The sequence below is a fragment of the Kitasatospora sp. NPDC089797 genome, assembly GCF_040684795.1.
Classification (GTDB): domain Bacteria; phylum Actinomycetota; class Actinomycetes; order Streptomycetales; family Streptomycetaceae; genus Kitasatospora.
Map to the genome: position 1 here is coordinate 55,489 of NZ_JBFBGS010000028.1, position 57,671 is coordinate 113,159.

Consider the following 57,671-nt stretch of genomic DNA (forward strand, 5'->3'; position numbering starts at 1 on the left):
CTTGCGCCGGTGGAAGATCACGCTCCAGATGATCAGACCCCACATCAGTACGCCGACCACCAGAGCCGCGATCCAGGAGCCCTGCCACATCTGGAGGACCATGGGTCCTTCCTTCGTGACCGGACTCGGGAGGCCAAGCCTGGGGAGGTCGTTGGCCGAGCAGCCGGTGGCGGTCGCGATGACGAGGCCCAGTGCCAGCGCCTGAGGCAGCTTCCGCCGCATCGTGCGCCGCGGCGAGCGGTCGGAGCCGTTGGGACTCACGTAGCGCCTTCCCGAAGTCTCGCCCGCCTTCGCGTCGCACCGGGAGGGGAGTGTGAGCCCCTCCGGCGACCCGTCCACGGGCACGGTTTGAATGCTTATGCGGGCCAAACCCTACTCCAGCCTTATGCGCTCCTGACGGGCAGCCCCCGGTAACGCGCCGCCCGGTCGCCCGATCAGGCCCGGCGGGGGCTGCGTCGCAGGTCATCGTAGGCATTCGAGGTCCTTACGCCCGATCGGGGGATGACCTCGAACAACGCGGGTGACGGCCCGTCGGGACCGGACGAAGCGGACATTCGGGATGATCGACTGACGGCCGGTGAGCATTCCGACCGCTGCCGCCCGCCCCCGGGGGTGTCGTTAAATGGCACCGTGTACTTCGACGTGGCCTCGACGGCCCCTCTGCACCCCGTCGCGCGGCAGGCCCTGACCGCCGCCCTGGACGAGGGCTGGGCCGATCCGGCCCGGCTGTACCGCTCCGGCCGGCAGGCCCGGATGCTGCTGGACGCCGCCCGCGAGACGGTCGCCGCCGTCCTGGGCGCGCGGCCCGACGAGGTCTCCTTCACCGCCAGCGGCACCCAGGCCGTCCAACTGGGCCTGCTGGGCGCGCTGTCCGGGAACCGGCGGCGCGGCGGGCACCTGGTGCACTCGGCCGTGGAGCACTCCAGCGTGCTGCACGTCGCGGAGCGCCACGAGGCGTCCGGCGGCGAGGTCTCGGTCGCCCCGGTGGACCGCTCCGGCCGGGTCGACCCGACGGCCTTCGGCGCGCTGCTCCGCCCGGACACCGCGCTGGCCGCCCTGCAGAGCGCCAACCACGAGGTGGGCACCGTCCAGCCGGTCGGCGAGGTCGCCGCGCTGTGCGCCGACGCCGGGGTGCCGCTGCTGGTCGACGCGGCGCAGAGCGCCGGGCGGGTGGACGTCCCGGCGGGCTGGTCACTGCTGACCGCGAGCGCCCACAAGTGGGGCGGACCGCCCGGGGTCGGGGTCCTCGCCGTGCGCAAGGGCGTCCGGTACGCCTCCCCGCTCCCGGCCGACGAACGCGAGGGCGGGCGGGTGCCCGGCTACGTCAACGTCCCGGCGATCGTGGCCGCGGCCGCCTCGCTGCGCGCCGTGCGGGCCGAGGCCGACCGGGAGAACGCCCGGCTGCACGCGCTGGTGGAGCGGATCCGCGCCCGGGTGCCGCAGCTGGTGCCGGAGGTCGAGGTGGTCGGGGACCCGGTGCGGCGGCTGCCGCACCTCGTCACCTTCTCCTGCCTGTACGTGGACGGGGAGGTGCTGCTGACCGAGCTGGACCGGGCCGGCTTCGCGGTCTCCTCCGGCTCCTCCTGCACCTCCTCCACCCTGACGCCGAGCCATGTGCTGGCCGCGATGGGCGTGCTCACCGAGGGCAACGTCCGGGTCTCGCTGCCGTACGGGACGGCGAAGGCGGACGTGGAGCGCTTCCTCGCGGTGCTGCCCGAACTGGTCGCCGGGGTCCGGGCGCCGCTGGGGCTGGACCTGCCCGGACCCGCGGCCCCGGCCTCGGCGGCGGAGCGCCCGGCGGCGGGCGGGCCGGTCACCGTGGTCGACGCGCTCGGCCGGCGGTGCCCGCTGCCGGTGATCGAGCTGGCGAAGCGGATCGGCGGGGTGCCGGTGGGCGGCACGGTGGCCGTGCTGGCGGACGACGAGGCGGCCCGGCTGGACATCCCGGCCTGGTGCGAGATGCGCGGCCAGGAGTACGCGGGCGAGGTCCCGGCCGCCGAGTACGGCGGCGACCGGGGCTCGGCCTACCTCGTCGTCCGGCGGACTACTTGACCAGGTGCGCGCGGATCTCCGCGGCGGCCTCGGCGCCGTAGGCGGCCTCGAAGCGCTTCAGGAAGGTGGCCGGGCGCAGCTCGTACTCCTGGGTGCCGACGGTCTCGATGACCAGGGTGGCGAGCATGCAGCCGAGCTGGGCGGCGCGCGCCAGGTCGAGCTCCCAGGACAGACCGGCCAGGAAGCCGGCCCGGAAGGCGTCGCCGACGCCGGTCGGGTCGACCTTGGCGTCCTCGACCGGGCAGCCGACCAGGATCGCGGCCTCGCCCTTGCGCTCGATCCGGACGCCCTTGCTGCCCAGGGTGGTGATCCGGGTGCCGACCCGGGTGAGCAGCTCCTCCGCGTCCCAGCCGGTCTTGGTCTCGATCAGCGCGGCCTCGTACTCGTTGCTGAAGAGGAACGCGGCGCCGTCCACCAGCTCGCGGATGTCCTCGCCGTCCAGGCGGGCCAGCTGCTGGGAGGGGTCGGCGGCGAAGGCGTAACCGCGGGTGCGGCACTCCTGGGTGTGGCGGACCATGCCCTGCGGGTCGTCGGCACCGACCAGGACGAGGTCCAGGCTGCCGACCCGGTCCGCGATCGGCTTGAGCTCGATGTTGCGGGCCTCGGCCATGGCACCGGTGTAGAACGAGGCGATCTGGTTGTGGTCCTCGTCCGTGGTGCACATGAAGCGGGCGGTGTGCCGGGTCTCGGAGATGTGGACCGAGTCGCAGTCCACGTTGTTGCGCTCCAGCCAGCTGCGGTACTCGGCGAAGTCCGCGCCGGCGGCGCCGACCAGGACCGGCCGGAGCCCGAGCACGCCCATGCCGAACGCGATGTTCGGCGCGACCCCGCCGCGGCGGATGTCCAGGGCGTCGACCAGGAACGACAGCGACACGGTGTGCAGCTGCTCGGCGACGAGCTGGTCGGCGAAACGACCGGGGAACGTCATCAGGTGGTCGGTGGCGATCGAGCCGGCGACGGCGATACGCACGGGGGTCTCCTCAGGATGGCAACAGGGCCAGCGGGGGTGGATTGAACCCACTCACGGTACCCGTCCGGGCGACCGCGCCAGCAAGAGTCCCGCAAGCTGCCGCCGCCCTCCCGGCGGTGGTGGCACCCGGGACCCTCGAACGTGTACTACCTCCGGGTAGCACTGGTGGGCTCCGCGGGCCCGTCCTAGGGTCGGCCGCAGGGAGCCCTGCCGGACCCCGACGGGGCCCTTCGTCGACCGTGGCGGTGCGGCCACGGCCCTGGATCGGAGCGATGCCCGATGATGCCCAACCCCTCCCCCACGGACACCCGCCGGGCGGACCCGGACGGCGAGACCCTGGACGCCCTGGTCAGCTCCTCCCGGCGGCTGCGCCGGTTCTGGCCGCTGGTGACGGCCGGACCGGAGCCGACCGCCCCCGCGGCCGTCGGCGTCCGGGTCCCGTCCGGGGCGCAGCGGCTGGTCGCCGGGATGGCCGAGTACGGCATGTGATCCGTTGCGGACCGGCGCGGAACCGGATCCGACCGGGGCACGTCACATCCGCGCGGAGCGGCCGAGCCGGCGGCGCCGCTGAGCCCTCGGGAGGACGTGCAGATGGATCTGGAGACGATGCCGCGCCGCGGACGGCGGGCGACGGCCCTGGCGGTGGCCGCGCTGGCGGCGGTGGTGACACTGGCCGGGTGCAACGGGGACACCAAGGGTTCCGGGGACTCGGCGACGGCCGCCGCGAGCGCCTCGGCTTCGACCAGCGCCTCCCCGCAGGCCCCGACGGCCTCCGGCTCACCGTCCGAGGGGGGTGCGTCGGCGAGCCCGTCCGGGCAGGCGCCGCCGACCGGCTGGTCCCCGACCCCGGGCCAGCCCGCTCCCGGCCGGCCCTCGGGGGCGGCCACTCCCCCGACCAACGGGATCGCCCCCGGTGAGCCCGACCCGGCTGGCACGGGGAAGGCCAACCCCAACGTCCGCCCGCCGATCGGCTACCGGGTGGACGGCGGCAACAAGCTGACCGTCTACTTCTTCGGCGGGGTCTGCACCACGTACGCGCTGAAGGCCGACGAGTCCCGGGCCGGCCAGGTGGACGTCGTGGTCGTGCCGGGCCCGCCGGCCGTCCAGCCGGGGCAGGTCTGCACCGCGCTGGCCAAGCGGCAGGCCGTCTCCGCCGACCTGCGCTCGCCGCTGGCCGGGCGGACGGTGGTGGACCGGACCAGCGGCCAGGAGGTCCCGCTGGAGGGCGACGCGCACATGGGCCCGGACCCGGTCACCCCGGACGGCCCGGCGCGCTAGGGCGTGTCTGACAATTCCCGCCGGGCGCGCGGCCCCGGGCATCCCGCCTGGACGCACCGGCAGATCGCCCAAGTACGCCCGGTACGAGGACGACCTGCCGGCACGCCCAGCCGGGCGCGGAGTGGGGGTACCTCCCGGCCGGAGGCTGGGGGAGCCGCGCGCTGGTCCGACGCGAATTGTCAGACACGCCCTAGGCGTCGACCGGAGTGCCGGAACGCGAAGAGGCGGCCCCGGGGAAGTCCCCGGGGCCGCCTCACCGTTCGAGGCCGGCAGGCCTAGCTGAACGAGTCGCCGCAGGCGCAGGAGCCGGTGGCGTTCGGGTTGTCGATCGTGAAGCCCTGCTTCTCGATGGTGTCGACGAAGTCGACGGTGGCGCCACCGAGGTACGGGGCACTCATGCGGTCGGTGACGACCTTGACGCCGCCGAAGTCCTTGATCACGTCGCCGTCGAGCGAGCGCTCGTCGAAGAACAGCTGGTAACGCAGGCCGGAGCAGCCACCGGGCTGGACGGCGACGCGCAGCGCGAGGTCCTCGCGGCCTTCCTGCTCCAGCAGGGCCTTGACCTTGGCCGCGGCGGCATCGGTAAGGAGGATGCCACTCTCGACGGTGGTCTCGTCCTGGACGGTCATCTGCTTTCTCCCGGTCTTGACGACGGTCTGCCGCCAGTGCCAACCACGGACCGCCCGGATTCATTTCCCGGACGGCGATGGATTTCTGCGGCCAGTTCGACGCCTGGTTCTCCGTGGGCCGGGCGTGTCACCCGGGCCTCTCCCTCCCCATGCTCGCACAACCGGGGAGGAGCGGGCACCGCCCGTGTCACGGATCCGGGTGAACGGGCCCCACGGCCGCCCGCCGGACGCCAGGATGGGCGGCATGATCCTTCGCCAGGTCAGGGACACCGCAGCGGACGCGGAGGTCGTCCAGGAACTGTCCCGCGCCGCGTTCGCCACCCCGTCCGACGCCCCCGCGGGGCCGTCCCGGCCGACGCCGCTGCAGCTGGCCCGGACCCGGCACCTGGCACGCACCGACCCCGGGGGCTGCTGGCTGGCGGAGAGCGAGGGGCAGGCGGTCGGGGTGGTGCTGTCGTTGCGCCGCGAGGGCCTGTGGATGCCCTCGCTGTTCGCGGTCCGGCCGACCGCCCGGAACCGGGGCGTCGGGCGGCTGCTGTTCGAACGGTCGCTGGCGCACGCCCGGGGCTGCCTGCGCGGGATGGTGTGCGCCTCGGACTCCCCAACGGCGGCCCGCCGCTACCGGCTGGCCGGGTTCACCCTGCACCCGGCGATGCGGCTGACCGGCCGGGTGGACCGGGAGGGGCTGATCGACCCGGGCGACATCCCGGTGCACCGCGGCAACGCCACCCACCTGCACCTGCTGGACTCGGTGGACCGTCGGCTGCGCGGCTCCGCGCACGGCCCGGACCACGAGCTGATGCTCGGGCACTTCGAGGAGCTGCTGGTCGCCGACGCGCTGGCCGGCAGCGGCTACTGCTACCGGGACGGCGGGGTGGTGCGGCTGCTGGCGGCGACCAGCAAGCGGATCGCGGCCCGGCTGCTGCGGGAGGCGCTGGCCCGGGTGCCGGACGGGGTGGAGGCGCGGGTGGAGTACCTCACCGCCGAGCAGGAGTGGGCGCTGGACGTGGGGCTGGAGGTCGGGCTGACGCCGGCGACCGCCGGCTTCGTCGGGGTGCGCGGGATGCGGCCGCCGGCGCCGTACCTGCCGAGCGGGGCGTTCCTGTAGGGACGACGGGCCCCGCCGGGCGGGCCGGCGGGGCCGTACGGGCCGTGATCAGGCCATGGTGTCCAGGATCTCCCGGACCATCTCCATGGTGGTGCCCGGGTGCAGGAAGGCGAAGCGGGCGACGGTCTCGCCGTCCCAGCCGGTCGGGGTGACGAAGCCGATCTGGTCCGCGAGCAGCTGCTGCGACCAGCGGTAGTAGTCGTCGTTGGTCCAGCCGGTGCGCTTGAAGCAGACCGCGGAGAGCTGCGGGTCGAACAGCAGCTCCAGGTGCTCGGTGTCGCGGATCAGCTGCGCGGTGTCCCGGGCCAGCTGGAGGCCGGTCTCGATGGCGTCGGTGTAGGCCTGGACGCCGTGGACGGCCAGCGAGAACCAGAGCGGCAGGCCGCGGGCGCGCCGGGTTAGGTGGTAGGCGTAGTCGGTGGGGTTCCACTCGTCGCCCTCGGTGTGCAGGACGTCCAGGTAGGAGGCGTCCTGGGTGTGCACGGCGCGGGCGAGCTGCGGGTTGCGGTAGATCAGCGCGGCGCAGTCGAACGGGGCGAACAGCCACTTGTGCGGGTCGACGACGAAGGAGTCGGCGTGCTCGATGCCGTTGTAGCGCTCGCGCACGGACGGGGCGAACAGGCCCGCGCCGCCGTAGGCGCCGTCCACGTGGAACCACAGGTCCCGCTCGCGGGCGACCTCGGCCAGCCCGGCCAGGTCGTCGACGATGCCCTCGTTGGTGGTGCCGGCGGTGCCGACGACGGCGATCACCGTCTCCGGGTGCGGGTCGGCGGCCAGGGCGGCGCGCAGTGCCTCGCCGGTGAAGCGGCGGTCCACGGTCGGGACCTTGAAGGCCTCGACGCCGATGATGTTGAAGGTGTTCTTGACCGAGGAGTGCACCTGGTCGGCGACGGCGATCCGCAGCCGGGCCTCCGGGCCGACGCCGAGCCGGCGGCGGGCGGTGTCGCGGGCGACCACCAGGGCGGACAGGTTGCCCGCCGAGCCGCCGGAGACGAAGCAGCCGCCGGCCGAGGCGGGCATCCCGGCCCGGTCGGCTATCAGGCGCAGCACCTGGTTCTCGGCGGCGATGGCGCCGGCCGCCTCCAGCCAGGAGATGCCCTGGAGCGAGGCGCAGGAGACGACCATGTCGAAGAGCAGCGCGGCCTTGGTCGGGGCGCACGGGATGAAGGACAGGTAGCGGGGGCTGTCGGCGGAGATGACCGCGCGGGACAGCTCGTGGTCGTACAGCTTGAGCACGTCGGCCGCGGCGTTGCCGTCCTGGTTGAGCAGGCCGGCCAGCTGGGTGCGCAGGTGCTCGCCGTCACCGGGGTGGTCGAGCGGGACGGGGTCGTACTGCAGCCGGTCCCGCATGTAGTCGAAGACCAGGTCGACCAGGTCGTTGTCGGGCCGGTGCATGCGGTCGGGTGCTGCGGACACGGCTGTCCCTCTCGGCTGTGGGTGTCGGGGGGCGGTCCGCTCGGCGGGGGACTTCACCGCACTGACCGGACGTGATCAGCGTAGGCAGCGCGGTGGCTTCTCCGCGCGTCGGAACGCGGCTGGTCAGGCAGGTTTCGGGCGTGTTCGGACGGGTTCGCGCAGGATTCCTGCGCGAACCTTGACGGACTCCGTACGGGGGCGGCCGGCGGTCAGCCGATCAGCTGGGAGAGCACCACCGAGGAGCGGCTGCGCTGGACGCCGGGCTCGCGCCGGATCCGCTCGATGACGGCCTCCAGGTGGCGCATGTCGGCGGCCCGCAGGTGCACCAGGGCGTCCGGGTCGCCGGTGACCGTCCAGGCGGCGATCACCTCGGGGAACTGTCTGAGGCTGGCGAGGATCTCCTCGGGGGCGGTGCGCTCGCGGCAGTAGACCTCGACGAAGGCCTCGGTCTGCCAGCCGAGCACGGCCGGGTCGAGCACCACGGTGAAGCCCCGCACCACGCCGCGCGCCCGGAGCCGGTCGATCCGGCGGCGCACGGCGGTGGCGGAGAGGTTCACCTGGAGGCCGATCTCGGCGTAGGAGGCGCGGCCGTCGCTGCCGAGGCGGGCGAGGAGCTGACGGTCGGTCTCGTCGAGGTCCGCCCCGATCACCTCGTGCGCTCGGCTGCTGGTCATCGGTGCGGGGCTCCACGGGTCGTGCGGGGGTGCGGGGGCGTCCCGGCGTGGCGACAGTGGTCCTGTCGCTCATGCCGAAACGGTTCGCCACCCATTCTGGCGGATGACCTGAACCAGTTCATCGCCGACAGATGACGGCGAGAAGACCGTCTGCCCACCCGGCCCGCTCAGTCCACCAGGAGGACGATCTTCCCCCGGGTGCGCCCCTCCGCACTGAGCGCCTGGGCGGAGGCCGCCTGCGCCAGCGGGAAGGTGGAGGCGACGGTGACGGTCAGCCGACCGTCGTCGGCGAGCGCGGCCAGCTCCGCCAGACCCGCCGCGTCCGGGCGGACCCAGACGTAGTGGCCGCCGAGGGCCTTGACCCCGAAGTCGGTGATCGAGGCGATCCGGGCCGGGTCGGCCACCAGCTCCGCCGAGACCTGGACGGCGCCGCGGCCGACCAGGTCGAGGGCCGCGTCCACGCCGTCCGGGGCGAGCGCGCGCACCCGCTCGACCAGGCCCTCGCCGTACGCGACCGGCTCGGCGCCGAGGCCCCGCAGGTAGTCGTGGTTGCGCTCGCCCGCCGTGCCGATCACCCGGGCGCCGCGGGCCCGGGCGATCTGGACGGCCAGGTGGCCGACCCCGCCGGCCGCGGCGTGCACCAGCACCGTCTCCCCCGCCGCGACGTCCAGCGCGTTCAGGCTCTGGAGCGCGGTGAGCCCGGCGAGCGGCAGGCCGCCGCACTGCGCCCAGTCCAGCGCGGCGGGCCGCCGGGCCAGGGTGCGGACCGGGGCGGAGACCAGTTCGGCGTAGGTGCCGTGCTCGACGGCGTCCTTGCGGACGTAGCCGTACACCTCGTCGCCGGGGGCGAACTCGGTCACCCCGCCGCCGACCGCGCGGACCACGCCCGCCGCGTCCCAGCCCATGACCAGCGGGAAGTGCGCGTCCAGCAGGCCGTCCAGGGCGCCGTCCCGGACCTTCCAGTCCACCGGGTTCACCCCGGCCGCCCGGACCTGCACCAGCACGGAGTCGGGGCCGACCTTCGGGTCGGGCAGGTCGGTGTACTCGACCGCCTCGGGGCCGCCGTAGCGGTTGATCGCGATTGCCTTCATGGGTCCAGCCATACCCGGGGGCTTCGAAATATCGATTCGGCCACGGGCGACACCCCCGAATTGGCTATCCGGCCCCGCCGGGGCACCCTTTCCACCGAGCGGTTCTCGTCACATCGACAGGATGGCCATCGTCACTCTGACGCTAACCGGTTAGAATAGATAGCGTCAGATAGACGAAAAGGCCCCACCGCTGGTTCGGCCGCACAGAAGGGCACCCGCCCGTGACCACCACCATCACCGAGACCCACGGCGTCGACCCCACTCCGACGCCGCTCGCTCTGCTGCTGCTCGGCCGGGAGGCCGACCCGAACAGCGAGCGCGGCGTCGAGTGCCCCGGCGACCTCCCGGCGGCCTCCGACCCCGACCTCGTCGAGCGCGCCAGGGCCGCCAAGGCCGCCCTCGGCGACCGCGTCTTCATCCTCGGCCACCACTACCAGCGTGACGAGGTCATCGAGTTCGCCGACGTCACCGGCGACTCCTTCAAGCTCGCCCGCGACGCCGCGGCCCGCCCCGAAGCCGAGTACATCGTCTTCTGCGGCGTGCACTTCATGGCCGAGTCCGCCGACATCCTCACCAGCGAGCGCCAGCAGGTCGTGCTGCCGGACCTCGCGGCCGGCTGCTCGATGGCCGACATGGCCACCGCCGAGCAGGTCGCCGAGTGCTGGGACGTGCTGACCGACGCCGGCATAGCCGACGTCACCGTCCCGGTCTCGTACATGAACTCCTCCGCCGACATCAAGGCCTTCACCGGCCGGCACGGCGGCACCATCTGCACCTCCTCCAACGCCCAGCGCGCCCTGGAGTGGGCCTTCGAGCAGGGCCAGAAGGTGCTCTTCCTGCCCGACCAGCACCTCGGCCGCAACACCGCCGTGCGGGACATGGGCCTCTCGCTGGACGACTGCGTGCTGTACAACCCGCACAAGCCGAACGGCGGCCTGACCGCCGAGCAGCTGCGGGACGCCAAGATGATCCTCTGGCGCGGGCACTGCTCGGTGCACGGCCGGTTCAGCGTGGACTCGGTGAACGACGTCCGCGCGCGCATCCCCGGCGTGACCGTCCTGGTGCACCCCGAGTGCAAGCACGAGGTCGTCGCGGCCGCCGACCTGGTGGGCTCGACCGAGTACATCATCAAGGCGCTGGACGCCGCCGAGCCCGGCTCCAAGTGGGCCATCGGCACCGAGCTGAACCTGGTCCGCCGCCTCGCCAAGGCGCACCCGGACAAGGAGATCGTCTTCCTGGACCGCACGGTCTGCTTCTGCTCGACCATGAACCGGATCGACCTGCCGCACCTGGTCTGGGCGCTGGAGTCGCTGGTCGAGGGCCGGGTCCCGAACGTGATCACCGTCGACCCGGAGACCGAGAAGTACGCCAAGGCCGCACTGGACCGGATGCTGGCCCTGCCGTAACCCGGAGCCGGACGGACCCCGCCCCGCCCCGGAGGCGAGCGGGCGACACCACGGCGAAAGGGCGGGTCCCCTCCGGTCGGAGGGGACCCGCCCTTTCGTCTGGCAGCGGCCGCGCGGCTACTCGTTACTCGGGGAAACCCGGGATGACGCCCTCGCCCTCGGACAGCAGCAGGGCCCGGACCTCGTCGAGGGTCGCCTCCGCACTCGGCAGGATCAGCTCGGACGGCTCCAGCGAGTCGTCCGGCAGCCGGGTGCCGAACTGCTTCACGGCATCCAACAGCTTGCCGTAGGCCTGGCGGAAGGTGTCCTCGTCGCCCGACTCCACCGCGGTGAGCAGCTCGTCGTCGAGCTGGTTGAGCAGGTTCAGGTGGTCCTCGCCCACCTCGTACTGCCCCTCACCCATGACCCTCATGATCATGCTGCGCTTCTCCTGGTTCGTGGGTGGTTCAGCTCACTTGTTGTAGTTGATGCGCGGGGTGTCCTGCGGGTGCGCGTCCTGCGGCGACTGGGCGGGCTTGCCCTGCTCGATCGCGGCCGGACCGGCGGCGGGGCCACCGGACAGCTCGGCCTTCATCCGGGCCAGCTCCAGCTCGACGTCGGAACCGCCGGCCACCCGCTCCAGCTCGGCCTCGATGTCGTCCTTGCGGCCGAGACCGCTGGCGTCGTCGAGCGCACCGGAGGCCAGCAGCTCGTCGATCGCACCGGCGCGGGCCTGCATCTGCGCCGTCTTGTCCTCGGCACGCTGGATCGCCAGGCCGACGTCGCCCATCTCCTCCGAAATGCCGGAGAAGGACTCGGCGATGCGGGTCTGGGCCTGCGCCGCCGTGTAGGTGGCCTTGATGGTCTCCTTCTTGGTGCGGAAGGCGTCCACCTTGGCCTGGAGCCGCTGGGAGGCGAGGGTGAGCTTCTCCTCCTCGGCCTGCAGGGCCTGGTACTGCGTCTCCAGATCGTTGATCTGGGACTGCATGTTGGCCTTGCGGGTCAGCGCCTCGCGCGCGAGGTCCTCGCGGCCGAGGGACAGCGCCTTGCGGCCCTGGTCCTCGTACTTCGCGGACTGCTGCTGGAGCTGGGTCAGCTGGAGTTCCAGGCGCTTGCGCGAGGTCGCGACGTCCGCGACGCCACGCCGTACCTTCTGCAGCAGTTCGAGCTGCTTCTGGTAGGAGTAGTCGAGCGTCTCACGGGGATCCTCCGCCCGGTCCAAGGCCTTGTTCGCCTTGGAGCGGAAGATCAGCCCCATACGCTTCATGATTCCGTCGCTCATGGGCCTCGGGTGCCCCCTTCTCCGGCCTGCGGTCTTAAATCTCGTTACCAGACACGACGAGTGTATGTGCAGCGAGCCCGTCGCCGCAGTGCACCTGCCTGCAACAAGACTGCTACAGCGACCAGTGTCAGATCCTCATCCCCCGGGTGGATCCGCCTCTCATCCTCCCCATAGTCCATCGGATTGATCCCCTACGGGAAGAGGCCGGGAAAACCCGGTCGGCGCACGGCCGGACGGATCGATACGCGTTTGGGTCCGAGGGGGCCCGTGGTCCTGGCCACGCACCCCGTACGCTGGTGGTGTGTTCCGACGCCGTTCAGATGATGCCGCCGCCTCCGCCACCGTGCTGGAGGACCAGACGCCCCAGGCCCGCGACCCGCAGGCCAAGAAGGGCCGCCCCACCCCCAAGCGCAACGAGGCCGAGGCCAACCGGCGTACCCGGGTCACGGTGCCCAAGGACCGCAAGGAGGCCTCCCGCCAGGCGCGCGACCGGATGCGGGTCGAGCGCGAGAAGCAGCGCCAGGCGCTGATCGACGGCGACGAGCGCCACCTGCCGGCCCGCGACAAGGGTCCGGTGCGCAAGTTCGCGCGCGACTACGTGGACTCCCGCTGGTCGCTCGCCGAGTTCTTCCTGCCGGCCGCCGTCGTCATCCTGGTGCTGAGCATCGTCAAGGTGCCGGCCCTGCAGCTGCTCTCCACGCTGCTGTTCCTGCTGTTCTTCGTGCTCGTCTTCCTGGACTTCGTCCGCCTCGGCCTCGGCCTGCGCAAGCAGCTGGCCGAGCGCTTCGCCGGGCAGAACACCCGCGGCACCATCGCCTACGGCATCATGCGCACCCTGCAGATGCGCCGGCTGCGCCTGCCCAAGCCGCAGGTGCGGCGCGGGGAGAAGCCCTGACCGCCGAGCCGGTGGACTCCGGCTGGGCCCCGCCGTCCTGGGAGGGGCCCGGCCTGTACGCACTGCCCGGGCAGGGGGGCGCGCTCCCCGGGCAGGGGGACGGCGGCCACGACCGGTTCGGCCAGGAGCGCCGGCTGCCCTCGCGCAGCGGCTCCTTCGCCGGTGGCACCGGGGCCTGGCTCGACCGGCTCGGCGGACTGCGCAACTTCGTCCGGCAGGAGCTGGTCTCCCGGCAGCTCGCCGAGCAGCTGGCCGGCCGCACCGGACAGCGCGTCCTCGACATCGGCTGCGGGCAGGGCACCCAGGCCCTGCGGCTGGCCCGGGCCGGCCACTACGTCACCGGGATCGACTCCGACCCGGTCGCGCTCGGCGTCGCCCAGGGGGCGCTCGCCGAGGAACCGTCCGAGGTGCGCGGCCGGATGCACCTGCTCAGCGGCGACGGCCACCAGTGCGGGCGCTGGTTCGGCCCGCGCAGCTTCGACGTGGTGCTCTGCCACGGCGTCCTGATGTACCTGCCCGACCCCGATCCGATGATCGCCTCGCTGGCCCGGCTGCTGGCGCCCGGCGGGCTGCTCTCACTGCTGGTCCGCAACCGCGACGCGCTGGCGCTGCGACCCGCCGCCGCCGGGGACTGGCGGGCCGCCCTGCACGCCTTCGAGAGCGACCGGTACTACAACCGGCTCGGGCTGGCCGCCCGCGCCGACCGGCTCGCCGACCTGACCGTGACCCTCTCCGAGGTGTCGGTGCCGCTGCGGCACTGGTACGGGGTCCGGGTCTTCACCGACAACGCGCCCGACGACGCGGCCCCGCCGGTGGACGGGCGGCAGCTGGCCCAGCTGCTGGAGGCCGAGGACCGGGCCGCCCGCACCGACCCCTACCGGCAGGTCGCGGCGCTGCTGCACGTGATCGGGTCCAAGTAGCGGCTGCCCGCCCGCCCGACGCGGGGCTCAGCCCTCGTGCAGGCTCATCCCGTAGACCTTGGTGCCGTCCTCCAGCAGGACCGCGGTGTCCACGCCCTCCTCGGCGAGCTGCTTCCAGGTCTCCCCGATCCAGGTCTCGGCGTCCCCCTGGCCGGCGAACTCCTCCTGGGCGAGGCCCGACGTCACCGTGCTGCCGTCCGCCTTCTCGTACCGCCACGTCCAGACCATGCCCGGCTCCTTCCACCGACGCTGCCTGCTGTCCTGCCTGCTGTGTGCTGCGCACCATAGCCTGCCCGGCCCGATCTTCCGTATGCCTGTCGGGCAGGATGGACGGCATGGCGACCCACCCCCCGCTCCCCCGCACCCTGCTGCTCGGCGGCGCGCGCTCCGGCAAGTCCACCCGCGCCGAGCAGCTGCTCGCCGGGCACCCGGACGTCCTGTACGTGGCCACCGGCGGGACCAGGGACGGTGACGCCGAGTGGGCCCGACGGGTCGAGCTGCACCGGGACCGCCGGCCGGCGGGCTGGCGCACCGCCGAGACCTGCGACCTGGAGGCCGTGCTGGCCGACCGCGGGGACCGGGCGCCGGTGCTGATCGACTGTCTGGCGCTCTGGCTGACCGCCGTCATGGACGAGTGCGGGGCCTGGTCCGACGCGACCTGGGCGGACGGCGGCGAGGCCGCGGTGCAGCGGCGCTGCGAGGCGCTGGCCGCGGCCTGGGCCGGGACGACGCGGACGGCCGTGGCGGTCAGCAACGAGGTCGGGATGGGCGTCGTCCCGGCCACCCCCGCCGGACGGCGCTTCCGGGACACCCTGGGCCGGCTCAACATGGCCGTGGCGGACGCCTCGGAGCGGGTGCAGCTGGTCGTCGCGGGACAGGTTCTGACGGTCAAGCCGAGCCCGCACACCTGCGGCGTGTAGCCTTCCGGACGATGGACACGACCGTGGATCTCGATACGTTCTCCTCGCTCGTCGAGCGCCCCGACGACAGCGCCCGGCGGGCCGCCGACGAACGCTGGCAGGAGGCCGGGCCGCGTGGCGGCCTCGGCAAGCTGGAGGAGCTGGGCAGCTGGCTGTCGTCCGTACAGGGGTGTTCCCCGGTACGGCCGGTCACGGCGCCCAAGGTGCTGCTGTTCGCCGCCGACCACGGCGTGGCCGCGCTCGGCGTCTCCCGGCTGCCCGCCGCCGGCGGCACCGCGGCCCGGGTGCGGGCCGTGCTCGACGGCAGCGCCCCGGTGGCCCGGCTGGCCGCGCGCTACGGCGCCGACCTGCGGGTGGTCGACGTCGCGGTGGACGCCGACACCGCCGACTTCCCGGACGACGTGGTCGTCCACCGGATCCGGCGCGGCTCCGGCCGGATCGACATCGAGGACGCCCTCACCCCGGAGGAGACCGTCCGGGCCTTCCGGGCCGGCATGGCCGTGGCCGACGAGGAGGCCGACGCCGGCACCGACCTGGTGCTGCTCGGCGACCTCGGGGTCGGCTCCACCACGGTGGCCGCCGTCCTGGTCGGCGCGCTGTGCGGGACGGACGCGGCCGCGGTCTGCGGGCGCGGCTCGGGCATCGACGACCGGGTCTGGATGGTCAAGTGCGCCACCATCCGGGACTCGCTGCGGCGGGCCCGGCCGGTGCTCGGCGACCAGCTGGCGCTGCTCGGCGCCACCGGCGGGGCCGACTTCGCGGCCATCACCGGCTTCCTGCTCCAGGCCGCCGTCCGCCGGCTGCCGGTGGTGCTGGACGGCGTGGTCTCCTCGGCCTGCGCGCTGGTCGCCCAGCGGATCGCCTTCCGGGCCCCGGAGTGGTGGCGGGCCGGGCAGTCCAGCGGCGAGCCGGCCCAGGCCAAGGCGTACGACCGGCTGACCCTGACGCCGCTGCAGGACCAGGGCATCACCGTGGGCGAGGGCGTCGGCGCGGTGCTCGCGCTGCCGCTGCTCCAGGCGGCGGGCGACGCGCTCGCCGAGGAGGCGCCGCAGCCGTTCGTGCCGGCGGCGCCGAAGGAGCAGCCGAAGCTGCCGTCGGCGGCCGATCTGCTCAGGAGGCTGTAGCCGGGGCGGAAGCCGACGGGCCCGGACCGGGTCCCGGGCCCTTCCGCTCCGCGCGGTTCCCCGCGCCCCACCCGGGGCGCGGGGATTCTGTTTGTCCGAGGTGCGGTTGCGGTGGAGGAGTGGGAGCGATGGCCGACGGCGAGCGGGCGACGTGGGGCGAGGGGCTGCGGTTCGCGTTCGGGACGCTGTCGGTGCTGCGGGTGCGGGTGGAGCGGTGGGACCGGCCGGCGGCGGGCCGGGCGATGACGGCGGCTCCGCTGGTCGGGGCGGTGCTCGGCGGGATCGCGGCCGCGGCGGGGGCGGTGGTGGCCTGGCGGGCGGGCGGGGCGCTCGGCGCGGTGACGGCGGTCGGGGTGCTCGCCGCGCTGACCAGGGGGCTGCACCTGGACGGCCTGGCGGACGTCGCCGACGGGCTGGGCAGCGGCAGACCGGCCGAGGACGCGCTGCGGATCATGAAGCAGTCCGACATCGGCCCGTTCGGCGTGCTGACCCTGGTCCTCCTGCTGCTGGCGCAGGTCGCCGCGCTGGCCGGGGAGTTCGGGCAGTCGACGGCGCGCGGCTCGCTCGCGGTGCTCGCCTCGGCGGTGGCCGCCCGGTGTGCGCTCGGCTGGGGCTGCCGGCGGTCGGTGCCGGCCGCCCGGCCGGGCGGGCTCGGGGCGATGGTGGCGGGCACCGTCACTCCCGCCGGGGCCGCGGCCGGGACGGCCCTGGCCCTGCTCGCCCTGGCCGCCGCAGGATCGTCCGACGGATGGTCAGCCCTGCGCCTGCCCATCGCCGTTGTGGTCGGCCTCGGCGCCGCGCACCTGCTGCTCGGGCATTGCGTCCGCCGGTTCGACGGGATCACCGGGGACGTGCTCGGCGCGATGGCGGAGACGGCCGCGACCGGAACGCTGTTCGCCCTCGCGTTGCTCGGCTGACACCGGGCGGCGCGTGATACCAGCATGCGGACTACCATGCGTGAAGCACCGCAGCCCTGCACCGTCGCAGGTCCTGCCCGCCCGGCGCGCACCGTGGAGCCGGGGCCTCTGGTGTGCGCGGCCGCTTCCGGCGGACGCGCGCGCCAGGGGGCCCGGAACCGCAGGGCCCGTCGCGCGGACGGTCTGTGACGACGGGGGCTGCGCCGGTCCGGCAGTCACGCCGCGACCGGCCGTGGACCGCGAAAGAACAGGACGCATTACGTGACTGCATTGTCTGTGAGCACCTCCTCCGCCGCCTCGCTGCGCGCGGACGCCCTGGTGGTCGGTGTCGCGAAGGGCCCCAAGGGCATTGTGCTGGCCCCCGGCGCCGAGGCCGTCAACGAGGCGTTCGAGGGCAAGCTGACCGAGATCCTCGGCACCCTGGGCGCGACCGGTGCCGAGGGCGAGGCCGTCAAGGTGGCCGCCCCCGCCGGCCTGAAGGCGCCGCTCGTGCTGGCGGTCGGCCTCGGCGAGGCGGCCGAGGACGGGTACACCCTGGAGACGCTGCGCCGCGCCGCCGGTGTCGCCGCCCGCACCCTGGCCGGCAGCAAGAAGGCCGCGCTGGCCCTGCCGGTCGACTCCGCGCCGGACGTCGAGGCGGTCGCCCTCGGCGGCCTGCTCGGTTCGTACTCGTACGGTACGTACAAGGCCAACGGCGGCAAGGAGCCGGTCGGCGAGCTGGTCGTGCTGAGCGCCCGCAAGGGCAGCAAGGACGCCAAGGCCGCCGTGGAGCGGGCCGCCGCGATCGGCGAGGAGATGAACCGCGCCCGCGACCTGGTCAACGCCGCGCCGAACGACCTGAACCCGAAGAGCTTCGCCGCGATCGCCCAGGCGGCCGGCAAGGAGCACGGCCTCAAGGTCGAGGTGCTGGACGAGAAGGCGCTGACCAAGGGCGGCTTCGGCGGCCTGATGGGCGTCGGCGCCGGCTCGGCCAACCCGCCGCGGCTGGTGAAGGTGGCCTACACCCACCCGAAGGCGAAGGCCTCGCTGGCCTTCGTCGGCAAGGGCATCACCTACGACTCGGGCGGCATCTCGCTGAAGCCGGCCGGCCACAACGAGACCATGAAGTGCGACATGGCCGGCGCCGCCGCCGTGTTCGCCGCCGTGGTGGCCGCCAAGCGCCTCGGCCTGGTCGTCAACGTGACCGCCTGGCTCGCGCTGGCCGAGAACATGCCGTCCGGCAGCGCGACCCGCCCGGGCGACGTGCTGCGGATGTACGGCGGCAAGACCGTCGAGGTGCTGAACACCGACGCCGAGGGCCGGCTGGTGCTGGCCGACGCGATCGTGAAGGCCGGCGAGGAGAGCCCGGACGTCATCGTCGACGTGGCGACCCTGACCGGCGCCATGGTGCTGGCCCTGGGCAACCGCACCTTCGGCGTGATGTCCAACAGCGACGAGCTGCGCGAGAACCTGCACACCGTCGCGGGCAAGGTCGGCGAGCAGTCCTGGCCGATGCCGCTGCCGGCCGAGCTGCGGGCGGGCATGACCGACTCGACCATCGCCGACATGGCGAACATGGGCGAGCGGATGGGCGGCGGCCTGGTGGCCGGCCTGTTCCTGCAGGAGTTCGTGGCCGAGGGCATCGACTGGGCGCACCTGGACATCGCCGGCCCGGCGTTCCACGAGAGCGCGCCGTTCGGCTACACCCCGAAGGGCGGCACCGCGAGCGCCGTGCGCACCCTGGTCCGCTTCGCGGAGCAGACCGCGGCCAACGGCAAGGCCTGATCCTCCGGCCCTGAGCCCGTGAAGCGGGGGCCCGGCGCGTGTGCGCCGGGCCCCCGTAGGCGTTCTCCGACGGTTACCTGCGAGTAGCCCGGGACGCCCCACCGCACCCTTGTTCGCCACGGGCGAAACTTTGTTCCGCACTGCGGAAGAGGTGGCGCCCAACCGCGCGGAAGACGCCCGTCCGGCGGCTGTCAACAGGGCCTTGAGCTGCGATGATGCCCTTCCGTCGGGGGTGTTCCCACCCCGGTGACCGCTCCGTGGGCCACCCCTGGGGTGGACCCGGACATCAGCCACCGCGAACAAGTGCGAAGATGTATTTCCGGCACGACTGGGCGCCCCACAAAGGCTTCCGACCCACCGGACCGCGACCGGCCCGGCGACCCACCCCATTGCATGGAGGACGTGACGTGGCGAACGACGCCAGCACCGTTTTCGACGTAGTCATTCTCGGAGGCGGAAGCGGCGGTTACGCCGCGGCGCTCCGCGCCGCTCAGCTGGGTCTGAGCGTCGCCCTGGTCGAGAAGGGTGAGCTGGGCGGCACCTGCCTGCACCGCGGCTGCATCCCGACCAAGGCCCTGCTGCACGCCGCCGAGATCGCGGACGAGACGAAGGAGGCCGCCGAGTTCGGCGTTCTGGCCACCTTCCAGGGCATCGACATCAACGGCGTCCACAAGTACAAGGACGACGTCATCGCCGGCCTGTACAAGGGCCTCCAGGGCCTGGTGGCGTCCCGCAAGGTCACCTTCATCCAGGGCGCGGGCAAGCTCTCCTCGCAGACCTCGGTCGACGTGAACGGCCAGCGCATCGAAGGCCGCCACATCGTGCTGGCCACCGGTTCGGTGCCGCGCTCGATCCCGGGCCTGGAGATCGACGGCAACCGTGTGATCTCCTCCGACCACGCCCTGAAGCTCGACCGGATCCCGAAGTCGGTCGTCATCCTCGGCGGCGGCGTCATCGGCGTCGAGTTCGCCTCGGTCTGGAAGTCCTTCGGCGTCGAGGTCACCATCGTCGAGGCGCTGCCGCACCTCGTCCCGCTGGAGGACGAGAACTCCTCCAAGCTGCTGGAGCGCGCCTTCCGCAAGCGCGGCATCAAGTTCGAGCTGAAGGCCCGCTTCTCGGGCGTCGAGTACACCGAGTCCGGTGTCCGCGTCTCCACCGAGAACGGCAAGCAGATCGACGCCGACCTGCTGCTCGTCGCCATCGGCCGCGGCCCCGTCTCGGCCGGCCTCGGCTACGAGGAGAACGGCGTCGCGATGGACCGCGGCTACGTCCTGGTCGACGAGTACATGCGCACCAACGTGCCCACCATCTCGGCCGTCGGCGACCTCGCCCCGACCCTGCAGCTCGCCCACGTCGGCTTCGCCGAGGGCATCCTGGTCGCCGAGCGCCTGGCCGGCCTCAAGCCGGTGCCGATCGACTACGACGGCGTCCCGCGCGTGACCTACTCCAACCCGGAGGTCGCCTCCGTCGGCATCTCCGAGGCCAAGGCCGTCGAGCTGTACGGCAAGGAGAAGGTCGTCACCCTGAAGTACAACCTGGCCGGCAACGGCAAGAGCAAGATCCTGAAGACCGCCGGCGAGATCAAGCTCGTCCAGGTCAAGGACGGCGCCGTGGTCGGCGTCCACATGGTCGGCGCCCGCATGGGCGAGCAGGTCGGCGAAGCCCAGCTGATCTACAACTGGGAGGCCCTGCCGGCCGAGGTCGCGCAGCTGATCCACGCGCACCCGACCCAGTCCGAGGCCCTGGGCGAGGCGCACCTGGCGCTGGCCGGCAAGCCGCTGCACGCGCACGACTGATCGCGCTCACCACCCCCCGTTTCCAGTACTTCCCGTACGCAAGACTTGATAGGAGTCGCTGAAACCATGGCGGTCTCAGTAACACTGCCCGCGCTGGGCGAGAGCGTTTCCGAGGGCACTGTCACCCGCTGGCTGAAGGCCGAGGGTGAGCGTGTCGAGGTCGACGAGCCGCTGCTCGAGGTCTCGACCGACAAGGTCGACACCGAGATCCCGGCCCCGGCTTCCGGCATCCTCTCCTCGATCAAGGTCGGCGAGGACGAGACCGTCGAGGTCGGCGCCGAGCTGGCGATCATCGACGACGGCACCGGCGCCCCGGCCGCCGCCCCGGCCCCCGTGGCCGAGGCCGCTCCGGTCGCCGCCCCGGCCCCCGTTGCCGCTCCGGCTCCGGTCGCCGCCCCCGCCCCGGTCGCCGAGGCCCCGGCTGCTCCGGCCGCCCCGGCCGGCGACGCCACCCCGGTGCTGCTGCCCGCGCTGGGCGAGTCGGTCACCGAGGGCACCGTCACCCGCTGGCTGAAGGCCGAGGGTGAGACGGTCGAGATCGACGAGCCGCTGCTCGAGGTCTCCACCGACAAGGTCGACACCGAGATCCCGTCGCCGGTCGCCGGCGTCGTCGTCAAGATCCTGGTCGGCGAGGACGAGACCGCCGAGGTCGGCGCCCAGCTCGCGCTGATCGGTGCCCCGGGTGCCGCCGCTGCCGCTCCGGCTCCGGTTGCCGCTCCGGCCCCGGTCGCTGCCCCGGCTCCGGTTGCCGCCCCGGCTGCCCCGGCCCCGGTTGCCGCCCCGGCCCCGGTTGCCGCTGCTCCGGCTCCGGTTGCCGCCCCGGCTCCGGTCGCTGCTCCGGCGCCCGTTGCCGCTGCCCCGGCTCCGGTTGCCGCTCCGGCCCCGGCCGCCGCGGTGGCCGACAGCGGTGACGCCTACGTCACCCCGCTGGTGCGCAAGCTCGCCGCCGAGCACGGCGTGGAGCTGACCTCCGTCGCCGGCACCGGCGTCGGCGGCCGCATCCGCAAGCAGGACGTCATCGCCGCCGCGGAGGCCGCCAAGGCCGCTCCGGCCCCGGTCGCCGCCGCTCCGGCCGCTGCCGCGCCGAAGGCCGCCGCCGCGCCGTCCGCCCTGCGCGGCCAGACGGTCAAGATGACCCGCATGCGCAAGGTCATCGGCGACAACATGATGAAGGCGCTGCACGAGCAGGCCCAGCTGACCAGCGTGGTCGAGGTGGACGTCACCAAGATCATGTCGCTGCGCGCCAAGGCCAAGGAGGGCTTCCTGGCCCGCGAGGGCGTCAAGCTCTCCCCGATGCCGTTCTTCGTGAAGGCCGCCGCCCAGGCCCTGAAGGTCCACGCGGTCGTCAACGCGCGGATCAACGACGCCGAGGGCACCATCACCTACTTCGACACCGAGAACATCGGTATCGCGGTGGACTCCGAGAAGGGTCTGATGACCCCGGTCATCAAGGGTGCGGGCGACCTCAACATCGCCGGCATCTCGAAGAAGACCGCCGAGCTGGCCGGCAAGGTCCGCGACAGCAAGATCACCCCGGACGAGCTGTCCGGTGCCACCTTCACCATCAGCAACACCGGCTCGCGCGGTGCGCTGTTCGACACCGTGATCGTGCCGCCGAACCAGGCCGCCATCCTGGGCATCGGCGCCACCGTCAAGCGCCCGGTCGTCATCGAGGCCGACGGCGGCACCGCCATCGGCATCCGTGACATGACCTACCTCTCGCTCTCCTACGACCACCGCCTGGTGGACGGCGCCGACGCCGCCCGCTACCTGGTCGCGGTCAAGGAGATCCTGGAGGCCGGCGAGTTCGAGGTCGAGCTCGGCCTGTAAGGCATCGCCGTACCGTGAGCGTCACGGTTGTACGGAGCCCCGCGTCGTCCCCGGACGGCGCGGGGCTCCGGCGTCCCGGGGTGCGGATCACCCCGGGTCATGGCATGCGTGGAGACGACGGAACAGGGATGCTTGAGCGGTGATGGACGAGACCGACTTCTGGCAGATCATCGACGACACCTGGGAGGCCGCCGACGGCGATCCCGACGACCAGGCCGACCGGCTGGTGGAGCGCCTCGTCCAGCTGACCCCGGACGACGTGATCGACTTCGCCCGGCTGTTCGAGGCCCGCTTCCAGCGCGCCTACCGCTACGACCTGTGGGGCGCGGCGCACCTGCTGCTGGACGGCGCCTCCGAGGACGGTTTCGACTTCTTCCGCTGCTGGCTGATCGGCCAGGGCCGGGAGGTCTTCGAGGGCGGGCTGGCCGAGCCGGACGACCTGGCGGACCTGCTGCCCGAGTTCGACGAGGAGGAGGACGGCGAGGCCGAGGACCTCGGCTTCGCCGCCGACGAGGCGTACGAGCAGCTGACCGGCCTGCCGCTGCCCGAGGTGGGCGGGCGGCAGCCGGGACGGCCGGCCGGGACGGCGCTGGACTTCGACGACCCGGACGTGATGGCGAAACGCTTCCCCAAGCTCTGGGAGCGGTACGGGGACTGACCGGTCCCGTCTGCGCCCCCTGCTGCGGCCCCCCGGCTCAGGTACTGGTGCCGGGGGTGGCCGCGGAGCCGTCCTGCTTGATGCCCTTGAGGATCTGGTCCAGCACCGAGGCGTCCGGCGCCGCCGGGTCGTCGTCCACGCCGCCCTCGAAGACGACGTAGCCGCCGCCCTTGGCCGGGACGGCGGCCAGCAGGACGTAGCCCTGGGTGCCGTCCGAGGTGCGGATGTGCCAGCGGGTGGCGTAGCCGAGGACGCCGGCGACGCTGACGAAGCTGGAACCGGAGTCGGTGTGCGACGTGATCCCGGTGAAGATCGTCCCGGCGTAGGCCGGCATCGCGGCGTCGGAGGCGGCCTTGGGGGTGTCGCCCTGGACGGTGTCCTTCTCGACCGAGAACTGGCCGCGGATGCAGGAGTTGCCGTCGGCGCAGGTGTAGCGGCCGCTGCCGAGGTAGACGGTGGAGTGCGCGGAGTTGGCGGCCGCGTCCCAGCCGTCGAACACCGGGACGGTGATCGCGTGCTGCGGGTCCGGGACGCTGCTCTTCAGTGCGGGGACGGGCTTGGGCGTCGTCCGGGTCGGCGACGGCGTCGGGGTGGGGCTCGGCTGGGGGCCGTCGCTCTGGGTGACCGTGACCGTGGGGTTCGGGGCCGGGTCGGCCTTCGGGTCCCCACCGTTGGCGGCCACCAGGCCGACGATCAGACCGCCCACGGCCAGCACGGCGACCGAGATGCCGACGATCAGGCCGGTCCGGTTCCTCGGGGCGGCCGGCGGCGGGTAGCCGTAGGCCGCGCCCGGGTAGGGCTCCTGACCCGGGTAGCCGGGCTGGCCCGGGTAGGGCTGCTGGCCGGGGTAGGGCGGCTGGCCCGGGTAGCCGTAGCCGGGGGTCGGGGCCGCGTCCTGGACCGGATAGCCGTAACCGGGTGAGCCGCTCTGCGCCGGGTAGCCGTAGCCCTGCTGCGGCGGTTGCGGGGCGGGCGGCTGCCACAGCTCGGTCGGAGCGTCGGCGAGCTGTCCGGCACCGCCCTGGAGCGGCCGGACCTCGCTACTCCAGGCGTTGCCGTCCCACCAGCGCTCGTGACCGGGGGTGCCGTCCGCACCGGGGACCGGGTACCACCCGGGAGGCGTCGAGTTGCTCACGGGCGTACGGTACCCGGCGGATCGCCCGTCCAGACAGCGCGGGTACGTCACGACTCCGCACCGCACGGGAACTGACGATGCGTCAGTTCCCGTCGGTTCGGCCGGCCAGCCGACGGGCCATCCAGACATCGTCCACGTAGCGTCCGCCGATCAGGAACTCCTCGGCCAGCACGCCCTCGACCGTGAAGCCGCAACTCTCGTACAGCCGACGGGCCGGGGCGTTCCAGCCGAGCACCCGGAGGGTCATCTTGCGGGCGCCCCCGGCCCGGGCCGCCGCGCAGGCGGCCTCGACCAGCCGCCGCCCGATGCCCCGGCCGCGTGCCGCGTCGTCGACGGCCAGGCCCTGGATCTGCCGGACGTGCCGGTTGCACTCCAGCGGGGTCGCCGGGACCTGGCGGACGTAGCCGACGATCCGGCCGTCCAGGACGGCGAGCAGGTACTGGTCGGGGGTGTGCCGCTCGTCGAAGATCCCGTCCGTCTCGGGCGGTTCCGGGGAGACGTCGGACAGGGTGGACCAGGCGTTGCGGTTGAGCGCGGCGAGTCCGGGCTCGTCCTCGGGGCGGGCCGGGCGGATGGTCGGATCGTCATCACGGGTCATGGCGCATGATGCTAACGGGGCACGTGGGACGGGTGACGGGCGATAAGAACTGCGAGGATGGCTCCATGCGCATCGCTGTCACAGGCTCCACGGGATTGATCGGTTCGGCGCTCGTCCGCTCCCTGCTGGCGGACGGCCATGAGGTGGTCCGGCTGGTCCGGCACCGCTCCAGGACCGGGCCACGGCCCGACGGCAGCACCGCGATCGGCTGGAACCCGCTGCTCGGCGAGGTCGACCGGGACGGGCTCGCCGGGGTCGGGGCGGTCGTGCACCTGGCGGGCGCCGGGGTCGGCGACCGCCGCTGGACGAACTCCTACAAGCGGGAGATCCGGGAGAGCCGGGTGTACGGCACCGAGACGCTCGCCGTGGCGCTGGCGGCGATGAAGGAGCCGCCGCGGGTCCTGCTGAGCGCCTCCGCGGTCGGCTGGTACGGGCAGACCGGCGACCGGGTGATCGACGAGGACTCCCCCGCCGGGGACGACTTCCTGGCCGAGGTCTGCCTGGAGTGGGAGGCCGCCGCGCGGCCGGCCGAGCGGGCCGGGATCCGGGTCGTCCACCCGCGCACCGGGATGGTGCTCTCCGCCGCGGGCGGTGCGGGCGGGCGGCTGTTCCCGCTGTTCAAGCTGGGCCTGGGCGGGCGGCTCGGCGACGGGCGGCAGTACTGGAGCTACATCTCGCTGGCCGACGAGGTGGCGGCGCTGCGCTTCCTGCTCGACCGGGAGGACCTCTCCGGCGCCTTCAACCTCACCGCACCGGAGCCGGCCACCAACGCCGAGCTGACGGCGGCGCTCGGCCGGGCGCTGCGGCGGCCGACGCCGTTCCCGGTGCCCGAGGCCGTGCTCAAGGCCGTGCTCAAGGCGGTGCTCGGGGAGCTGGCGGTCGAGGTGGTCGGCAGCCACCGGGTGGTGCCGCGACGGCTGTTGGACGCGGGCTTCCGGTTCGCGCACCCGGACGTGGACTCGGCGGTGCGGGCGGCGCTGTGACGCCGTTCGGGGCGTGACGCGTCGTCGGGGTGGCGATTCTTCGGGCGTGACGCCTCTTCGGGGCGGCGTTTCTTCGGGCGTGACGCGTCGTCGGGGTCCGGCGCTTCTTCGGGGCGTGGCGCCGTGCGGGACGCGACGTCCGGCGGGGCTGCCGCGCCCCGTCGGACGTGACGCCCCGTGATGCCGGAGGCCCTCGTGGTGCGGGACGTGTCCGGGCGGGTGGCCCGTCCCGGTGGGTGCCGTGGCGCGGCTGCGGGCGGTGGTGCGGGACGTCGTTCCAGGGAGCCCCCGGGGCGGTATCCGCCCTGGCCGGAGGCATATGCCGACGGGACTCGAGGGGTTCCGGATCGGGTTCCGGATCGGGTTCCGGAACGGGTTCCGGGAGGGGCTCCGGGAGGGGGCGCACGGGAGCACACAGCGGGCGCGTTGCACGCCCCCGGTGACCGTATGCGCCCGCCGACCCGGTAACCCGGCCACCACGGCGCACTGTCCGTGACCGCGCCCCCGCCCGGCGCCGCACAACCCCTCTCGCGCCCCGCATCCGGTCCACCGCACCTGTCTGATGCTCACACCGACTGGGCATCACCTTCCTCGGACCGTGTCCCGGCACCCCGCTGCCTGCGTCGGCCGGAGCCCCGGGACCAGGGAGGGAGCACTCCAGTGCCCACGTACGACTTCACCCGCCGCGCCCGCCGCCCGTCCGACCCGGACGTCGTCGTGGTCGGCGCCGGACTCGCGGGCCTGGCCGCCGCCCGCGTCCTCACCGGCCGCGGCCTCGCCGTCCAGGTCCTGGAGACCACCGACCGGATCGGCGGCCGGATGGCCACCCGCGAACTCGACGGCTTCCGCCTGGACGACGGCAGCCACCTGCTGAACACCGCCTTCCCCGAGCTGCGCCGGGCGCTCGACCTCGACCGCCTGGACCTGCGCCCGCTCGCGCCCGGCGTACTCGTGCACAACGCCGGCCGCCGCTACCGCGCCGGGGACCCGCAGCTCACCGCCGCCCGGCAGGCCGCCCTCCGGGCCCCGCTCGGCAGCCCGCTGGACAAGGCCCGGCTCGGCAGCTGGCTCGGCCGGATCGCCACCGCCCCGGCCGCCCGGCTGCTGGCGCGGCCGGAGACCACCACCGCCCGCGCGCTGACCAACCACGGGCTCGCCCCGCGCACCGTCGACGGCTTCCTGCGCCCGCTGCTCAGCGCCCTGCTCAGCGATCCGGCCCTCGGCACCAGCAGCCGGATCGCCGACCTGGTGCTGCGCTCGTACGCCCGGGGCCGACTCTGTCTGCCCGCCGACGGGATCGCGGCCGTGCCCGCCCAGCTGGCCGCCGCCCTGCCCGTCGGCACCGTGCGCACCGGCGTGCAGGTCACCGCGATCGGCGCCGACGGCGTGGAGACCCTCGACCACGGGCGGATCGGCGCCCAGGCCGTGGTGGTCGCCACCGACGCCCGCTCCGCCGCCGAACTGCTGCCCGGACTGCGGCTGCCGGACTTCCACTCCGTCACCACCTTCTTCCACGCCGCCGACCGCGCCCCGGTCGGCGAGGCCGTGCTGCTGCTCGACGCCGACCGGCCGAACGGGCACCCGCCGCTGGTCTCGCACTCGCTGGTGCTCAGCGAGCTGCACCCGTCCTACGCCCCGCCCGGGCAGGCGCTGATCGCCAGCACCGTGCTCGGCCGGCGCGCCTTCGACGCGGGCGGCCCGGCCGGGCTGGAACCGGCCGTCCGGGCCCGGCTCGCCGAGCTGTACGGCGTCCCGACGACGGACTGGCAGTTCCTCAGCGTGCGGCACGTCCCGGACGCGCTGCCCGCGATGCCGCCGCCGCACAACCCCCGCCGCCCGGTGCGGCTGCTGGCCGGGCTGTACGTCGCCGGGGACCACCGGGACACCAGCACCGCGCAGGGCGCGCTGGTGTCCGGACGGCGGGCGGCGAAGGCGGTGCTGGGCGACCTCGGGCTGCCGGCCGACGCCCGGGAGGCCGAGGCGGCGGCCTGACGGCCCCGGCGGTGGAACACGCCAGCGGTCTGCCGGGGTGACAGACCGACGGCGTGCCAGGATGCCTCGCATGACCGTTCTGACCGCTCATCGGATGATTCCAACGGATTCGGCCGCCCGGCCGGACGCCCGGTGAGCGCCTCCGCCCAGCCGGTGGCGCTGATCCTGATCCCCGCCGCAGCCGTCGCCGCGCCCCTGCTCGCCGACCGGCTGCTGCGGTGGATCGCCGTACCCACCGTGGTGTTCGAGATCGTGCTCGGCGTCCTGATCGGCCCGGCCGTCCTGAACTGGGCGCACGTCGACGACCTGGTGGACGCGCTGTCCCAATTCGGCCTGGCCATACTGATGTTCCTGGCCGGGTACGAGATCGACCTCGCCAAGCTGCGCGGCGGCCCGCTGAAACGGGCGGGCACCGCGTGGCTGGTCTCGCTCGTCGCGGCCCTCGGGGTGGGCGCGCTGGTCAACCGGGACCCGTGGGACGGCGCCTTCGCCGGGCTCGCGATCACCACCACCGCACTCGGCACGATCCTGCCGATCCTCCGCGACAGCGGCGAACTTCCCACGCCCTTCGGCTCGTTGGTGATGGCCACCGGCGCGGTCGGCGAGTTCGGGCCGATCATCGCGATCGCCGTCCTGCTCAGCGGCAACTCCCCGGCCCGGACGGCGGTGATCCTCGGCGCCTTCGCGGTGATCACCGCCGTCGCCGTCCTCACCGCCCGCCGGCCGCGACCGGCCTGGGCGACCCGGCTGATCGAGCGCACCCTGCGCACCTCCGGGCAGTTCGCGATCCGGGCGGTGATCCTGGTGCTGGCCGTGATGGTCGCGGCCGCGCTCTGGCTCGACCTGGACATGCTGCTCGGCGCCTTCACCGCCGGGATCGTCTCCCGGCTGCTGCTGGCCGGGATCCGGCAGGCCGAGGAGGAGGTGATCGAGGCCAAGCTGGAGAGCATCGGCTTCGGCTTCCTGGTGCCGGTCTTCTTCGTGGTCAGCGGGATGAAGTTCGACCTGGACGCACTGCTGGACGACCCCGGCACCCTGCTGCTCGTCCCGGTGTTCCTGCTGCTGTTCCTCGCCGTGCGCGGCGGGCCGGCCGCGGTGCTGGCCCCGGCCGGGCTCGGCCGGCGGGACCGTGCGGCGCTCGGGCTGTACGGGGCGACGGCGTTGCCGCTGGTCGTGGTGATCACCACGATCGAGGTGGAGGCCGGGCACCTGCCGTCCTCGACGGCGGCGGCGCTGGTCGGCGCCGGGATGCTCTCGGTGCTGGTGTTCCCGCTGGCGGCGCAGCGGGTGCGGGGCGGGGCACGGCCGACGGCCGCGGACCCCGGGAAGCGGAGGGTCCGGGCCGAGAGCTGGTGAGCTCCCGGCCCCGGCGCCCCGGCCCCCTTGGCGCCCCCGCACCGGCGTTCCGGCGCCCCGTCACTCCGGCGTTCCGGCGTTCCGGCGTTCCGGCCCGGTCAGATCACGCCCGCCTGGCGGGCCGTCTCCTCGAAGGCGCGGGCCACCTGGCTGCCCCGGTACGGGGTGAGGCGGCGGTGGAAGTCCCGGACGTACTCCAGCGAACGGGCCGAGCGCATCTCCCCCGCCGCCCGCAGCGCGTCGGTGGCCATGGTGCAGGCCTCGTCGAGGTCCCCCATCCCGAGCCGGGCGGTGGCCAGCACCAGCCGGCAGAAGATCCGGCTGCGGGCGTAGGCGGGCGAGCGCAGCCGCAGCGACTTCTCGGCGTGCTGCGCGGAGGTGCGCCACTGCTGGAGGTCCCGGTAGCAGTGGGCGAACTCGTCGGAGAGCTGCGCCTCGTCGAAGTACCGCGCCCAGGAGGGCAGTTCGTCGCCCGTCCGGGAGGCGGCGAGCGAGCGCTCGGCCCGGACCAGCGCGGTGGTGCAGGAGCGGACGTCGCCCAGCAGGCCGTGCCCGCGCGCCTCGGCGGCGTGCATCAGTGACTGGACCACCGGCGGGACGGCGGTGCCGACGCCCTGCTGGGCGACCCGGGCGAGCTGGACAGCCTCCCGGCCGTGGCCCAGGTGGACGGCCTGCTGGCTCATCGTCACCAGCACGTACCCGCCGAGGGCGCGGTCCCCCGCGGCCTGGGAGAGCCGCAGCGCCTGGACGAAGTAGCGCTGGGCGAGGCCGTGCGCGGCGATGTCGAAGGACGTCCAGCCGGCCAGCCTGGTCAGGTCGGCGACGGCGCCGAACAGGGCGCGGCCGATCTGTTCGCCGTAGCGGCCGCGCAGCATCGGCTCGGCCTCGCTCTCCAGGTAGCGGACCAGCGCCTGGCGGGCGTGGCCGCCGCCGTAGGCGTGGTCGAGCGCGCGGAAGAGGTCGCCGACGGCGCGGATCGCGGCGATGTCGCCGCGGCCGACCCGCAGGGCGGGGCGGGCCTCCCGGTTCGGGTCGGGGTACGGCGGTTCGACGGCGGCGGGCGGGCGGCGGCTCTGGGTGGGCACCCGGCCGATGGTGGCGGCGGTGCCGGTGGTTCCGGCGGTGTTGCGGACCCCCGGGGCGCCGGGCGGCTGGGGGCGCGCCGGGCTCGCGGCGGAGGCGCCCGGCGCGCTCTGCCCGGGTGCGCCGGTGGGCGCGCCCGGTGGGCCGGTGGCGGTGTCCGGGCGGACCAGGGTGGAGCCGTCCCGGGCGACCCGTTCGTCGGTGCGGCCGATCAGCCAGTCCCGGCTGGGGACGACCAGGCCGGCCGGGGTGAAGGCGATCCGGCGCAGCTCGGACTGCGGGCCGTTGTCCTTGCGCCACATGCTCGCGACGATGTCCACCGCCTCCTGCGGGGTCTCGGCGAACTCCAGGCCCGCGTAGACCGGGGCGCAGGCGTCCAGGCCGAGGTCCTGGGCGGTGAGGCGGCGGCCGAGGCGGCGGGTGAAGACCTCGGCGATCAGCGCCGGGGTGGCGCCGCGGGGCTGCTGGCCGCGCAGCCAGCGGGTGACCGAGGTCTTGTCGTAGCGCAGGTCGAGGCCGTGCTCCAGGCCGAGCTGGTCGACCCGGCGGGCCAGGCCGGCGTGCGAGAAGCCGGCCTCCTCGATCAGGGCGGCGAGCTGGCCGTTCTGCGGGGTCGGGCCGGTGTGGCCGCCGCCCGGGTGGGTGCCGTGGCCGCTGGTGGTCGCGGGGGCCGGCCCGGCGCCGGCCTCGTGCCGGACGGGTGTGGCGGAGGCTTCGTGCCGGGCGGGTGTGGCCTGCGCGGGCAGCCGCAGTTCGTCGGCGGTCGGGGCGTCGGCGGTCAGCGTGTCGGCGGTCGGGGCGTCGGGGGCGTCCGGAAGGGCCCGGCCGACCGGGCCTCGGCGCTGGCCGAGCGGGTCGAGCGGTCCGTACGCCGGGCTGTCGGTTGCAGGCCGTTGGGGCATGTCAGTCACACCTCTCGGACGTCGCACCGGGCTCCACCAGCACATCGGTTCGCCTGGGGCGGCGCCCCCTGTCGGGAATCGGCGTGAATGTAGCGAGCATTCGGGCGCTATGGGTGGATCTGACCGAGCAATCCTCCGAACGGGTGAAGCAACCGCGCCCATTGTGGGGAAGCGGAGTCATCATGGGTTTGGCCTTCCGGGGTCGAACCGTCGATCGACCGTCATAGTGGTGACCGCCAGGGGTCGACGGCACGCTGTGGTGCTCCGCCACATGGGAGCCGGGCCGACGGATTCCTACCGTTCTCGGCCATGGACACCTCTACCGCCAGCCCGCTCGACGGCCGCACCGCGTTGGTCACCGGGGCCGCCTCGGGCATCGGCCGGGCCTGCGCCGAAGCCCTCGCCGGGGCCGGGGCCCGGGTCTACGTCGTCGACCTCGCGGCCGGTCCGGCCCGGGAGCTCGCGGACCGGATCGGCGGGCACGCGATCGTGGCCGACCTCGCCGACCCCGCGGCCGTGGACGCCCTGCCGGCCGACGCCGACATCGTGGTCAACAACGCCGGGCTCCAACACGTCGCCCCCGTGCACGAGTTCCCGGTCGAGCGCTTCACGCTGATCCAACGCGTCATGGTCGAGGCCCCGTTCCGCATCCTGCGCCGCACCCTCCCGCACATGTACGAGCGGGGGTGGGGCCGGGTGGTCAACGTCTCCTCCGTGCACGGCCTGCGGGCCAGCGCCTTCAAGTCCGCCTACGTCACCGCCAAGCACGCGCTGGAGGGCCTCAGCAAGACCGTCGCCCTGGAGGGCGCCCCGTACGGCGTCACCAGCAACTGCCTCAACCCCGGGTACGTCCGCACTCCCCTGGTGGAGAAGCAGATCACCGCCCAGGCGCTGGCCCACGGCATCCCCGAGGAGGAGGTGGTCGAGCGGGTCATGCTCGACCGCACCGCCGTCAAGCGCCTGATCGAGCCCGCGGAGGTCGCCGGGCTCGCCCTCTGGCTCTGCTCCCCCGCCGCCGCCTACGTCACGGGGGCCAGCCTCCCGATCGACGGCGGCTGGACGGCGCACTGAGCGCGCCCCTCCGCTGTATATGGAAAGACCATGCCCGGCCCGGCGACTGTGTGGCTCGGTCACATAGTCCGGGGGGCGTGGGGTTCCTACCTTGTGGCGACATCGTCCGCATCTGGAAGTGGTGACCCATGAACGCCTCCGCACGCGGTTCGACGGCGACCAGTTCACTCCCGCGCGTGGTGGCCGCGAGCCTGATCGGCACGACGATCGAGTGGTACGACTACTTCGTCTACGGCACCGCCGCGGCCCTGGTGTTCGGGAAGGTGTTCTTCCCGAACACCGATCCACTGACCGGGACGCTGCTGTCCTTCCTGACCTACGCGATCGGGTTCGCGGCCCGGCCGCTCGGGGCGCTGGTGTTCGGGCACTTCGGGGACCGGGTCGGGCGGAAGAAACTGCTGGTGCTGAGCCTGCTGCTGATGGGCGGGGCGACCACGGCGATCGGACTGCTGCCGACGTACGACTCGGTCGGGGTGACCGCGCCGGTGCTGCTGACCTCGCTGCGGCTGGTGCAGGGCTTCGCGCTCGGCGGGGAGTGGGGCGGGGCGGTGCTGCTGGTGTCGGAGCACGGGGACCGGCGGCGGCGGGGGTTCTGGGCGTCCTGGCCGCAGGGCGGGGCGCCGGCCGGGAACCTGCTGGCGGCCGGGGTGCTGTCGCTGATGACGGCGGTGCAGTCGGAGAGCGCGTTCCTGGCCTGGGGCTGGCGGGTGCCGTTCCTGCTGTCGGCGGTGCTGGTCGCGGTGGGGCTGTGGATCCGGCTGGCGGTGGAGGAGTCGCCGCTGTTCCGGCAGGCGCTGGAGAACCGGCCGACCGCCGAACAGCCGCCGCTGGTCGGGGTGTTGAAGCACCACTGGCGGGAGGTGCTGGTGGCGATGGGCGCGCGGATGGCGGAGAACATCTCGTACTACGTGATGACGACCTTTGTGCTGACGTACGCCGTCACCCACGCCCACTTCGACAAGCAGAGCGCGCTGAACGCCGTGCTCATCGCCTCGGCGATCCAGTTCGCGCTGATCCCGCTGTTCGGCGCGCTGTCGGACCGGGTCGGACGCAAACCGGTGTACCTGGTGGGCGCGGCCGGGGTCGGGGTCTGGGCGTTCGTGTTCTTCGGGCTGGTGGACACTCACTCGTTCGGGCAGTTGGTGCTCGCGGTGACCGTCGGCCTGGTGTTCCACAGCGCGATGTACGCGCCGCAGGCGGCCTTCTTCTCCGAACTGTTCGCGACCAGGCTGCGCTACTCGGGGGCCTCGATCGGCGCCCAGTTCGCCTCGGTGGCGGCCGGCGCACCCGCCCCGCTGATCGCCACCGCGCTGCTCAAGGATTACGGCAGCGCCACCCCCATCTCGGTGTACATGGCCGCCGCCGCGGCGCTCACCCTGCTGGCCGTGCTGTGCGCGCGGGAGACCAGGGGACAGGACCTGACGGCGGTCGAGGAGGAGGCCTCGGAGGACGGCGCGACGGCCGTGAAGCCCGCCGTCGCCTGAGGCTCCGTCCGGTCGGTCCCACCGCCCGTCCGGCAGGATCGGCCGGACGGAGCCCGGGGATCCAGGCGATAGCATCGCGATTCCCCGCAACCGTCGGAACCGACGCCGATTGGCGGCCCGCACCGTGAACCACCCCGACGAGAGCGCCGCCCCCGCACTGCGGCGGCTGCTCGACCTGCTCGCCACCGGCGCCGCCACCGAGGACTTCGCCGAGGTGCTGGCCGACGCCCGCCGCCGCGGGGCGTCGGCCGGCGTCCTCGCCGAGATCGACGACGCCACCTGGCAGGCCCTGCGGGTGCACCGCACCCTGCGTCAACACCGGCGCCGCGAGGCCGAGTTGACCGCCCTGTTCGACACCGCCGGAGACCTCGCCGCCTCCCGGGACCTGGACGCCGTGCTGCAGGCGATCGTCCGCCGGGGCCGGATGCTGCTCGGCACCGACACCGCGTACCTGACGCTGCCGGACGAGGCCGCCGGCGACACCTACATGCGGGTCACCGACGGCTCGGTGTCCGTCCTGTTCCAGACCCTGCGGCTCAGCCTCGGCGACGGGCTGGGCGGGCTGGTCGCCCAGACCGCCCGCCCGTACGCCACCCCCGACTACCGCACCGACGAGCGCTTCCACCACACCGGCACGATCGACGCCGGCGTGCTGGACGAGGGCCTGGTGGCGATCATCGGCGTGCCGCTGCTGCTCGGCGGCGAGGTCATCGGCGTGCTGTTCGCCGCCGACCGCACCCCGCGCGCCTTCTCCCCCGACGAGGTCGCGCTGCTCTGCACCCTGGCCGCGCACGCCGCGATCGCCCTGGACACCGCCAAGTCGCTGGCCGACACCCGGGCCGCGCTGGCCGAGCTGAACGCCGCCAACGGGCTGGTGCGGGCCCACTCCGCCGCCGTCCAGCGCGCCGAGCAGGCGCATGACCGGCTCACCGACCTGGTGCTGCGCGGCGCCGAGGTGCCGGACGTGGCCGCCGCCGTCGCCCACCTGCTGGACGGCGAGATAACGGTCCTGGACGCCGAGGGCGAGCCGCTGGCCGGCCGGCCCGCGCCCGGCGCCGAACTGGTCGGGGCGGTCGCCGCGTCCCGGGCCGAGGGCCGGTCGGTGCGGCACGGCGCGCTGTGGGTGTGCGCGGTGCTCGCCGGGCACGACACGCTGGGCACCATGGTGCTGCGCGGCCGGCCCGACCTCGACGACGCCGACCGACGGCTGTTCGAACGGGCCAGCGTGGTGACCGCGCTGCTCCTGCTGCTGCGCCGCTCGGTCGCGGAGACCGAGAACCGGGTCCGCGGCGAACTGCTCACCGACCTGCTCACCGCCCCCGAGCGCGACCCGGCCGGGCTCACCGCGCGCGGCCGCCGGCTCGGCGTCGACCTCGCCCGGCCGCACCTGGTGCTGGTCGCCGAGCCGGCCGACGGGACGGGCGACCACCGGGGCCGGCTGGCGGGCGCGGCCCGGCGCTACCTGTTCGGCTCCCGCGGGGTCAGCGCCGAGCACGGCGAGGCGGTCGTCCTGCTGGTGCCCGTCGCGCCCGGCACCACCGACGACCCCGAGGAGACCGCCCGGCAGGCCGCCGAGCGGCTGGCCCGCCTGGCCGGCTTCCCGGCCACCGTCGGCGCGGGCCGGGAGGCCGCCGGTCCGGCCGCACTGGCCGCCTCCTACGCCGAGGGCCTGCGCTGCGTCCGCGCCCTGCGGGTGCTCGGCCGCGCCGGGCAGGGCGCCTCCTCCCGCACCCTGGGTTTCCTCGGCGTGCTGCTCGGCGACGGCCACGACGTGGACGGCTTCGTCGGCGCCACCCTCGGCCCGCTGCTCGCCTACGACGCCCGGCGCGGCACCGAGCTGGTGCGCACCCTGCGCGCCTACTTCGACTGCGGCGGCAGCCTGACCCGGGCCAAGGACGACCTGCACGTCCACGTGAACACCGTGGTGCAGCGGCTGGACCGGGTCGAGGCGCTGCTCGGGCCGGACTGGAACCGGCCGGAGCGCTCGTTGGAGTTGCAGTTGGCGCTCCGGCTGCAACTGCTCTCGGCGCCGGGGCCGGGCTCGGGCTCGGGCCTGGGTTCGGATGGGGGGCCGGGCTCGGGCTCGGGCAGCTGAGCGGCTCGGGCGGCGGGGCGCGGTGGGCGGCTCGGGCGGCCGATCGGCTCGTCCGGGCGTGGGCGTACAGTGGCGAGGTTGGTCTCGAACGCGAGACCGGTCTCGAACGCCTGGCAAGGAGCGGCAGCGGTGAGCGAGAACGTACGGTTCGTTCGGATGGGCATAGGCGAGCACGTCGTCCCGTACGAGGAGGCGTGGGAGGAGCAGCAGCGTCTGCACGCGTTGCGGGTCGCGGACGAGATCCCCGACACCGTGCTGCTGCTGGAGCACCCGCCCGTCTACACGATGGGCAAGCGCACCAACCCCGCCGACCTGCCGCTGGACGGCACCCCGGTGGTCGAGGTCAACCGGGGCGGGGAGATCACCTGGCACGGCCCCGGGCAGCTGGTCGGCTACCCGATCATCAAGCTGCCGGACCCGATCGACGTGATCGCGTACGTCCGTCGGCTGGAGGAGGCGCTGATCCGCACCGCCGCCGACTTCGGCATCGGGACCACCCGGGTCGAGGGCCGCAGCGGGGTCTGGGTGCTCGGCGAGCACCTCCCGGACGCCGTGGTCGACCCCTCCGAGGTGGTCGACATCGGCAAGCTGACCCTGCGGATGGGCCTGCCGCTGGGCATCGACCCGCGGCTCGCCGGCCCCGAGTACGCGCCGTCCAACGCCGGGCAGCGCGGCGGCGACCGCAAGCTCGCCGCGATCGGCGTGCGGGTCGCCCGCGGGGTGACCATGCACGGCTTCGCACTCAACTGCGACCCGGACATGACCTACTTCGACAAGATCGTGCCCTGCGGCATCCGGGACGCGGGCGTGGCCTCGCTGGCCGGTGAGCTGGGGCGCGCCTTCCCGGTGGGCGAGGCGACGCCGGCGGTCGAGCGGCACCTGAAGGACGTGTTCGCGGAGTTGCCGGAGCCCGCGCTCACCCGCTGAGTCGGCGAGCCGCTGCGGTTCCCGCTTCCGGCGCCACCTCCGCTTCTGCCTTCTGTCTTCCGCCTCCGCTTCCAGGGCCGCTCAGGAGAGCCCCGGCCACTGGGAATCTACTGACCGGTAGCCGCGTTGCCCTGCGATTGCGGGGCGGCAGGCCCGGCACAGCCCGTACAACCACAGGCGTACCCTGGGGGTACCCCGTCTAGTTCTAGGAGTCGCACGTGTCCGCTGTCGCGCCCGACGGCAGGAAGCTGCTCCGCCTGGAGGTCCGCAACAGCGAGACCCCCATCGAGCGGAAGCCCGAGTGGATCAAGACCCGCGCGAAGATGGGCCCGGAGTACAACGCCCTCCAGTCGCTGGTGAAGAAGGAAGGGCTGCACACGGTCTGCCAGGAGGCCGGCTGCCCCAACATCTTCGAGTGCTGGGAGGACCGCGAGGCGACCTTCCTCATCGGCGGTGACCAGTGCACCCGCCGCTGCGACTTCTGTCAGATCGACACCGGCAAGCCCGCCGAGTTCGACCGCGACGAGCCGCGCCGGGTCGCCGAGTCCATCGTCACCATGGACCTCAACTACGCCACCATCACCGGCGTCGCCCGCGACGACCTGGAGGACGGTGGCGCCTGGCTGTACGCCGAGACCGTCCGCCAGGTGCACGCGATGACCGCCGAGCGCGCCGCCGGCCGCACCGGCGTCGAGCTGCTCATCCCCGACTTCAACGCGGTGCCCGAGCAGCTCGCCGAGGTCTTCTCCTCCCGCCCCGAGGTGCTCGCGCACAACGTCGAGACGGTCCCGCGGATCTTCAAGCGGATCCGTCCGGCCTTCCGCTACGAGCGCTCCCTGGACGTCATCACCCAGGCCCGTGCGGCCGGGCTGGTCACCAAGTCCAACCTGATCCTGGGCATGGGCGAGACCCGCGAGGAGGTCAGCCAGGCGCTGGCCGACCTGGTCGGGGCCGGCTGCGAGCTGATCACCATCACCCAGTACCTGCGCCCCTCGCTGCGCCACCACCCGGTGGAGCGCTGGGTCAAGCCGCAGGAGTTCGTCGAGCTCCAGGAGGAGGCCGAGGAGCTGGGCTTCGCCGGTGTCATGTCGGGCCCGCTGGTGCGTTCGTCGTACCGGGCCGGCCGGCTGTACCGGCAGGCGCTGGAGCGTCGCGAGCAGGCCGCGGTCTGATCACGACGTCGGTTTCCGGCCACTGAGCCGTTGGAAGGGCGGGGCCTCGGCCCCGCCCTTCCGGGTTTCACCGCACTTTGACTGCCTGGTCACGGACTGGTAACACGGGGTGGGGACGATGGACGCCAGGTGGGCGTTCGATTCTTCTCGGCCACGGCGGGCGACCTCGACGATCGACCGCGGCAATCGACTTCGACGATCGGCCCGCGACCAGCCGTGGCCGGCCACGAGAGGAGCTGTTCGGGATGCAGCTGCAGGTGCGGGTCCGGTCGGTGGGGGCGGCGCTGCGGTTCGCCGAGAGCGTCCTACTGGCCCCCGGGCAGCGGCACGCGCGCCGCAACGCCTGGACGGCGGTGTGCGAGAACCGCGAGCACGCGGCGGACCGGCGGCAGGACGCGGACGTCATCACCGGGAACGCAGGCGCCACCGGGGCCGCGGGTACCGCCGAAACCGCTGGTCCAGGGGCTGCGCGTGCCGCAGGGCCCGCGGGGGCACGCTCCGTACGACGGTGAGCCCGGGCGTCGCTGTGTGCGACGGCGGACCGGCTGACGGGTCACGGTTCGGGCGAACGGGTACCCGGGCTTGGATATCCCGTACCCGTGCCACGTACCATGAGCGTTATGGCGAGGGAAACATCCGAGAACCCCGGGCGACTGAAGCAGATCCGCCTGGCGTACACCATGACCAAGAAGGTCGACACCAAGATCGGCCTGATCATCGCCGGCGTCGGCCTGCTGACCTTCGGCGTGTTCCTCGCCATCGGCTTCGCGATCGACCATCCCATCTACCTGGGCATCCTGGGCTTCATCGTGGCCGTGCTGGCCATGGCGATCGTCTTCGGGCGCCGGGCCGAGCGCGCCGCGTTCGGACAGATGGAGGGACAGCCGGGCGCCGTGGCTGCGGTGCTGAACAACATCCGGCGCGGCTGGAGCTCCAGCTCCACCCCGGTGGCCGTCACCCGTAACCAGGACGCGGTCTACCGCGCCGTGGGCCGGGCCGGCATCGCGCTGATCGGCGAGGGCAACCCGAACCGGGTGCGCCAGCTGCTGGCCTCCGAGAAGAAGAAGATGGCCCGGGTCGTCGGCGACGTGCCGGTGCACGACATCGTGGTGGGCACCGGCGAGGGCGAGATCCCGCTGAAGAAGCTGCAGATCCACCTGATGCGCCTGCCCCGCGCCATCACCGCCGGCCAGGTCACCGAGACCAACGACCGGCTGCGCGCGCTGGGCGACCTGCTCTCCAAGGCGCCGATCCCCAAGGGCCCGATGCCCAAGGGTGCCCGGATGCCCAAGGGCGGCCAGGTCCGCTGACCCTCCCCTCCCCTGACGACACCAGAACGGCCCGCCCCGGATCCTCCGGGGCGGGCCGTTCGACGTTCTGCGTGGCCTGGATCCGACGGTGCTGCGTGGCCTGGACCCGACGTTCTCCGGAGCCTAGATCCGGACCTCGACGGTGCCGACCGCCTTGTCGTGCAGGCCCCGGGTGTCCCGGTCCCAGACCAGCGGCGGCACCACCAGGCAGAGCAGCAGGGTGCGCAGCAGCACCTGCGGGATGGTCGCGCGGCGGCCGTCCAGCCGGACCACCCGGAGGCCGAACAGCCGCTTGCCGACGGTGGTGCCGGTGGTGGCGAGCAGCACGGCCACCACGACGAAGTACAGCGGGCTGGTCCACAGGTTGGCCTCGCCCTGGTCGCCCTTGGCGATCAGGCCGTAGGAGATCAGGGAGACCAGCCAGCCGTCGACGAACAGGGCGCCGATCCGTCGGCCGGGGCCCGCGATCGAGCCGGGGCCCTCCTTGGGCAGCCCGAGGCGCTCCCCGCGGTAGCCGAAGTCGGCACCCATCTTCTCGGCGGCCGCCTTGGGGCCGTCGATCCACGATCCCAACGCTTCTCTGGTGTCCACGAATCCACACTAACCGGGCTCACGCCGCAGACCGGCACCGGCTCCCCTCCGGGCGGGGCGCGGACGGGGCGCGGACGGTATGCGGGCGGGGGCCGGTCGCGCTCAGCTCCGGGGCCGGTCGGGGGCTGGTCCGGGGTCGGTCGGGGCCGGACGGGGGGTCGCTCCACGACCGGGTGAATCCCGCCCGCCGGGCTTACCCAGTGGTCCAGACCACTTCTCGGAGGCCGCCCAGCTCGGCGGGGTGATTTGCCCTGTCCCGTAGGCCTTTGCGGCCCGTTCGGCCGTCGTGGTTAACATCTAGGAAACGAGCGGGTCACCGACTGGAAACGACCCATTCCTAGGGTGAGCCCAATTCGCACGCCGAGGAGGATGGATGTTCAACAACGCCGCCGAAGTGAAGCAGTTCATCCAGGACAACGACGTCAAGTTCGTCGACGTCCGCTTCTGCGACCTGCCGGGCGTCATGCAGCACTTCTCCGTACCCGCGGCGACCTTCGATCCGTCCGAGACCCTGATGTTCGACGGTTCGTCGATCCGCGGCTTCCAGGCCATCCACGAGTCCGACATGGCCCTGGTCCCGGACCTCGCCACCGCCCGACTCGACCCCTTCCGGGCCGAGAAGCACCTCAACATCAACTTCTTCATCCAGGACCCGGTCACCGGCGAGGCCTACAGCCGCGACCCGCGCAACGTCGCCAAGAAGGCCGAGGCCTACCTCGCCTCCTCCGGCATCGCCGACACCGCCTTCTTCGGGCCCGAGGCCGAGTTCTACGTCTTCGACTCGGTGCGCTTCGACACCAGCGCCAACGCGTCCTTCTACCACATCGACTCGGAGGCCGGCGCCTGGAACAGCGGCGCCGCCGAGGGCGACGTACGCGGCTACAAGGTCAAGTACAAGGGCGGCTACTTCCCCACCCCGCCGGTCGACCACTTCGCCGACCTGCGCGCCGAGATGTCGCTGGAGCTGGCCAAGTCCGGCCTGGAGGTCGAGCGCCAGCACCACGAGGTCGGCACGGCCGGCCAGGCGGAGATCAACTACAAGTTCAACACCCTGCTGCACGCCGCCGACGACCTGATGCTGTTCAAGTACATCATCAAGAACGTCGCCTGGCGGAACGGCAAGACGGCCACCTTCATGCCGAAGCCGATCTTCGGCGACAACGGCTCGGGCATGCACGTCCACCAGTCGCTGTGGACCGAGGGCTCCCCGCTCTTCTACGACGAGCAGGGCTACGCCGGCCTCTCCGACACCGCCCGCTACTACATCGGCGGCCTGCTCCGGCACGCGCCCTCGCTGCTGGCCTTCACCAACCCCTCGGTGAACTCCTACCACCGGCTCGTCCCGGGCTTCGAGGCGCCGGTCAACCTGGTCTACTCGCAGCGCAACCGCTCGGCCGCGATCCGCATCCCGATCACCGGCTCCAACGCCAAGGCCAAGCGCATCGAGTTCCGCGCCCCGGACCCGTCCTCCAACCCGTACCTGGCCTTCTCCGCCATGCTGATGGCCGGCCTCGACGGCATCCGCAACAAGATCGAGCCCCTGGAGCCGGTCGACAAGGACCTCTACGAGCTCGCCCCCGAGGAGCACGCCAACGTCCCCCAGGTGCCCTCCTCCCTCCCCGCCGTCCTGGAGGCCCTCGAGGCCGACCACGAGTACCTGCTCGCCGGCAACGTCTTCACCCCGGACCTGATCGAGACCTGGATCGACTTCAAGCGCACCAACGAGATCGCCCCGATCGCCCTCCGGCCCCACCCGCACGAGTTCGAGCTGTACTACGACCTGTAGAGACCCCCTCTGACCTGCGGAAACGCAGTTTGGCCTCTCATCGTTTCCGCAGGTCGGGCAGGGTTCCGACCTGCGGAAACGTCTAGCGAGGGACTGGCTGCAACACCTCTGGGACTCGCGATGTGAAATGAGTGTGAAACGAGCACGGGGCAGATCGAACTCGCGATGATCCCCCACTGCCCTTGCCAGCATCGGGTAGCACGCCACTCGCTACTTACAGTAGTAATCGTTCGCGGCTGCTGACTCAACGGGTTCGATCTTTACCCTCGCTACCACCCCTCAGGCGAAGCGTCACCCGTGCTCGCCAAGCAGCAGGGCCGGCCGCCATGTGCAAGGCGCCCTGTGACCCGGTGCGGCTGTAGTTGTTCTCGAAGGTCGCCTCCTGCCCGGGCAACGAGGCATGCGCGTGCAACATCCAGGACGACGGCGTAGGGCCGCGGCCCTCTCCTTCTGGGCCTGCTTCAGGGCGGCCGTGGCCGCCGGCTCCGGGTCCTCCTCGGTCAGCAGGTCCTGCTGCTCCTGCTCCAGGCCGACGAACCCGGCGCGCTGCGCCGCCGCCCACCAGGGGTCGATCTCAGACAGCGCCTCGCGCCGCGCCGCAGCGAGCTCCCGTGGCTCGCCCGCCGGCACCTCCGCCGCCGCACCAGCCACTGCCTCAGGGCGAGATCCCCTTGGGGTGGCCGAGCCCCACACTTCCGCTGCTGACGAAGACACGCCGAGCACTGCCCCGTCCGGGCACTGCCCCCATGGCGTATGCGCGGGGCTGCTGCTTGTGGTGGGTGGGCTTGGCCCACTTGTTGGCGCGGCGGGCCCCGAGAATGCCCCGGAGGCCAATGACGCCGACGGCCTTCTTCTGGGTCCACCTGCTGCTCGCCGTCACCTCGCTGGCACTCGGCCTGCCATCAGCGCGATCGGGGTACGCGGACTGCGCGCCGCCGAGCGGGCCTGACCCTGGAAGCCGGGAAGCCGTGAGACCGGCCTCCCCTGGGGGAGGCCGGTCTCACGGGTGGTGCGTCACGGCCGTCAGACGGCCGGGCTCAGCCGCCAGTACTGGTTGCCCGGACCGCCGTTGCAGTCGAACAGGATCACCTGGTTGCCGCTGGTGAGGTCCCCGCGGGGGATGTCCACGCAGCGGTTGGAGACCGGGTTCCAGATCGATCCGTCGGCCCGCGGCAGGAACTGCTGGGCCCCGTTGCCCGGGCCGCCCAAGCAGGTGTACCACTGGACCGGCGTGCCGTTGCCGGTGCCCGCGTTGGTGGCGTCCAGGCAGCCGCCGAAGGGCAGGCCGACCGTGCCGTCCGGGCGGAAGGACCAGGCCTGCGCGTTGCTGCCGTTGCAGTCCCAGACCTGCACCTTGGCACCCGGGGTGGTGCTGGAGTTGGCCTCGTCCAGGCACTTGGCGTTGGACAGGCCGGACACGACCGAACCGGCCGTCGAGCCGGCGACGGTCGGGTACGGGTAGAGCGCCACGTCGGCGACCGCTCCGTCGAAGGTGTTGTGGCTGGCGCCACCGTTGACGTAGCGGCCGATCGAGACCTTGCCGGTCGGGGCCATCTTGGCGGTGTGCCAGCCGGTCGCGGCCAGCGCGCCGTCCACGTACAGGCTCATCTGCCCGGTGGTGGCGTCGTAGCTCGCGGTCAGCTTGGTCCACACGCCGAGCTGGGCGCGGGCGGCCGCGTTCTGCTTGGCGTAGTCGTGGCTGGTGCCGCTGTTCGCTGCCGGGGCGGTGGTGTCGTAGTCCCAGCCGGAGTCGCTGCGCGCCATCGCGAAGGTCCAGGTCGGGCCGGCCGAGGTCCAGGTGCCCGGCCAGATCATGAAGTTGCTGGTCGAGTTGCCGTCCTGGCCGACGACCACGCCGTCGGTGAACTTGTCGATCCGCGCCCACGCGCTGACCGTGAAGGATTGTGCGGTGTCGACCTGGGCCGTGGTGGTGATCCGGCCGTCGGTCGCATCGGCGGCGCCGTGGCTGAACACCGCCGCGGTGGTGGCAGCGCCGCCCAGGTTGGCGCTGGTGAAGGAGACCTGGTTCTGGATGGTGGCGGTGGTCTTGCCGGTCGAGTCCGCGGTGTGCGCGGCGTCGCCGGCGATGGTGCCGGTCAGCGGGTAGCGGGCCAGGGGACCGCGCGGGTCGCCGACGACGGTGGAGCCGGCCAGTGAGGTGACCGCGCCGGGCCTGGCACTGTCGCCCGCGACGCCCTTGAACAGGACGACCTTGCCGGTCGAGTTCTGGGCCCACAGGTCGGCCACGCCGTCGCCGTCGAAGTCACCGGACGAGCCGACCACCGGGAAGGTGGTGGTGTCGAAGCCGGTGCCGATGACCATGCCCTTGGTCGGGTCGGCCAGAGCGGTGTAGTCCGTGGCGCCGGTGGCGGTCTTGGTGATCGGGTAGGCCAGGATCTGGCCGGTCTGCCGGTCACGCGCCCACAGGGTGGCCTGCTTGGCGTTGCTGGTGGCCGAGTTGACGGTCCAGGAGCTCGTGCCGTTGGCCGGACCCGGGTTGATCAGGTCGTAGCCGTGGCCGCCGATCGCGGCGTCCCAGGGCAGGGTGGAGATCTGGGTCTCGGTCTTCTTGAGCAGCACCGCGTTGTTCCCGCCCGGCGGGATCAGCCACAGCGCTCCGTTGATCACGACGGCCAGCGAGGTGCGGCTGAGCGGGGTGGTGGTCTCGCCGTCGGGGCTGCCGAGCGCGAGGACCTGGGTCACCTTCGACCAGTCGTAGCCGACCCCGGTCGGGCAGCCGCTGGTCTGCGTCGCGTCCACCTTCTGGCCTGCCGTGTCCACACAGCTGACCTGCGCCGGGGTGGTGTTGCCGCTCGGGTAGAACGGCGTCCTCTGGGTGTAGTTGCCGTGCCCGTCGTTGGTGTACATCAGCATCTGCGGGTCGCCCGGCACGTGGACGATCAGGTCGTCCACCGGCACCTGGCCGCGCAGCGAGCCGCGGTGGGTGATCTGCAGGCCGTTCCAGTTGCCCGACGGGGAGTTGGCGGGCGCGACGGCCTGGGAGCCGGCAATGGTGCCGGCGTTCACCGGGTCGGCGAGGTTGGTGACCACCCGCAGGTTACCGGTGGAGTCCGGCAGCGTGATGTCGGGCTTGCCGTCACCGGTGACGTCGCCGAAGACCGGCGAGGAGGCCGGGTTGAACGGCGCGTAGAAGTTGTACGCGTACGGCTGGCTGTAGTTGCCCGCCTGGTCCTGTGCCTGGACGTACAGGGTGTTGGTGCCCCAGGTGCCCGGGGTGTACGTGTACGTGCCCTTGCCATTGGCGTCCGGGCGGACGATGCCCGCATCGTTGCAGCGCCAGCCGGTGACCGGGGTCGGGTTGGTGCTGACCCGGAAGCAGGCCAGGCCCGAGGCGTTCAGTCCGGGGCCCGGCGTCGGGTCCGTGCCGGAGAGAACGAAGGTGCCGGCCTCGTTCGCGTACTTGATCTTGTCAGCCGGCAGCGTGGTGCCCGAGGGCGGGAACTGCTCGGAGCTGACGCTCACCGTCGGCGGGGTCCGGTCGACGCGGAAGTAGCACCATGAGGAGTCGACCGAGCCGAGGCCGTTCCAGTACGGGTCGGCGTCGAAGGCGTTGGAGGTCCAGCCGAACTGGTGGCCGTCCTTCAGCACCTCGTAGGGAACGTTGACCTGGGCGGTGTTGTAGCTGCCCTGCCATCCGGTGCGACCCGACCAGCCGTTGTTGCTGTCGTTGTCATCCCACATCCGGAAGTTGGTCCACAGGTTCATGCCCGCCGGGGACCAGTTGTTCGACATCAGCGTGACGCTCTGGTTGGCGCCGATCCAGGCCGGGTTGGACCAGGGGTTCTGGCCGCCAGTGGTGCAGTCGTACCCGGCCGGGCTGCCGTTGCCGTCGGCGTTGGCGAAGCCGGAGCTCGGGCTGGTCCGCGGGTACCAGATGCTCGGCTGCAGGTCGTAGTTGGTGGTGATGTGCGGGTTGTTGGTGATGTGCTTGCGGTAGTACTTGTTCTTCTCGTCGTCGGGTGCGATGCCGACGGTGAAGGTGGGCCACTTCTGCGAAGCGGCCTGCTGCATGTGCCAGCTGACGTCGTAGGCGATCGGCCCGGTGCCGACGATGGACTTCGAGTCACCGATCTTGCTGCAGCCGCCGAAGGTGCCGCCGCCGTTGCAGGGCTGGTTGTTCCAGGTCACGCCCGGGAAGATCGCGCCGGTCCAGTACAGACCGAGCGGGGTGCTGGTGCTCGGGCTGGAGGCGCCGTCCACGTTGGCGTACAGCGTGGAGCCGTACACGGTCGGCGGGGCCGGGGCGCCGCCCGGCTGGGTCCAGATCGCCGGGTTCACGTTGATCGAGAAGTAGGCGCGCTCCCGGCCGTAGCCGGTGCAGTCGCTGTAGCCGCAGTACCCGGTGCCGAGCGAGCCGACGGCGTCGTAGTACGTGGTGCCGGAGTGGTACTCCTGGACCTGGGCCGAGTGCGCGGTGCCGCTGTCGGCGCTGATCGTCGGGTCGAGGTACCAGGGGCCAGTGCCCTTGCCGAAGGTGGTCTGGTCCGGCGTCAGGTCGAAGCCGTTCTGGTCCGCCTTGATCGCGATCGGGGCCTCGTGCGCGCCCTCGCCGGCCCGGGCGGGGGAGGACTTCTCGAACTCGGGCGCCTGGTCGTCGCCGGCCGGGGCCGAGCCCTTGGGGGCCTTGGAGTCCTCGCCCTTCGCCGGCGGGGTGGAGTCCCACTGCAGCGGGGTCGGTGCGTGCAGCCGGACCTTGCCGGCGTCGTCCTTGACGCTGACGTTGCCCGCGGCGTCGGTCGCCACCTTCAGGCCGTCGGCTTTCACCGGGAAGTGCAGGCTCTTCAGCCGCGGGTCGGCGGCGGCCGCCGCGGTCTTCACCACGATGACGTCCCGCCAGCCGCCGGTGGCCAGCGCGGTGACCAGCAGATCCACGTCGGGCAGGACATTCGGGTAGGTCGCGGTGTCGCCGCTCAGCGTCGGCGCGGGCAGCGCGAACGGCGCGGTGACGGCGAGCTTCTGGCCCTCCGCGGTGGTCAGCGTCGCCATCGGGCCGGTACCGCCGCCGGACAGCGTCAGGCCCATCGACGAGACCGCCGGAGCCAGCGTGCCGTCCTGGTTGCGGCGCAGCGTCGCGTCCAGATCGGCCCACGCCTTGCCGCGCTTGGTGCGCACGTCGCCGGCGTGGTCGGTGGTGGACGCGGTCCCGTCCGGGTTGATCTGGGTGATCGAGGTCTCGGTGGTCATCGCGTCGACCACCACCGGCTTACCGGTGGACCTGGCCCTCGCCCGCGCGTCCACGATGCCCTGCTGGACCTCGGTCAGGGCCGGCTTGGCGCCGGCCGGGGAGCCCGCCGGAGCGGCTGACCCGGGCAGTGGGTTGGGAGCGGCCTGGGCGAAAGGCGAACCGAGCATGCCGAGGCCGAGGGCACCGGTCGCGGCGAGGGCCACCAGGCGGGCTGAACGCCCTCCCCCCCTGGCCCTCCGCCGCGCACCGGCGGAAATCGGTCTGAAGTTGGACATCGAAGTGCTTTCTTCCTCCCCGAAGAGTCCGCCTGTCGCGCGGACGTTCGACGGGAACGATGGGGGGCGAAGTAGTGGATCGTCAAGCCCGATTCAAGTTGTCGCAATAGACCGGTTCATCCGCTAGCACTCGTCACCTTTTGGTTAATTTATAAAAACTGATGTCACATCAGTCCCTGCAGCCCCTAGGGTCCACCGCGCGGCGATCGCAAATATGTGCGGTCGCCTTGTCGATATGTCTCATGGGGAGGGGTTGTGGGGGAACGACGAACACCGGTGCCACGCGGTACCGGATCGTCCGGCGTCCTGCGACGGGGTCTCGGGGTGGTGGGCCTGGTCGCGCTGGTCATGCCGCTGCTGGGCACGCCGTCGGCGGAGGCGCTGGCGTCCCGGCGGCCGCACGGCAAGGTGTGGACGCCGAAGACACCACTGGCGAACCAGAAGTCCGTGAAGGGCGAGAACCAGGCGGAGGGCAAGCCGCAGGCGCCGGCGTACCCGGTGCCGGGGGAGTGGAAGCCGGCCGCCACGGCCGCCGCGCCGACCGGCTCGGCGACCATCTCGCTGGCCGACGGCAAGCCCGTCCAAGCCGGCAACCTGCCGGTGAAGCTGGCCAAGGGCGGGTCCTCGGTCGGCTCGGTCAAGGTCGAGGTCGGCACCGCCGACCAGGGCAGGAACGCCGGCGCCACCGGCCCGGTGGTGACCCTGACCGCGCCCGACGGCGGCGACGGCAAGCTCCAGGTCGCCCTCGACCTGAAGACCCTGCAGGGCGTCGGCTGGGCCGACCGGGCCAGGCTGGTGCAGCTGCCCGCCTGTGCGCTGACCACTCCGGACAAGGCCGAGTGCCGGCAGCAGACCCCGGTTGCCGCCGCGGTCGACCCGAAGACCGGCCTGCTGACCGCCGAGGTCGCGCTCGCCGCCAAGCCCGCGGCCGGCGCGACCAAGAGCGCCGCGACCGCCGCCGACGGCTCACGGGTGGTCCAGGCCGCGTTCACCCAGTCGGCCACCGCCGAGTCGGCGACCGTGCTGGCCGCGACCGCCGACTCCGGCGGCGCGACGGGCAACTACTCGGCCTCGCCGCTGGCCCCGTCGATGAACTGGGGCGCGGGCAGCAACATCGGCAACTTCACCTACTCGTACCCGATCCAGCTGCCCCCCGCGCTCGGCGGCGCCGCGCCCTCGGTCGTGCTCGGGTACAACTCCGCCGCCGTGGACGGCAAGAACTCCGCACGGAACCCGCAGTCCTCCTGGATCGGTGAGGGCTGGGACTACCAGCCCGGCTTCATCGAGCGCTCCTACCGCTCCTGTGCCAAGGACGGCATCACCGGGTCGGGCGACCAGTGTTGGGCCGGCCAGAACGCGATCCTCAACCTGGGCGGCCACACCGGTGCCCTGGTCCGCGACGACGCCACCGGGACCTGGCGCCTGCAGGGCGACGACGGCTCCAAGGTCGAGCAGCTGACCGGCGCCGCCAACGAGGCCAAGGGCGGCGAGTACTGGCGGGTCACCACCTCGGACGGCATCCAGTACTACTTCGGCCAGAACCACCTGCCCGGCGGCAACCATGCCGACCCGGCGACCAACTCGGTGGCTTACCTCCCGGTTTACTCGCCCAACAGCGGCGACGACTGCTACGACGCGGCCAAGGGCAAGGCGTCGTACTGCCAGGAGGCCTGGCGGTGGAACCTCGACTACATCGTGGACACCCACCAGAACCTGACCACCCTCAGCTACCAGCAGGACCTGAACTACTACAACCGCGGCGCCGGCCAGAACGGCGGCTCCGGCACGCTGACCGCCTACGTCCGCTCCACCGAACTGACCCAGATCGCGTACGGCCAGCGGCTGCCCGAGCAGATCGCCGCGAACGGCGGCGTGAAGCCGGCCGCGAAGGTGCTGTTCAGCACGGCCGAACGGTGCAACCAGTCGGGGCAGATCACCTGTACCGCCACGCAGCGCACCACCGCCAACCAGGCCAACTGGCCGGACACCCCGCTGGACCAGAACTGCGCCTCCACCGGCAGCTGTTCCGTCTTCTGGCCGACCTTCTGGTCGTCGCTGAAGCTGACGAAGATCGAGTCCCAGGTGCTGGTCTCCGGCTCCTACCGCTCGGTCGACTCCTGGGCGCTGACGCACTCCTTCCCGGATCCGGGCGACGGCACCAAGCCGGCGCTGTGGCTGGCCTCGATCCAGCGCACCGGCACCAACGGGCAGAGCGCGGCCACCGTCCCGGCGGTCAACTTCACCGCGCGTGAACTGCCCAACCGGGTCGACGGGCTGACCCCGGCCCAGCCGGCCTTCCTGCGCCCGCGCATCCAGCAGATCACCACCGAGACCGGCGGCCAGATCAACGTGATCTACGCCGACACCGAGTGCTCCCGGGTCAGCGGCCACATGCCGGCGTCCGAGGACTCCAACACCATGGCCTGCATGCCGGTGCACTGGTACCTGCCCGGCCAGTCCTCGACCGACCCGGTGAACGACTGGTTCCACAAGTACCTGGTCCGCTCGGTCACCGAGCAGGACGCGTCGACCGGTACCACGCTGACCAAGTCGACCGACATCAGCTACGGCGGCGGCGCCGCCTGGCACCGGGACGACAGCGAGTTCACCGACGCCAAGGTCCGCGCCTGGGACGACTTCCGCGGCTACCAGACGGTCACCAAGACCACCGGTAGCGGCAACACCGGCGAGGCGCCGAAGACCCAGCAGGTCACCACCTTCCTGCGCGGCATGAACGGCGACCGCAAGGCCGACGGCTCGACCCGCAGCGCCTCCGCCTCGTTCACCCCGTACCCGGGCGCGAGCGCGGTCACGGTCACCGACGAGCCGTGGCGGACCGGCAGCGTGCTCGGCAGCCAGACCTTCGACCAGGCCGGCGGCTCGGTGACCGGAGCGTCCGCGACGGTCTCCTCCGGCGAGGTGACCACCGCGACCCGCAAGCTGAGCAACGGCATGCCGAACCTGGTGGCCCGGTACGCCGCCACCACCAGCACGGCGACCTCCTGGTCGAAGCTGGCCAACGGCTCCTGGCGGAGCACGGCCACCGTGACCACCACCGACCCGGCCAACGGCAACCGGCCGGTCACCGTCGACGACAAGGGCGACGGCACCGCCGCCGCCCCGGAGACCTGCACCACCACCGACTACGCGACCAGCAGCAACCCGCTGATCCGCACGCTGGTCTCGGAGCGCCGAACGGTCGTCGGCCCCTGCGGCACCGCCGCAACCGCCGACAACACCATTTCGGGCACCCGGACCCGGTACGACGGCCAGGCCTTCGGGCAAGCCGGCGCCACCGGCGACGCGACCAGCACCTGGGCCCTGGACTCCTACGACAGCAGCGGCCAGCCAGTCTACAACCAGACCGGGACGACCACCTTCGACGGCTACGGCCGCGCGGTCTCCTCGGCGGGCGCCAACGGGGCGGTCACCACGACCGCGTTCACCCCGGCGACCGGTGAGCTGCCGACCCGGACCACCGCCACCGGCCCGACCGGTGCGGCCTGGACCACCACCGAGACCCTCGACCCGGGCCGCAACCTCGCCCTGGTCTCCACCGACGAGAACGGCAACGCCGTCACCAAGCAGTACGACGCGTTGGGCCGGCTGACCGCCGTGTGGACGCCCGACCGGGCGACCAACCTCAGTCCGAGGTACAAGTTCTCGTATGCGATCAACGGGAAAACCGCCCCCACGGTGGTCAGCTCCCAGACGCTCACCGAGGACGGCAGCTACGCGGTCAAGAACGAGCTGTACGACGGCCTGGGCCGGCTCCGGCAGACCCAGAGCAACACCGCCACCGGCGGCACGGGCCGGCTGGTCAGTGACATCGTGTACGACTCGCACGGCTGGGGTGTGAAGAACTCCGAGCCCTACTACGAGAGCACCACGCAGCCGAACAGCACGGTGTTCATCCCGCAGGACGCACAGGTGCCCGCCCAGACCTGGGTCACCTACGACGGCCGGGGCCGCAAGCTGGCCGAAGCCTTCGTGTCGTACGGCCAGCAGCAGTGGGTCACCAGCACCGCGTACCCGGGTGTGGACCGCACCGACGTGACGCCCCCTCAGGGATCCGCTCCGATCAGCACCTTCACCGACGCGCGGGGGCACACCACGCAGCGCTGGCAGTACCGGACGGCGACGCCGACCGGCAACGCCGCCGACGCGACCGTGATCACCTCCAGCTACACCGCCGGTGGCCGGACCGCTGCCCGCTCCGACGCCGCGGGCAACACCTGGACCTACGGCTACGACCTGCGCGGCCGGCAGACCCAGGTGAACGACCCGGACGCGGGAACCACCCGCACCACCTACGACGGTGACTCCCGGATCACGTCCACCACGGACGCCAAGGGCACCACGCTCGCCTACGCGTACGACGTCCTCGGTCGCAAGACCGGGCTGTACAACGGCATTGCGGCGGCGGCCAATCAGTTGGCGGGCTGGGCGTACGACACGGTGCCGGGCGGCAAGGGGCAGCTCGCCTCCTCCACCCGGTACGTGGGCGGGGCGTCCGGGGCTGCCTACACCACGGCGGTCACCGGGTACGACGCGATGTACCGCCCGCTGGGCACCAGCGTCACCATTCCGGCGGCGGAGGGTGCGCTGGCGGGTACGTACAGCACCGGCAACCAGTACTCGCCGGTCCTCGGGTCGCTGATCCACACCGACCTGCCGGCGATGGGCGGCCTGCCGGCCGAGGGCGTGGACTACCTGTACTCCAACACCGGTCTGCTGCTCGCCTCGGGCGGCAACTCCACGCTGGTGACGGACGTGCAGTACGACGCGCTGGGCCGGGCCACCCGGACCACGGTGGGTGACTGGGGAAACCAGGTGGTCTCCACCCAGCAGTTCGACTGGGCCACCGGACGGCTGACCGACTCCTTCCTGGACCGGCAGACCGGCACCACCTCGCTCGACCAGACCAGCTACACCTACGATCCGGCCGGCCGGATCACCTCGGTGAAGGACGTGCAGAACGCGTCCGCGACCGACCTGCAGTGCTTCACCTACGACCACCTGGGGCAGCTCACCAACGCCTGGACCGACAAGGGGTCCGTCACCACCCGGCCGGCGCCGTCCGTGCCCGGCGTGGGCACCTGCGCCAACGCCAACGGCCCGGTGGCCGGCAGCGTGGGCGGTCCGTCGCCGTACTGGCAGACCTACGGGTACGACGCCACCGGCAACCGCACCTCCCTGGTGCAGCACGACACCACCGGCAACACCGCCAAGGACGTCACCACCACCCAGACCTTCGGCGCGCCGAAGTCGGTCAACAAGGGTGACGGCAAGGGCGGCCCGCACGCGCTGGCCTCGGCCGTCACGAGCTCGGCCGGTGGCACCGCCACCGCGACGTTCAGCTACGACGCGGCGGGCAACACCACCGCCGTCAGCGACGCGTCCGGCACCAGCACGCTGACCTGGAACGGCGAGGACAAGCTGGCTGGGGCGACCAAGACCGGTCAGCCGCAGGGCACTTCGTACCTGTACGACGCGGACGGCAACCAGCTGATCCGCCGCAACCCCGGGAAGACCACGCTCAACCTGGGCAGGGACGAGCTCACCCTGGACACCGCCTCCGGGTCGATGTCCGACGTCCGGTACTACGCCGGTGGCGGCGGGATCTCCATCACCCGGGTGACGGCCACGACCGGCGGCGGCAAGCTGGTCTACCAGTGCGCCGACCCGCACGGCACCAGCGGGGTGCAGATCGACACCGACGCCGCGCAGAGCGTCACCCGGCGGCCCACCGACCCGTTCGGCAACGCGCGGGGGACCCAGCCCGCGGCGGGCAGTTGGGCCGGTGCCAAGGGCTTCGTCGGCGGTGTCCTGGACACCGTCACCGGGCTGACCAACCTCGGCGCCCGCGAGTACGACCCGGTCCACGGGCGCTTCATCAGCCCGGACCCGCTGCTGGTCGGCGACGACCCGCTGCAGTGGAACGGGTACGCCTACTCGCACAACAACCCGGTCAACCGCAGTGACCCGTCCGGTCTCTACGACCCGGACATGATGGACTACTGCCGGTCCCACTCCGGTGAGTGCGAGCACGGCCGGATCGTCACCAAGCCGACCTGCTACTACGTCCTGCTCGACCCGTGCGGAACCGGCGGTGGCGGGAACGGCGGTGGCGGGAACGGTGGCGGTGGGAACGGTGGCGGTGGGAACGGTGGCGGCGGCTCCGACCACTCGACCAACCCGTGGGTGAAGACCCAGGCGCAGCGCAACGCCGAGGCGAAGGCCGCGGCCGACGCCAGGGCTCGCGAGTCAGCGCGCGCCGCGGAGGCCGCCAAGGCCGCCGCTGAGGCGGAGAAGAAGAAGCACCGCGGTTTCTGGGACAAGATCGTCGACAAGGTCGCGGACAAGATCGACGAGTGGTCCGGTGGCTCCGGCATCTGCCTCAACGCGGGGGCCGCCGTCGGTGTCGGCATCAGCGTCAGCGGGTGCCTGGTCAGGACAACCCGGCCGGACGGCAAGTCGGACTACGGCGTCACCGGCACTGCCGGCTTCCAGATCAGCGCCCCGGGTGCCGCGGTCGGCGTCACCAAGCTGACCACCAACGCCGACGACATCAGCCAACTCGCCGGCGACGGTGCCAGCGTCGGCGGCTCGGTGGGTGCCGGCCCGGCGCTCATCGGCAGCGTCGGGAAGTCCTTCGGTTCCACCAACTCGCGTGGGAACGACGTCTACCTGGTGAACACCGGTGCCGGCGTCGGAGTCGGTGCGGACGTGGGTGTGACCATCGACCACACTTGGACCCAACACCTGTTCACCCTGGGGTGACACCCTGTTGGTTGATCGACCGAGGCGGGGCCCGCGACTTCTGCGGGTCCCGCCCCTTCCCCCGTTCATCGTTGTTCCCCGACGTTTTGGAGATCCCCGTGCTCAGATCGGCACTGACCGTCTTGTGGTTCGTCATCGCCGGTGTCGGCGGCCTGCTGCTCGCCTTCAACGTCGCGGGCCTTGCCGAGAGGTTCTTCGACCTGATCGTCCGCTACTCGTTCACCGGAGCCGGATCGGCCACCCCGAACGTCATCCGGCTGGTCGGCGCCGTCTTCGCGCTGGCCGGGATCGTCGGCGGCAGCGTGCTCCTGGTCGCGAGCCTCCGGGGCAACTGATCCGGCTCCCGCCCGGGGACATTGATCCGGGGACGTCCTGACAGGGGCATGGAGCAGTCCCGGCAGAGGCTGATGGCCTGCCGCGCACGCGCTCCGCGGGCCCCGATCGGTCGGGCCGCCCGGGGGCGGACGGCAGGGCAGGCCCGACCACGTACAGCAGCGCCACCGTCGGACACAGACCGGCACCGCTGCACGGCACCACCCCGCCCGGGCGGCGCCACCGGCGGGTCCGCTCCCGGGTCGGGCTGCCGCTCGCGGTGGCGGTCACCGCCCGACTGGTCTGGCTCTACTGGCGGACCGCCACCACCTACCCGGCCTCCGCCGGGCACGGTGGCGCGGACCCGTACGGGCTGTACGCGGCCGCGCTGCGGATGCTCGGCGCCAGGCCGCTCGCCCTGGCGCAGACCGGCGCCGCCGCCCTCGCCCTCGGCTACGCGGTCGCCGCGCTCGCCCGGCTCGGCGTCCGGGCCCGCTGGAGTGTCCCGACCGCCCTGCTGCTGGTCGCGGTACCGCCCACCGGCGCGTTCACGGTGGCGCTCGCCCCGGACGTGCCGTTCACCGTCTGCGCTCTGCTCGCCACCACCACCACCGCGCTGCGGCTGCTGGCCCGCCGTGCCGACGGCACGTTGGACGGCCGCGGCCCGGTGCTGCGTTTCGACCTCGCGGTGCTCGCCGCCGCCCTGCTCGGCCTCGGCCCGTTCCACCAGCACAGCCCGCTGCCCACCGTGCTCGCCGCCGCACTCCCGCTGCGCCTGCACCCTCCGGCGCGCTGGGCAACTACACCGCGTCTCCCATGTCCCCGTCCTCGGCCTGGGCCGCCGGTTCCAACGCGGGCAACTTCACTGGACCAGATCTGCACGGACAGCTCCTGCACCACCTCCGCGCCGACGTTCTTCACCACCAAGCGACTGACCGTGATCAGCACTCAGGTCCTGGTCAACAACACCTACCGCACCGTCGACACCTGGAACCTCAACTTGATCACTTCGACCAGTCCGACAATCCCGTCTATGTGAACCTCGGCAGCGCGACCTTCGACGCCTACGGCCGAAGCCTGTCGACGGCGACCACCAACGGCTCCACGTGCGACGCCGCCGGCGTGCAGGTCAGCGGACCGTCGGTTGCTCCCGCAGTCACCAAGATCGCTTTCACGCCCACCTCCGGTGCCCTCCCGACCCAGGTGCGGACCACCGGGCCCATGGGAGCCGACTGGGCCACGACGACAACACAGGATCCGGCCCGTGGATCCGTACCGAACAGCACCGATGCCAACGCCCGCGTCACCACCTCGCAGTACGACGCGCTCGGCCGTCTTACCGCGGTGTGGACACCTGATCGCCCGACCAAGGACCTGCCGAGCAAGAAGTTCACCTACTCCCTCAAGGGCACCGCAGGGCCCTCCACCGTCAAGACCGAATCCCTCAACGACGGCGCGAGCACCTACTCGGCGAACATCGACCTCTACGGCGGCCTGGGCCGCCCGCGGCAGAGCCAGCGCACCAGCGACGCCCGGCCCAACGGCCGGCTGATCACCGACACCGTGTACGACACACACGGCTGGGCGATCAAGGTCCCGCCCCGTACTACGAGAAGAGCTCGTTCCCCGGGAACTCGATCTTCATCCCCGTGGCCGACGGGCAGGTTCCGGGCCAGAGCTGGAACACCTACGACGGCAACGGACGCGTCGTCCGTTCGGAGTTCCGCTCGAACGGCAACCCCCAGTGGGCCGCCACTACCGCCTACCCAGGGGCCGACCGCACCGACGTGACCCCTCCAGGCGGCGCAACAGCCACCTCGACCGTGACCGACGCCCGAGGCCGGACCATCGCTCGCTGGCAGTACCGACCGCCGGCCGCCACGGGCAACAGCGCCGACGCGGACATCACCACATACGCGTACACGCCCGTCAGCCAAAGCGCCGGCCGCACCGACAGTAGCGGCAACACCTGGAACTACACCTACGATCTGCGCGGCCGACAGGTCTCCACGTCCGACCCGGACACCGGTACGGCCCAGACCTACTACGACGTCAACTCACGCATCGACCACACGACCGACGCCAAGGGCAGCACCCTCGCCTACACATACGACCTGCTCGGCCGGAAGACCGGCACGTACAACGGCAGCGTCGCACCCGCGAACCAACTGGCGTCCTGAACCTACGACACCCTCGTCAAGGGCCAACCGGCCTCCTCCACCCGGTACGTGGGCGGAGCCATCGGCGCCGCCTACACCAAGGCCGTCACCGGCTACGACACCGCGTACCGGCCCCTCGGCACCTCCATCACGATTCCTTCCCAGGAGGGAGCCCTCGCCGGCACCTACACCACAACCAACTCCTACAGCTCGGTCCTCGGTGCTCTGACGAAGACAAACATCCCGGCCGCCGGTGGGCTGCCGGCCGAGTCGGTCACCTACGCCAACAGCAACACGGGACTCCTGTTCTCCACTGCCGGTCTTGGCCAGACAGTCGTCATGCAGGTCGACTACGACCCGCTCGCCCGCCCCATCCGCAGGACCGCCGGTGACTACGGCACGCAGGTCGTCTCGACCCAGCAGTACGACTGGGCGACCGGACGGGTCATCAACTCCTGCATCGACCGCCAGGTCAACACGATCGCCGTCGACCAGACCAGCTACACGTACACCCCGTCCGGCCGCATCACCTCGGTCACGAACATCCAGGACGCCTCGGCAACCGACACCCAGTGCTTCACCTATGACCACCTCAGCCGGCTGACCGGCGCCTGGACCGACAACCCCGTCAACCTCAGCGATCCCAGCGGCCTTCGGCCCGAGGGCGTGTGCGGCGGGTTCGGGACCTGCTCCGACGACAAGGGCAACGTCACCACCGAAACGTTCAAACTCGAGCGTGACGGGTCCTGGACCGAGGCCTACTGGAACGTCCTGGTGCACAATTGCAACGACGCCCGGTTCAGTGTGGGATCGGATGGTGTTGCTGAGGACTTGAGCAATCCACTGCCGCCGCGCGGCGGGTATGTGGGTGTACCGAAACTTGATGGAGGAACCCTTCCCGTCGTTGGCAACAAGATCTGGGGAAACAGTGATCCTGAGAGGCTCATCGGCACACGCTCACCAGAGGACCTTCATGCCCTCGCCAGCAAGCGCGATGCAGAAAAACTCCAGGATTTCCATGCAGGAGCCGCCAATGCAGGCAAGGGCGGCGCAGCCGGGCGGGGGCCGCCATACGGGTGCCTCCTCCCGCCATGACCCTCCACTTTCCCCCGGTCACAGCCGCACGCCACGAGGGGAGTGTCCCTGAATATCCTGATAGCGCTACACCTGTCCGGCAGCGGATCGGGCTGACCTTCGAGGGCTCGCACACTTCTCCGCGACCAGCAGGCACCGCCGGGCGTTCCCCGTGAGCAATCGCAATGCTTCCCAGTAGCCCTGAGCAACCGACGCGGCAGCCCAGTGCGGCCCGATTAACACTGCTCGACGCTTCTCGACCTGTTTCATCCGTTGAGGCCGCCGCGTGTGCTCTGGTTGTGAAATGATCTTCCGCGAGGCTGGTGTTTACGCAGGTCAGAGGCCTGTTCGATCAGAACTACGACCTGTAGAGGCGCGGTTCCGCAGGTTGTGCCCGGCCGGGGAGCGATCCGGCCGGGCACAACCGTGTCGGGGGTGCGGCGGGGACGCGGAGCGGGGCTATTCGGGGGTGAGGGCGAGGACGGCGAGGTCGTCGGCGAGGAGGCCGGCGTACTGGTGGACGTCCTGGGCGAGGAAGGAGACCAGGCGGTCGGGGGAGGTGCTGCCGAGGGCGGCGAGCCGCACGGCGAGCGGGTAGAAGGCGCCGGTGGCGTCGCGGGCCTCGCTGACGCCGTCGGTGTAGAGCAGGACGGTGTGGCCCGGGGGCA

The 57,671-nt window shown here is 72.5% G+C and carries 44 protein-coding genes and 1 pseudogene (2 of these 45 only partly in view); 30 read left to right on the top strand and 15 right to left on the bottom strand.

Annotation, left to right across the window (positions count from 1 at the left end):
• A protein-coding gene (gene coxB, locus AB0O91_RS23210; protein ID WP_363436140.1) for a cytochrome c oxidase subunit II crosses the window boundary here: on the bottom strand, positions 1-261 show its start. The gene continues 594 nt to the left of window position 1, outside the view; 261 of the gene's 855 nt are visible here — the first part of the coding sequence; the start codon lies at positions 259-261; the stop codon falls past the left edge of the window.
• 369 nt (positions 262-630) lie between these two features.
• Here coxB and AB0O91_RS23215 point away from each other — a divergent pair, with 369 nt between their 5' ends.
• Positions 631-2,052 carry an aminotransferase class V-fold PLP-dependent enzyme gene (locus AB0O91_RS23215; RefSeq protein WP_363436142.1) on the top strand — a complete coding sequence of 474 codons (1,422 nt, stop codon included), beginning with the start codon at positions 631-633 and terminating at the stop codon, positions 2,050-2,052.
• Here the strand turns inward: AB0O91_RS23215 and AB0O91_RS23220 are convergent.
• On the bottom strand, positions 2,045-3,022 hold the full coding sequence (locus AB0O91_RS23220) for a carbohydrate kinase family protein (RefSeq protein WP_363436143.1): 978 nt from the start codon (positions 3,020-3,022) through the stop codon (positions 2,045-2,047). The two genes, AB0O91_RS23215 and AB0O91_RS23220, sit on opposite strands and share 8 nt — an antisense overlap.
• Before the next feature lie 279 nt (positions 3,023-3,301).
• Between AB0O91_RS23220 and AB0O91_RS23225 the strand changes: the two genes are divergently transcribed.
• Both AB0O91_RS23225 and AB0O91_RS23230 read left to right on the top strand, forming a co-directional pair.
• Positions 3,302-3,511 (top strand): hypothetical protein, encoded by a 210-nt coding sequence (locus tag AB0O91_RS23225; RefSeq protein WP_363436144.1) that lies wholly within the window; start codon positions 3,302-3,304, stop codon positions 3,509-3,511.
• A gap of 102 nt (positions 3,512-3,613) precedes the next feature.
• The gene (locus tag AB0O91_RS23230) at positions 3,614-4,300 is read left to right on the top strand and encodes a hypothetical protein (RefSeq protein ID WP_363436146.1); all 687 of its coding nucleotides are present in this window, start codon (positions 3,614-3,616) and stop codon (positions 4,298-4,300) included.
• 275 nt (positions 4,301-4,575) lie between these two features.
• Here AB0O91_RS23230 and erpA read toward each other — a convergent pair whose 3' ends face one another.
• Positions 4,576-4,929: an iron-sulfur cluster insertion protein ErpA gene (gene erpA, locus AB0O91_RS23235; RefSeq protein ID WP_030061066.1), complete on the bottom strand. Its 354-nt coding sequence runs from the start codon at positions 4,927-4,929 to the stop codon at positions 4,576-4,578.
• Between the two features lie 244 nt (positions 4,930-5,173).
• Here erpA and AB0O91_RS23240 point away from each other — a divergent pair, with 244 nt between their 5' ends.
• A complete protein-coding gene (locus tag AB0O91_RS23240) occupies positions 5,174-6,037 on the top strand; it encodes a GNAT family N-acetyltransferase (RefSeq protein WP_363436148.1) in 864 nt (287 codons plus the stop codon).
• A gap of 48 nt (positions 6,038-6,085) precedes the next feature.
• On the opposite strand, the gene AB0O91_RS23245 is transcribed toward AB0O91_RS23240, so the two are convergent.
• The 3 genes from AB0O91_RS23245 to AB0O91_RS23255 all read right to left on the bottom strand — a co-directional run bounded on the left by AB0O91_RS23245 (position 6,086) and on the right by AB0O91_RS23255 (position 9,218).
• Positions 6,086-7,453, bottom strand: a complete 1,368-nt coding sequence (locus AB0O91_RS23245) for a pyridoxal-dependent decarboxylase (RefSeq protein ID WP_363436149.1) — start codon at positions 7,451-7,453, stop codon at positions 6,086-6,088.
• Positions 7,454-7,662: 209 nt separating this feature from the next.
• A complete protein-coding gene (locus AB0O91_RS23250) occupies positions 7,663-8,127 on the bottom strand; it encodes an Lrp/AsnC family transcriptional regulator (protein WP_363436151.1) in 465 nt (154 codons plus the stop codon).
• A gap of 167 nt (positions 8,128-8,294) precedes the next feature.
• Complete coding sequence (locus tag AB0O91_RS23255) at positions 8,295-9,218, bottom strand: NADP-dependent oxidoreductase (RefSeq protein ID WP_363436153.1); 924 nt, start codon at positions 9,216-9,218, stop codon at positions 8,295-8,297.
• 221 nt (positions 9,219-9,439) lie between these two features.
• Between AB0O91_RS23255 and nadA the strand changes: the two genes are divergently transcribed.
• Positions 9,440-10,624 carry a quinolinate synthase NadA gene (gene nadA, locus AB0O91_RS23260; RefSeq protein WP_363436155.1) on the top strand — a complete coding sequence of 395 codons (1,185 nt, stop codon included), beginning with the start codon at positions 9,440-9,442 and terminating at the stop codon, positions 10,622-10,624.
• 124 nt (positions 10,625-10,748) lie between these two features.
• Here the strand turns inward: nadA and AB0O91_RS23265 are convergent, their stop codons facing one another.
• A complete protein-coding gene (locus AB0O91_RS23265) occupies positions 10,749-11,042 on the bottom strand; it encodes a hypothetical protein (RefSeq protein WP_363436157.1) in 294 nt (97 codons plus the stop codon).
• A gap of 33 nt (positions 11,043-11,075) precedes the next feature.
• Positions 11,076-11,885 carry a PspA/IM30 family protein gene (locus AB0O91_RS23270; protein ID WP_363436159.1) on the bottom strand — a complete coding sequence of 270 codons (810 nt, stop codon included), beginning with the start codon at positions 11,883-11,885 and terminating at the stop codon, positions 11,076-11,078.
• Positions 11,886-12,186: 301 nt separating this feature from the next.
• On the opposite strand from AB0O91_RS23270, the gene AB0O91_RS23275 reads away from it, so the two are divergent.
• Together AB0O91_RS23275 and AB0O91_RS23280 are read left to right on the top strand one after the other, a co-directional pair.
• Positions 12,187-12,780, top strand: a complete 594-nt coding sequence (locus AB0O91_RS23275; protein ID WP_363436161.1) for a DUF3043 domain-containing protein — start codon at positions 12,187-12,189, stop codon at positions 12,778-12,780.
• Positions 12,781-12,977: 197 nt separating this feature from the next.
• Complete coding sequence (locus tag AB0O91_RS23280) at positions 12,978-13,700, top strand: methyltransferase domain-containing protein (protein ID WP_363436226.1); 723 nt, start codon at positions 12,978-12,980, stop codon at positions 13,698-13,700.
• 27 nt (positions 13,701-13,727) lie between these two features.
• On the opposite strand, the gene AB0O91_RS23285 is transcribed toward AB0O91_RS23280, so the two are convergent.
• Positions 13,728-13,928, bottom strand: a complete 201-nt coding sequence (locus tag AB0O91_RS23285; protein WP_363436163.1) for a hypothetical protein — start codon at positions 13,926-13,928, stop codon at positions 13,728-13,730.
• A 119-nt stretch (positions 13,929-14,047) separates the two neighbouring features.
• Between AB0O91_RS23285 and cobU the strand changes: the two are divergent.
• The 7 genes and pseudogenes from cobU to AB0O91_RS23320 form a co-directional block, all read left to right on the top strand.
• A pseudogene (gene cobU / locus AB0O91_RS23290) lies at positions 14,048-14,620 on the top strand (bifunctional adenosylcobinamide kinase/adenosylcobinamide-phosphate guanylyltransferase); the annotation flags it as partial.
• A gap of 11 nt (positions 14,621-14,631) precedes the next feature.
• The gene (locus tag AB0O91_RS23295; RefSeq protein WP_363436164.1) at positions 14,632-15,744 is read left to right on the top strand and encodes a nicotinate-nucleotide--dimethylbenzimidazole phosphoribosyltransferase; all 1,113 of its coding nucleotides are present in this window, start codon (positions 14,632-14,634) and stop codon (positions 15,742-15,744) included.
• A gap of 128 nt (positions 15,745-15,872) precedes the next feature.
• Positions 15,873-16,661: an adenosylcobinamide-GDP ribazoletransferase gene (locus AB0O91_RS23300; RefSeq protein ID WP_363436166.1), complete on the top strand. Its 789-nt coding sequence runs from the start codon at positions 15,873-15,875 to the stop codon at positions 16,659-16,661.
• Between the two features lie 261 nt (positions 16,662-16,922).
• Positions 16,923-18,425, top strand: a complete 1,503-nt coding sequence (locus AB0O91_RS23305) for a leucyl aminopeptidase (protein ID WP_363436167.1) — start codon at positions 16,923-16,925, stop codon at positions 18,423-18,425.
• Between the two features lie 407 nt (positions 18,426-18,832).
• Positions 18,833-20,221 carry a dihydrolipoyl dehydrogenase gene (gene lpdA / locus AB0O91_RS23310; RefSeq protein ID WP_363436169.1) on the top strand — a complete coding sequence of 463 codons (1,389 nt, stop codon included), beginning with the start codon at positions 18,833-18,835 and terminating at the stop codon, positions 20,219-20,221.
• 66 nt (positions 20,222-20,287) lie between these two features.
• The gene (gene sucB, locus AB0O91_RS23315; RefSeq protein ID WP_363436170.1) at positions 20,288-22,051 is read left to right on the top strand and encodes a 2-oxoglutarate dehydrogenase, E2 component, dihydrolipoamide succinyltransferase; all 1,764 of its coding nucleotides are present in this window, start codon (positions 20,288-20,290) and stop codon (positions 22,049-22,051) included.
• A gap of 142 nt (positions 22,052-22,193) precedes the next feature.
• Entirely contained in the window at positions 22,194-22,709 is a 516-nt protein-coding gene (locus tag AB0O91_RS23320) for a DUF4240 domain-containing protein (protein WP_363436228.1), read from the top strand.
• 37 nt (positions 22,710-22,746) lie between these two features.
• Here the strand turns inward: AB0O91_RS23320 and AB0O91_RS23325 are convergent, their stop codons facing one another.
• A complete protein-coding gene (locus AB0O91_RS23325) occupies positions 22,747-23,844 on the bottom strand; it encodes a DUF2510 domain-containing protein (protein WP_363436172.1) in 1,098 nt (365 codons plus the stop codon).
• 82 nt (positions 23,845-23,926) lie between these two features.
• The gene (locus AB0O91_RS23330) at positions 23,927-24,442 is read right to left on the bottom strand and encodes a GNAT family N-acetyltransferase (protein ID WP_363436173.1); all 516 of its coding nucleotides are present in this window, start codon (positions 24,440-24,442) and stop codon (positions 23,927-23,929) included.
• A 65-nt stretch (positions 24,443-24,507) separates the two neighbouring features.
• On the opposite strand from AB0O91_RS23330, the gene AB0O91_RS23335 reads away from it, so the two are divergent.
• The 3 genes from AB0O91_RS23335 to AB0O91_RS23345 all read left to right on the top strand — a co-directional run bounded on the left by AB0O91_RS23335 (position 24,508) and on the right by AB0O91_RS23345 (position 28,773).
• Positions 24,508-25,425 carry a TIGR01777 family oxidoreductase gene (locus AB0O91_RS23335; RefSeq protein ID WP_363436174.1) on the top strand — a complete coding sequence of 306 codons (918 nt, stop codon included), beginning with the start codon at positions 24,508-24,510 and terminating at the stop codon, positions 25,423-25,425.
• Between the two features lie 660 nt (positions 25,426-26,085).
• The gene (locus AB0O91_RS23340; protein ID WP_363436175.1) at positions 26,086-27,417 is read left to right on the top strand and encodes an NAD(P)/FAD-dependent oxidoreductase; all 1,332 of its coding nucleotides are present in this window, start codon (positions 26,086-26,088) and stop codon (positions 27,415-27,417) included.
• A gap of 132 nt (positions 27,418-27,549) precedes the next feature.
• Positions 27,550-28,773 carry a cation:proton antiporter gene (locus tag AB0O91_RS23345; protein WP_363436176.1) on the top strand — a complete coding sequence of 408 codons (1,224 nt, stop codon included), beginning with the start codon at positions 27,550-27,552 and terminating at the stop codon, positions 28,771-28,773.
• Between the two features lie 98 nt (positions 28,774-28,871).
• Here AB0O91_RS23345 and AB0O91_RS23350 read toward each other — a convergent pair whose 3' ends face one another.
• Positions 28,872-30,758, bottom strand: coding sequence for a regulator (locus AB0O91_RS23350; protein ID WP_363436178.1), 1,887 nt, complete (start codon positions 30,756-30,758; stop codon positions 28,872-28,874).
• 309 nt (positions 30,759-31,067) lie between these two features.
• On the opposite strand from AB0O91_RS23350, the gene AB0O91_RS23355 reads away from it, so the two are divergent.
• The 7 genes from AB0O91_RS23355 (at position 31,068) to AB0O91_RS23385 (ending at position 38,817) form a co-directional block, all read left to right on the top strand.
• A complete protein-coding gene (locus AB0O91_RS23355; protein WP_363436180.1) occupies positions 31,068-31,829 on the top strand; it encodes a 3-hydroxybutyrate dehydrogenase in 762 nt (253 codons plus the stop codon).
• Positions 31,830-31,957: 128 nt separating this feature from the next.
• Complete coding sequence (locus AB0O91_RS23360; RefSeq protein ID WP_363436181.1) at positions 31,958-33,313, top strand: MFS transporter; 1,356 nt, start codon at positions 31,958-31,960, stop codon at positions 33,311-33,313.
• Positions 33,314-33,437: 124 nt separating this feature from the next.
• Positions 33,438-35,408, top strand: a complete 1,971-nt coding sequence (locus AB0O91_RS23365; RefSeq protein WP_363436182.1) for a GAF domain-containing protein — start codon at positions 33,438-33,440, stop codon at positions 35,406-35,408.
• A gap of 129 nt (positions 35,409-35,537) precedes the next feature.
• A complete protein-coding gene (gene lipB, locus AB0O91_RS23370; protein ID WP_363436184.1) occupies positions 35,538-36,335 on the top strand; it encodes a lipoyl(octanoyl) transferase LipB in 798 nt (265 codons plus the stop codon).
• A 218-nt stretch (positions 36,336-36,553) separates the two neighbouring features.
• Positions 36,554-37,507, top strand: a complete 954-nt coding sequence (gene lipA, locus AB0O91_RS23375; protein WP_363436186.1) for a lipoyl synthase — start codon at positions 36,554-36,556, stop codon at positions 37,505-37,507.
• 245 nt (positions 37,508-37,752) lie between these two features.
• Complete coding sequence (locus tag AB0O91_RS23380; protein WP_363436188.1) at positions 37,753-38,019, top strand: hypothetical protein; 267 nt, start codon at positions 37,753-37,755, stop codon at positions 38,017-38,019.
• Positions 38,020-38,127: 108 nt separating this feature from the next.
• Complete coding sequence (locus tag AB0O91_RS23385) at positions 38,128-38,817, top strand: DUF4191 domain-containing protein (RefSeq protein ID WP_363436190.1); 690 nt, start codon at positions 38,128-38,130, stop codon at positions 38,815-38,817.
• Positions 38,818-38,940: 123 nt separating this feature from the next.
• On the opposite strand, the gene AB0O91_RS23390 is transcribed toward AB0O91_RS23385, so the two are convergent.
• Positions 38,941-39,408: an RDD family protein gene (locus tag AB0O91_RS23390; protein WP_363436192.1), complete on the bottom strand. Its 468-nt coding sequence runs from the start codon at positions 39,406-39,408 to the stop codon at positions 38,941-38,943.
• A gap of 373 nt (positions 39,409-39,781) precedes the next feature.
• Between AB0O91_RS23390 and glnA the strand changes: the two genes are divergently transcribed.
• Positions 39,782-41,194 (top strand): type I glutamate--ammonia ligase, encoded by a 1,413-nt coding sequence (gene glnA / locus AB0O91_RS23395; protein WP_363436193.1) that lies wholly within the window; start codon positions 39,782-39,784, stop codon positions 41,192-41,194.
• Between the two features lie 1,023 nt (positions 41,195-42,217).
• Here the strand turns inward: glnA and AB0O91_RS23400 are convergent.
• Entirely contained in the window at positions 42,218-46,603 is a 4,386-nt protein-coding gene (locus tag AB0O91_RS23400) for a ricin-type beta-trefoil lectin domain protein (protein WP_363436195.1), read from the bottom strand.
• 396 nt (positions 46,604-46,999) lie between these two features.
• Between AB0O91_RS23400 and AB0O91_RS23405 the strand changes: the two genes are divergently transcribed.
• From AB0O91_RS23405 to AB0O91_RS23425, 5 genes are all read left to right on the top strand, one after another.
• Entirely contained in the window at positions 47,000-53,458 is a 6,459-nt protein-coding gene (locus AB0O91_RS23405; protein WP_363436196.1) for an RHS repeat-associated core domain-containing protein, read from the top strand.
• A 98-nt stretch (positions 53,459-53,556) separates the two neighbouring features.
• Positions 53,557-53,793 (top strand): hypothetical protein, encoded by a 237-nt coding sequence (locus tag AB0O91_RS23410; protein ID WP_350515855.1) that lies wholly within the window; start codon positions 53,557-53,559, stop codon positions 53,791-53,793.
• 257 nt (positions 53,794-54,050) lie between these two features.
• Complete coding sequence (locus AB0O91_RS23415; protein WP_363436198.1) at positions 54,051-54,809, top strand: hypothetical protein; 759 nt, start codon at positions 54,051-54,053, stop codon at positions 54,807-54,809.
• 610 nt (positions 54,810-55,419) lie between these two features.
• The gene (locus AB0O91_RS23420; RefSeq protein WP_363436200.1) at positions 55,420-55,950 is read left to right on the top strand and encodes a hypothetical protein; all 531 of its coding nucleotides are present in this window, start codon (positions 55,420-55,422) and stop codon (positions 55,948-55,950) included.
• A gap of 48 nt (positions 55,951-55,998) precedes the next feature.
• On the top strand, positions 55,999-57,024 hold the full coding sequence (locus AB0O91_RS23425; RefSeq protein WP_363436201.1) for a hypothetical protein: 1,026 nt from the start codon (positions 55,999-56,001) through the stop codon (positions 57,022-57,024).
• A 438-nt stretch (positions 57,025-57,462) separates the two neighbouring features.
• Here AB0O91_RS23425 and AB0O91_RS23430 read toward each other — a convergent pair whose 3' ends face one another.
• Positions 57,463-57,671, bottom strand: partial view of a PP2C family protein-serine/threonine phosphatase gene (locus tag AB0O91_RS23430; protein ID WP_363436203.1) — the 3' end only. It continues 880 nt past the right edge of the window; the window shows 209 of its 1,089 coding nt (coding positions 881-1,089); its start codon lies beyond the right edge, outside the window; its stop codon occupies positions 57,463-57,465.

What these genes read in the sequence shown, in the direction of transcription:
- AB0O91_RS23225 (WP_363436144.1), top strand. Translation starts at nt 3,302, where the DNA reads ATGATGCCCAACCCCTCCCCCACGGACACCCGCCGGGCGGACCCGGAC.
- AB0O91_RS23230 (WP_363436146.1), top strand. Translation starts at nt 3,614, where the DNA reads ATGGATCTGGAGACGATGCCGCGCCGCGGACGGCGGGCGACGGCCCTG.
- erpA (WP_030061066.1), bottom strand. Translation starts at nt 4,929, where the DNA reads ATGACCGTCCAGGACGAGACCACCGTCGAGAGTGGCATCCTCCTTACC.
- AB0O91_RS23240 (WP_363436148.1), top strand. Translation starts at nt 5,174, where the DNA reads ATGATCCTTCGCCAGGTCAGGGACACCGCAGCGGACGCGGAGGTCGTC.
- AB0O91_RS23250 (WP_363436151.1), bottom strand. Translation starts at nt 8,127, where the DNA reads ATGACCAGCAGCCGAGCGCACGAGGTGATCGGGGCGGACCTCGACGAG.
- AB0O91_RS23255 (WP_363436153.1), bottom strand. Translation starts at nt 9,218, where the DNA reads ATGAAGGCAATCGCGATCAACCGCTACGGCGGCCCCGAGGCGGTCGAG.
- AB0O91_RS23265 (WP_363436157.1), bottom strand. Translation starts at nt 11,042, where the DNA reads ATGATCATGAGGGTCATGGGTGAGGGGCAGTACGAGGTGGGCGAGGAC.
- AB0O91_RS23270 (WP_363436159.1), bottom strand. Translation starts at nt 11,885, where the DNA reads ATGAGCGACGGAATCATGAAGCGTATGGGGCTGATCTTCCGCTCCAAG.
- AB0O91_RS23285 (WP_363436163.1), bottom strand. Translation starts at nt 13,928, where the DNA reads ATGGTCTGGACGTGGCGGTACGAGAAGGCGGACGGCAGCACGGTGACG.
- AB0O91_RS23295 (WP_363436164.1), top strand. Translation starts at nt 14,632, where the DNA reads ATGGACACGACCGTGGATCTCGATACGTTCTCCTCGCTCGTCGAGCGC.
- AB0O91_RS23300 (WP_363436166.1), top strand. Translation starts at nt 15,873, where the DNA reads ATGGCCGACGGCGAGCGGGCGACGTGGGGCGAGGGGCTGCGGTTCGCG.
- sucB (WP_363436170.1), top strand. Translation starts at nt 20,288, where the DNA reads ATGGCGGTCTCAGTAACACTGCCCGCGCTGGGCGAGAGCGTTTCCGAG.
- AB0O91_RS23320 (WP_363436228.1), top strand. Translation starts at nt 22,194, where the DNA reads ATGGACGAGACCGACTTCTGGCAGATCATCGACGACACCTGGGAGGCC.
- AB0O91_RS23330 (WP_363436173.1), bottom strand. Translation starts at nt 24,442, where the DNA reads ATGACCCGTGATGACGATCCGACCATCCGCCCGGCCCGCCCCGAGGAC.
- AB0O91_RS23335 (WP_363436174.1), top strand. Translation starts at nt 24,508, where the DNA reads ATGCGCATCGCTGTCACAGGCTCCACGGGATTGATCGGTTCGGCGCTC.
- AB0O91_RS23350 (WP_363436178.1), bottom strand. Translation starts at nt 30,758, where the DNA reads ATGCCCCAACGGCCTGCAACCGACAGCCCGGCGTACGGACCGCTCGAC.
- AB0O91_RS23355 (WP_363436180.1), top strand. Translation starts at nt 31,068, where the DNA reads ATGGACACCTCTACCGCCAGCCCGCTCGACGGCCGCACCGCGTTGGTC.
- AB0O91_RS23360 (WP_363436181.1), top strand. Translation starts at nt 31,958, where the DNA reads ATGAACGCCTCCGCACGCGGTTCGACGGCGACCAGTTCACTCCCGCGC.
- AB0O91_RS23380 (WP_363436188.1), top strand. Translation starts at nt 37,753, where the DNA reads ATGCAGCTGCAGGTGCGGGTCCGGTCGGTGGGGGCGGCGCTGCGGTTC.
- AB0O91_RS23385 (WP_363436190.1), top strand. Translation starts at nt 38,128, where the DNA reads ATGGCGAGGGAAACATCCGAGAACCCCGGGCGACTGAAGCAGATCCGC.
- glnA (WP_363436193.1), top strand. Translation starts at nt 39,782, where the DNA reads ATGTTCAACAACGCCGCCGAAGTGAAGCAGTTCATCCAGGACAACGAC.